We start from the raw sequence: 57,671 nt of genomic DNA, 5'->3' as shown, positions 1-57,671 counted from the left end.
TTCATTTTGCTTATGACGGTGATTTGGATACGCCTTATGTCTGTACTGAGCATAGCAACAGTGAGGTGGTGCAGGAATTTAATATCAATACAATCTATCTGTCGCGTCAGCATGCCTACAATTATCAAGCCAGTTGCTATGTGCATAATGGGTTGTATTGGGCGGATTATGGTGAACCTAATCTGGAGCAGCCAAAGAATTATGTACATTTTTTGGCAAAGGCGACTTGGCGTATCAAGAACCTGCAAGGTGCAGTAAAAATTGCCAAAAACGCCAATATGCCATTACATATCTTGGGCGGCAAACGCTTTAATCTAAAACGCAATCCTTATTTTTATTTGTCATCACAGCTGACATTTCATGGCATGGTTGGTGGCGTTAAAAAAAATGAACTGGTACGCAATTCTGCTGGGTTGATATTCCCTGTGCTGTGGCATGAGCCATTTGGTTTGGCGATTATTGAGAGTTTGTATCTGGGCTGTCCTGTTTTTGCTACGCCATTTGGGGCGATGCCTGACATCATTAGCCAAGAGAATATTGGCTTGTTGTCTGACAGTTATGCGACATTGACAGAGGCGGTTGGCAGAATTGATAAATTTGACAGACGGGCTTGTCATGAGCATGCGAAGCGGTATTTTGATCATTTGGCTATGTCAAAAGGCTATATCGAGTGCTATGAAAAAGTGCTTGCTGGCGAGAGCTTAAATAAGCAGCGTCCAAAATCCAAAGCCAATATCAAAGCACGCTTGGCAATGGTTGATGATTAGTCTGATTGGCTGCTTGGATTATCGAAAAGGAATTCGCTGATAAAAAGTGCGTTTGCCAATACTGCGATAAATTCTGCGAAAGAACTTTTTTAGTTTTTTGGCATTGCTATCATTGGCTATGTAGATAAAGCTGTTGTTTTTTCGTCCTTGATTAATCTGGCTTGGGAGTTTGGTTGCTTGATTTGTGTCAAGCAGTCTGTCTGCTTGGATTGCCAAGGCAGGGTGCATTTGCCAAGTATTTAGGGTATTTAATAAGGCATCAAAAATCACATGGTCAATGGCAAAGCGTTCGTGGTCGGGGAGATTGCGAATAAAATGTAAGATGGGTGCAATGGCACTTTTGTGTATGATATAGGCAGCCATACCGACATGGCAGCTTTTTAGGCGGCTAAAATCACGCTTATGCATTGACAGCAGGGGCTTTCCGATATGTACCAGCTCTTGCCAAGTTTCCAGCTTTATTAGATGAAAGTCAAGCAAGTCAAGCCAGTCGTCATTATTCAAAAATAAGTGTGCTTTTTCACCCAGATGAACATCATCTTCAAAAATGGCCATATACTCAATATTTTCATCAAGCATTTTTTGCCACAGGCTAAGATGGCTAAAAAAACAGGCTTTTTCTTCTGGCGACAGTCGTTGATTGTTGCTCAGGTTGATATCAAAACGCTCTGACAGTTCGGCGATTTGAGCAGGTATAATTGCTGTAAAAAACTCAAATGCAATTCCTTGTGCAGCAAATTCTTGGCTGATGTGCTGACGGCGTTCGCTGGCGTGGTCGGTGCTAATGACATAATTTTTCATGAGCGACTTTCCCTATTTTTCTGCCATAGCATGATATATTTATCCATCGTATAGCCTAGCGAAGCAAATGCCAAAATATAGCCATAGGCACCGCCTGTAAAATCAGCACGAATCAGATATTCACGAATGAACGAAAACCACGATCGCAATAAAATACCCATAATGCCAACCATCTTGCCCTGATGGTGTTTTTCGCTTGCCCAGTCATGGCTGTAGCGGATATTTTTTTGCAAAAAATGGTGTAGGTTGTCGTTGGTGATATGTGGTAAATAACCTGCCAATCGCTCACTTGGCACACCTTTTTGATCAAGCGATTCATGCACTTCTAGGTTGGAATATTTAAAATGAGCATTGGCATACAGTCGTGCCAGTTTGTCAGTGTACCACTGGCGTGGCTGAATTTCCACACCACAAAAAGTATTAATACGAGAAATATCAAAGACTTTATCGGTTTGCACAGGCTGATTTAGCACAGCGACGATGGACTCTCGCAAAGTCTGATCCAGACGCTCATCAGCATCAAGCACCAGCACATAGTCACTGCTGGCATAACTCTGGGCAAGCTGACGCTGACGGCCAAAACCCTGCCAGTCGGTATTAACAAACCATTTTGCCCCAAAACGCTCGGCAATCTCACGGGTGTTATCGGTACTGCCACTGTCCAAAATCACAATTTCATCAACAATATCATGCACTGTGTCTAAGCACGCCGCCAAATGCTTGCTTTCGTTTTTGACAATCATCACCAGTGATAAGGTGGCTTGTTTTTTGGAGAGGTCAGGCGTAATCAGCTGCTTTGCTTGTTGTGTATAATCAATAAACGCTTGCTCGGCTTGATTGTGAGTTAAGTCGTATAATATTGCATATTTATTAAAAGTATATTGAGTAAAAAGCAAGGAATAAATCAACCCATAACGCCCCTGCAAAAAACGACCATCAAGCAGATATTGTTTAAAAAATGCCCAAATAGGGTTTAGCACAACTTTACTAAATTTGCCTTTTTTGCCTTGTGCATGGCGGTCATCAGCCCATGCTTTGGCATATTCTAGGCGTTTTGTGAGCCAAAACAGTGGCGTATCAGCGGTATGATGACGCACAAAACCTGACAAGGTGGCGGTTTTGGCATTGTTTAGCACCACCGATTCATGCACCAAGTTATCATTGTAGCCAAAGTGCTTGGGATAGAGTCGCCAATGTGCCTTAATTGCCCAAAATCGATTGTCAATCTCATGCCCAAAAATACAATCTATTCGCTTGATGCCATAGACTGTATTTTCAGGTTTTTGTTTGATGGCTGCTAAAATACTATATCTAAGCTCATCGGTGATTTCTTCATCGGCGTCCAATGCCAAAATCCAGTCGCCTGTTGCATAACTTTGGGCGATTTGTCGTTGTCGCCCAAAACCTTGCCAATCGGTATTGACAAACCATTTGCCACCAAACTTTTCAACAATCTGGCGGCTGTTATCGGTGCTGCCACTGTCAAGCACGACAATCTCATCAGCAAGCCCAGTCAAGGCTGGCAATGAGATGGCAAGGTTTTTTGCCTCGTTTTTGACAATCATCACAACAGACAGGCGATAAGGGGTGGTATTCATGCTAAGTGATTAAATTTGGTTGGGTTATTTGACAACATTTTACTTAACTTTGTGAAACTTTGCCAGTGATTTTTCGGCATAATTGTGCTAAAAATCTAGCCAAAATCATCAATTATCAGTACAATAGAGTTTTTTGGCAGGGTGAAGAGATGACAAAACAGGTGATTGCATTGGGCAGTGTGGTTATGGCACTGCTGTTGGGTGGTTTAACAGGGTGTGAAAAATCCCAAAAAACAGCCGAAAACGCACAAAAGAACAAGCAGTTTGGCGTGGCGGCAGAAGAGACAGTATTTGATGGGTGCTATACCATCGACAAAGACACACCTGCAACCATCAAGATTAGCCAGCAAAATGGCGGTTATGTCATGCAAATGAAAGAACCAAAAGGCAGTCAGGCGATTTGGGACAATCCTGAAAAGCTGGAAGTGTTGCCTCTGGCACAGGGCTGGCAATATTTTTCAACCAACAGCATTGATTTGTCATCAGCTGATGTAGCGGGTGATGTGATTGCACGGGCTGACAAGATGCTAATTTTGCTACAAACTCACCAAGCCAGTGCCAATACCAATCCAATGCTTGACAGTCGCTATGTCGTATCGCTGATGGGTGCGGTCAATACCATCTACCAAGTGCCATGCGATGATACGCCTGTTGATTTGATAAACAATTTCCATAAAAATTCACAAAAGGGCTAGAACAATGGGATTTTTGGGCTATTTATTGATGGGTTCGGTGGTGTATGTTGTTGCATTTATGATAAATATCAAACTGCTCCGCCAAAAACGCCAAACAGGCGAAATAGACAGCATGACACACCCTGTGATGATTGCATATCTGCTTGGCTGCTTTGTGGTGATGCTTGGGGTGTCGATGTTATTGGGCAGATTTGTGCTGAATCATCAAGGCTTTGACTGGGCATTTATCGGTGTCAATAGTTTGGTGGCGACGGTGATTTTTTATTTTGGGCTAAATCCTGATACCAGTCAGATGGATTTGCCTGATTGAGTTGATTGGTGGGCTGACAGATTGGCAAAGGCCACCATCAAAGCAAAAGCAAAATCACACCACAAGCACCCAAAACTTTGCAAATTGTCATGCAAATGCAAAAAGGTGATGATTATCTGATTTATTCATTGGTTAAACTGATATAACCATTTTATTTACCAATAAATTAATATATTTAAAATAAACAATCATAATAAACTAAATAATAAAATTCACCTTATTTTATCATAGATATAAAAATATAATAAAATCAGTATTTTATGATAAAAATTTTCTATGCTAATGATATTATATTGATATATTGATGAATTTATTATTATTTATTATTTTTATTAATAATTGGTAAATGTGCGATTATCCAAGTTTACCTTTATCAAAAAAAAGCGTATCATGATAGGCATAAATTTGACAGTAGTGCGATTGAGCAAGTTTGCTTAATTTGCCGCTTAGGTTGATTGGTTTGTTAATATTTGGAGCGATGATGAGTAATAAATTGTTTGACTTAATTGAGTCGTCAGGTGCAAAATGGGTGGATTTTCGTTTTACTGATACGCATGGCAAGGAGCTGCATTTGACTTTTCCTGCCTCAAGCATTGATGAGGATACGCTCGAGGACGGTAAGATGTTTGATGGCTCATCAGTTGCAGGCTGGAAGGGCATCGAGGCTTCGGACATGATTTTGTTGCCTGATCCAGATTCAGCTTATTTGGATCCGTTTTTTGAATCCAGACCGACAGTGGTGGTATCTTGTGATGTTATCGAACCTGCCACTTTGCAAGGCTACGAAAAAGATCCGCGTTCCATCGCTCGCCGTGCCGAAACTTATCTTAAATCAACAGGAATTGGCGATACGGCATTTTTTGGCCCTGAGCCTGAATTTTTTGTATTTGACGAGGTAAAATGGGATATTGACCAGTCAGGTGCAAGAAATGTCATCGTTGCCGAAGCGGCTGCATGGTCAACCAACAAAGACTATCCATGGGGCAATAATGGTCAGCGTCCCCATGTCAAAGGTGCGTATGCAGTAACACCGCCTGTGGATCATTATCATGAAATGCGTGCAGTGATGTGCGATCGCCTTGAAGATATCATGGGCGAGGGGCGTGTTGAGGTGCATCATCACGAAGTTGCTTCAGGACAGCTGGAGATTGGTGTGTCATTTAACACCTTAGTAAAAAAAGCCGACGAAGTGCAGCAGTTTAAGTATGTGGTACAAAATGTTGCCAATCAATTTGGCAAAACTGCCACTTTTATGCCCAAGCCAATCGTTGGTGATAATGGCTCTGGTATGCATGTGCATATCTCTATCGCCAAAGACGGTGTCAATACTTTCTCTGGCGATGAATATGCAGGTCTATCAACCACTGCACTACATTTTATCGGTGGTGTCATCAAGCATGCTCGTGCATTAAACGCCATCACCAACCCAACTGTCAATAGCTACAAGCGACTTGTGCCACACTTTGAGGCACCGATCAAACTTGCGTATTCGGCATCAAACCGCTCGGCATCGATTCGTATTCCTCATGTCTCAAGCCCAAAAGCTGTGCGTATTGAGGTGCGTTTCCCTGACCCTGCAGCAAACCCATATTTGTGCTTTGCGGCATTGTTGATGGCGGGAATTGACGGTATCGAAAATAAAATCAATCCGGGCGAGGCAGCGGATAAAAACCTATATGATTTGCCACCTGAAGAAGAGGCACAAATTCCAACTGTCGCCGAAAATCTTGAGACAGCTCTAAATGCTCTAAAAGATGACCATGCGTTTTTGTTAAAAGGCGATGTGTTCAGCAAAGAGATGATTGATGCTTATATTGAGCTAAAAATGCAAGAAGTGCAAAAATTAAACGAAGCGGTGCATCCGTTGGAGTTTGATTTGTATTATCGCTGCTAATGCAGACAGTCTGTACCCCAAGCCTTGTGTTTGGGGTATTTTTTTAAGATTTTTCTGCAAAATTTACCAATTTCGGCTACAATGCAGCTTGTGGCAATGTTGATTAATCATTGCCAAATCATCATGAAAATTAAACCGATAAGTAGACAGACAGTATGCACACCAAACCTAACATTGCAAAAGCAGCAATTTTACAAGCATCAGAACAGCTGTATGATGTCATCATCATCGGTGCAGGCGTGGTTGGCATGGTGGCTGCCATTGCATTGGTGCAGCGTGGCTATCAGGTGCTGCTGCTGGACAATAAACCATTGCCAAATGAGGCGACTTTACAGCAGCGACTTGGAGTGCGAGATGCTCGTGTTTATGCAATGAATCGTGCCAGTATTGCATTATTAGAAACGCTGGGTGCTTGGCAGCTTGTCAAACGCAAAGCTGACTTTGACAAAATGCAGGTCTGGGGTCGTGATGATTTTGGGGAGTTGATATTTTGTGATGATAATAAGCAAGGGCGTTGTCAGCCGCTTGGTTCAATGGTGGAACCATCTGTGCTTGATGAGGCATTGTGGCAGTGTGCCAAATTGGCAGATGGGCTTGATTTGGCATTTGCCGCAACGCTACTTGGTGATGGCATGGCGATTGATGAACGAAGCAATGGGGTGATTGTTCGCTATCGGCAACATGGCACGCATAAGGTGGCACAGGCAAAGCTGCTTTTGGGTGCTGATGGTCGGCATTCGCTGGTGCGTCAAGCGATGGCGGTGGGGCTGGCGACACTTGATTATCATCAAAAGGCGATTTGTTGTGCTATTTATACCGACAAACCGCATGATAATACTGCACGGCAGGTAATGCTGCCGACTGGTACGCTTGCGATGCTGCCGATGGCACATTTGCCAACTGATGACAAAACAAACCGCTGGCATTCGGTTGTGTGGAGCTTGCCGACAGCGTTGGCGGATACTTATCTTGCTGAGTATCAGCGTGATGAATCATTGCTAAAAAATCGGCTGGCTCTTGCAAGCGGCTATGAACTGGGCATGGTGGCAAAACTTGAATCGCTGGCAAGTTTTCCACTGTCTGCACAAGCTGCCAAACGCTATTATAAAGGTCGGCTGGCACTGCTTGGCGATGCGGCACATGGCGTGCATCCATTGGCGGGGCAAGGGCTGAACTTGGGTTTGTCTGATGTGGCACAGTTTTTGGCATTGGTGGACAAATATCATCACAAATCACCTCTGCACCCACAGCTGCTGCACGATTATCAGCGAGCGACAAAGAGCCATAATGAGCTGATGATGCACAGCTTTTCTTTGATTCATTTTGCCTACGCATCAGGCTTGGCTGATGTTGCCATGCTGCGTTATTTGCGTAGTGAATGCAGCCATCAGATTGCCAAAATGCCCTTTGTGATAAGGCAGTTTATCAAGCGAGCCAATCGCTAGCTGCAAAGCCAAGTTTCGGCAAAAGACAACACCACCTATGGATTTTGGCAGTTTTATCACAAGACGATTGGCAAAATTTTACGAGCTGGGTTTATGGCAGCAAGATGGAATATTAAAAGCTGGACAATGTCAATCGTCATAGGTTTAATTAACTAAATAAATTATTAAGTTAATTATCAATATGTCAAGCCTTGAGCTTGTTACTGTGTGGCTTGTGTTTAACCATGCCTTTGTTGCCTGTGAGCTTGCAATCAGGCATTTTGGCAGATGGTGTCAGCCACATTGTGATGAACAACTTAGCCAAATGAGCTAAAAAACACCATCAAAACAGGGGCAGCGACATTGGTAATAAAGCCAAAGCTGATGACTGTTGGCATAATGCGTGTGCCACCTGCTTGCAAGATGGTTGGTAGGGCAAAATCAAGGCTGGTAACACCGCCCAGTCCAATCGCTGCCGAAGCTGAATGACGCATCACCAGTGGAATAAAAATCAGGGCGATAATCTCGCGTGCCAAGTCATTTAGCAGGGCAACACTGCCCCAAATCGCCCCATAAGCGTCCGTGATGATTGTCCCTGACATTGAATACCAGCCATAGCCTGATGCCACTGCCAAGCCTTGCATCACGCCAACTTCATCAAACATCAAGGAAAAAATCACACCGCTGATACTGGTAAAAATCATAAATATTGCACTGATTTGTAAGCCTAATTTATTAATCAATGCTTGCCGTAGGCTGATACCAGAGCTTTTTAGCCCAATACCGACCAAAAATAACAGCAGCATAAGCAGTACCGTGGTGGTCTTTTCAGGGGGTAGAAAATTTGCTGGCAAAACTCTGCCCATGACAAAGCCCAGCACCAGACAGACAAGCTGAACCAGACTGCCGTGTAGGCTGATTTTTGGTTTGTTTGTAGGGTTTGTTGGGTTTTGGGCATTGTGATGAGTGTGTAATTTGTCAAATATCACCAAGCTAATCAGTCCAGCACTGATGGTCAGCCCAATGAGTGCAAACAGATATTTGGCAATATCATCAACTTTTTTTGCCAAGTCATCAACCAGCCCAAGCTCGATGCCGATGACGATGAGAATAAGATACACCAAGCCGTTCAATGCCTGCTCGCTTGTTTTTGCCCATGATTTGGATATCGGCAGCATAAATCCAATAAACATTGGGCTTAAAATCAGCAGCAGTGTTACTATCCCTTGCATAATGACTCCACAGTGGCTTGGTTGCTAAAAACGATATATTATAACACTTTTAAGCAAAAATACCACAATTTGCGGCATTAATTTTGTCAAAATCGTGGCGAAGTTTGCCCATTTTGACACATTCTGGCGATTGTCTTACCAAAATCATCACTTGGGGAAAAATACATTTGGATTTTTGTCCATTTTGGCGTAAAATTGACAGTTTGTGCTGCCAAATTTGACAGCAAAATAAACCAAATCAACGAGCATAAGCTGGAATTGTCAGCGATGGCAGTTTGTGCTTTTAAGTCCAAAAAGGTGTGTTATGACAGATCCAAAACTTGCCCAAAAACAAGCCGCCGCCAAAGCTGCCCTCTCTTATATTGATGATGGGATTATTTTGGGCGTGGGGACGGGCAGCACGGTTAATTGTTTGATTGACTTGTTGCCACAGGTGCGTATCAAAGGAGCTATCGCAAGCTCTGAAGTTACCGAGAGCCGCCTAAAGTCATTGGGCATTGAGATTTTTGACCTTAACCAAGTTGGCGAGCTGGATTTGTACATTGATGGGGCGGACGAAATTGACGCTGATGGCAATATGATCAAAGGTGGCGGCGGTGCGTTGACGCGTGAGAAAATTGTTGCCGCAGCTTGTAGGCGTTTTATTTGCATGGTTGATGACTCAAAAGTTGTCAGCAGTCTGGGCAAATTCCCTGTTGCGATTGAGGTTTTGCCGCAGGCTCGCTCTTATGTGGCACGCCAGCTGGTGAAATTGGGTGGCGAGCCTGTGTATCGTGAGGGGTTTGTTACTGATTATGGCAATGTTATTTTGGATACTTATGATTTGATTATTGATAATCCTGCCGAATTTGAGCAACGGTTAAATAACATTGTTGGTGTTGTTTGTAATGGTATTTTTGCCGCCCAGTCAGCAACACTGATGCTAAAAGCACACGAAGGTGGTGTGCAGACGGTGCAATTTTAGCAAGATTTTGTTTGGGTTGGCAAAGTGGATGCCGAGCGGTGTTGGTGATTGAATTGATGCCTTGCTGGCATCATCACCAACCGCCAAGTGGCAATAAATTTGGGTAATTTAACGCCACATATCCTCATCACTGCGTGGCAAATAATAAATATAAAAGCTAACAAACATCACAAGCAGCGATAGGGTGCTGATAAATATCACAGGGGCAAAGGAGAGATAAACCGTTGCCAAGCCAAGAACAAAGGGCAAAAATCCTGCAATGATGGCGATGGCAAAGTTTAGAATAACTGCAACGCTACTTAAGCGAATTTTGCGAGAAAATAATCGCACAATGACCGAAGGCATCGCCCCGATAATGCCTGATGCCACCCCAAAACTGGCAAAATACCAAAGTGGGTTATCGCCATCGGTACGCAGGTGATTAAATAATAGCACCGCTTGCAATGCCAAGAATAAACTGCCCAGTATCAAGACAACCCCTGCATTAAATCTATCAACCAACAGTCCAAAGACAACAGCACCCATCGCCATGCTGATGGCAATCACCAGATTGGCACGCCACAGCAGTGCTTCGGAGATGCCAAAACTTAGGTCGATTAATGAACTAAGCAAAGTTGGGGTGAATATCAGCAGGCTAATAATCGCAGCAGTAAGCGTACTGGCAATGATTAGACCGATAAACATTGTTTTGGTAATGAGCTGGTGAAATAGCCAACTGGCAATTTGGCAGATGGTATCAAATGCCCAGCCGATACGCTTGGTTGTGGGTAATTTGGCGATGGTGAGAGCATCAGGGTGATGATTGGTTGCCAAATCAGACAACCGCACCGTGCTGATTGTGCTTGGCTGCTGATTTTTATCACCAACAAAGATGGGGCTTTCTTGTAGTTGGTTGATAAGAGGTAACACAAGCAGGCTTGCCATGGCACCGCACAGCAATGCCACTCGCCAGCCATAGCTGAACATCTGCTCATAGCTTAGCGTGCTATCAAGCCAGCTGATTAGCATAATGACACACGGCATGGCAAGCACGCAACCTGCCAGCACACTGCCACAGCCCAGCCCCAGATTGCGTGTGGGCAATCGCTCGGTGATATACACCCAGACGGTGGGCATGATAGCAGCAGTGGCGATGCTTTGGGCAAGTCGCACCACAACAAACAGTATCGCTGCAAGCCAGCCAATATTGGCATAAGTGGGCAAAATAGCCATCAGTACCGTAGTTGCTATCAAGGCAAGCAGGCTTGGCTTAAGTATCGCTTGCCGTCCATGATGATCGCCATAACACCCAATCAGCAATCCTGCCAGTGGTCTTAGCACATATCCTGCCGCAAGTAATACGAATAATTGTACATACGCCAGCCACGACTCTTGGCTGTTGCCAAAAAATACAGGCAGCAGCAACTCTGACAAATACAATACAATGGCAAAATTAAAAAACTCGGTAGCCAAAATCAGGCTGGTGATACAGATGGCTTGCAGATGCTGACGGGTCAGTTGTGTTGGCATGGCATTCTTCCATTATCAAACCGCTTACAAAACAAGAAAGCATCGTGCAATGTTTGGAGGTTGACAAAATTGATAAATTGTTATTATTGTACCTGAAAGTTTACAAAAAAACAGCATTTTTTATACAATATTTCTTATTAATTGGTAAATTTTGTAACAATCAAACCTAAGCTGACATAATGCCACATTATAACAGCCAATCAATCGGCAATAGGCTTGCGATATTGATAATCACACGGTCTTTGCGATCCATATTTGGTTCGCTGTCATAGATAACTGCTTTGCCGTTTTCGATGGTGTGCCATTGAATATCACCTGTATCAGACAGCTTTAATTCATAGGCTTGATTGGCAAGCGTGCCGTTGTTGGATAGGGCGTTGTGCAGCTGCTTGGCAAGTTTTGGGTCTTGGATTAATACGCCAAGCTCGGTGTTGATATTTGCTGAGCGAGGATCGACATTGTATGAGCCGATAAATACTTTGTCATCATCGACCGCAAATGCTTTGGCGTGCAGACTGGTGGTGCTTTGTTCTCGTGTACGCCAAAATCGATTTTCGTTTTCTTCGACACTTTGGGCGGTGGATTTGATTTCGAACAATCGCACGCCAGCAGCCAGCAGCTGTTTTCGCCAATGAGCATAGCCTGCATGGACAATACCAACATCGGTGGCGTCAAACGAATTGGTCAAAATCGTAACTTGCACGCCCATTTTGGCAAGTTTGGTCAAAGTGTCAACGCCTTGTTTGGTTGGCACAAAATACGAGGAAATGATACTAAGCTGGCTGTTTGGTTGCCCCAGTCTGCGTTGTAATTTGCTCACCAAAAAATCATCGAGGCTTGCCTGATTGCTTAGTTTTTTGACATCGTCAGCCAACAAATCAATCGTTGTCCAAAAAAACGGCACTTGCTTATCCAGTAGTTTTTGTCCAATGGTAGAGTTTTGCATGGCATGGCGATACGTGCGTAAGATGCGTTCGCTTTCGGCGACGGTTTTTGATTGCTGAATGTCATCAATCACGCTTGGCTTGACAATATCCGTAAAGCTTTGTTGGTCATCACGAACCAAAGTCTCAATATCAAATGACAGTGGCGATGACCAATAGCTCTCAAAACTGTCGGTAATGCGACCGACCACTTCGCCAACCAACATGACATCAAGGTCGGCAAAGTTATTCTCGGGGGCATTATTGAGATATTCATTACCAATGTTGCGACCGCCAATGACACTGATTTTGTTGTCAAAAGTCATGCTTTTGTTGTGCATTCGCTTATTGCTGCGGGCAGGGTGTGCTAGGTAGTTGATGCTTCTTAGTTTGCGATAGGGCAATGGATTCATCAGACGCACGGCAATGTTTGGGTGCTTGGCAAAACGCACAAGCAGCTGATCTAGATCGCTTGAGCTATTAAAATCATCAAGCAGCAATCGGACAATCACCCCTCGCTGTGCCGCCTCCCAGAGGTCTTTTAGCATGAGCTGGCCTGCCTCATCGTTATGCCAAATGTAGTATTGTACATCGATGGTTTGGCTGGATAAATTTGTCAAAGCGCTGCGAGAGGCAAAGGCATTGGCACCTGTGGCAATCGGATAATAGCCTGACAAATTGGGATAGTATTGGCTTTGTTCATTGATGGCGGTAATTAAATTGCCCACGCCACCGCCTTGCTTGATTAGCTGATGCCGTTTTTGGGCTTGGCTGGTAAGCAGCTGGCTTTTTGGCAAATGCGGTGATTTTGGCAGACTGGCACACCCTGCCAATAGGGCGACAATCAGCACGGTGGCAATATTTGCCAGCAATCGGCGATAATGAACCATATTTAATCCACCCAAAATACAATGCGTGCAGCGTAGGCAATTTGGCACAATTATAATACAATGAGCCAGTTTTAGCCAAAGGCAGGTTTGCGGCGTGGCAGAGCCTCCAAAAACTCTTGGCGTGCTTGGGTGTTTTGTGCAAATTCACCAAGCATACTGGTGGTGCGTGTGGTTGATTGTTGTTTGCCAACGCCACGCATCATCATGCACATATGGCTTGCGTCCATGATGACAGCAACGCCGCGACAACCTGTCAAAGATTCGATGGCGGTGGCGATTTGCTTGGTAAGATTTTCTTGGATTTGTAGGCGGCGAGCATACATATCAACAATGCGTGCAACTTTGGACAACCCCAAAACCTTGCCATTGGGCAAATAGCCAACATGAGCCACGCCATAAAACGGTAACAGATGATGTTCGCACAATGAATAAAATTCGATATTTTGCACCAAAACCAGCTCTGGATTGTCCGAATCAAAGATGGCATCATTGGCAACCGTTGCCAAATCTTGATGATAGCCGCGTGTCAGATAGCCAAATGCTTTGGCAGCACGCATGGGTGTATCAAGCAGTCCATCGCGTGTCAGATCTTCGCCTGCCTTGGCGATAATCTGGGCATAATGCTCTGCCACAGCGTTATAATCAGGGATAAAATTTGCAGTATCAGAATTTGACATGGCTTTCACAAAATAAAATAAAATTACAAAAAAGCTATAGCTTAGCATAAATTTGGATTTTATAAAGCAAAATCGGCAAATTTATTTGATTTTTCGATGATTTTGGACAAATTAGCAGTGTTTGTGGCAATCAGGCAGGCTTTGCTGTTGTTTGCCATGCCAAATATTTGACTGGGTTTACATTTGTACCAGATTTTGTCGCACAATTTTATTTTCCGTGTTATAATGCCCAAAACTTTCTTACAAAAGGACAGATTATGCTACTTAAAGGTCAGCGTTTTTTGGTAACTGGCATTGCCAGTAAATTATCCATCGCTTGGGCAATTGCTGAGAGCTTGCACCGCGAGGGTGCTGAGCTGATTTTGACTTATCCGAATGACAAAATCAAAAAACGAGTTGAAATGGCAGCCGAGGCATTTAACGCAACTGCTGTCATTGAGTGTGATGTGGCATCTGATGCCTCAATCGATGCGTGTTTTACCGAAGTTGCCAAGCATTGGGGCGATGGCGAAAATCGCGGACTAAACGGCATCGTACACGCCATCGGCTTTGCTCCTGCTGATCAGTTGGACGGCGATTTTACCAATGCTACCACGCGTGAGGGCAGTCAAATCGCCCACGATATTTCAAGCTATAGCTTTGTGGCACTTGCCAAGGCAGGTCGTGAACTGCTGGCAGCCAGACAAGGTTCGTTATTGACCTTGACTTATGAGGGCAGTATTTCGGTGTTGCCAAATTATAATGTCATGGGCATGGCAAAGGCAAGTCTTGAGGCATCGGTGCGTTATTTGGCATCATCATTGGGCGGTGAGGGTATCCGTGTCAATGCCATCAGTGCAGGGCCGATTCGTACGCTGGCAGCCAGCGGTATCAAGTCATTCCGCCGTATGCTTGATGTCAGCGAAAAAATCGCTCCACTGCAACGCAATGTCAGCCAAGAAGAAGTTGGCAATGCGGCATTGTTTTTGTTATCGCCATGGGCAAGTGGTGTAACAGGTGAGATTTTGTTTGTTGATGCAGGGTTTAACACCGTTGCCATCAGCGAGCAAATCATGGCAATGGCAGCAGACGAAGAATAAGCTGTAATTTTATAAACCACAAAAACCAAACTTGCTAAGCTGGGTTTGGTTTTTTTTGTGGAAGCTACTAAGCGTGTTTTTGCTTTTCGTTTGTTGGCTTTTTTGATATGATAATGGCAATTATGTGTTAATATTGGAAATGATGATGACAAAGCCTTTTTTGATTGCTCCTTCTATTTTGTCGGCGGATTTTGCACGCTTGGGCGAAGAGGTACAAGCGGTACTTGATGCTGGTGCTGATGTGGTGCATTTTGATGTGATGGATAATCACTATGTGCCAAACTTAAGTTTTGGCCCGATGGTTTGCCAAGCACTAAAAAACTACGGCATCACAGCACCGATTGATGTGCATTTGATGGTTTCGCCTGTTGATGGCATGATTGAGAGTTTTATTCAGGCGGGGGCGGATATCATTACTTTTCACCCTGAGGCAACACAGCACATTGATCGCAGCTTGCAATTGATAAAAGATGGCGGTGCCAAATGTGGCTTGGTGTTTAACCCTGCAACACCGCTGCATTATTTGGATCATACCATTGATAAAATTGATCAGATTTTGATCATGAGCGTAAACCCAGGGTTTGGCGGTCAAAAATTCATCGAAAGCACATTGCCAAAGCTGCGTGCGGTGCGTCAGCGTATCAATGACAGTGGCAGAGATATCCGCTTGGAAATTGATGGTGGGGTTAATGTGGATAATATTGCCGCCATTGCCGAAGCGGGGGCGGATATGTTTGTGGCAGGTTCAGCGATTTTTAATCAGCCCGATTATCGTGCTGTGATTGACGCGATGCGTAACAGACTTGCTGCATTTGCCAGCAAATAAGGGGATTGCTATGAATCATGATACTCAGCGAACAAATCCACCAGCCAAGCAAGGGGGAGCTATTGGTGTTGTGCCGATGGTGTTTAGTGTTGGTTTGTGCCTTGCGACGATTGTCTTGAGTGCGGCAGGATTTGGCTTTCGGTTGATGTTTGGCGATCCGCCAGAGCAGGTATTTAGACAGGCTGCTGTGATTGTGCCTGCATTTGTCGTGGTATTGCCGATGATGGTTTGGCTTGGTAGCATTGGGCTAAATAAGCTGGGCAAGGCACACATTCACCCACGCAACGCATGGACTTTGGGCTGGTTATTATCCACGGTTGCGTTATTGTCCATCATGGGGGTATATAGCTGATGCTGGATAAACTAATTCCTGATGCCATCACCCCTGATGGCATTCCCAAGGGCTTGATTTTGTTGCTTGTGGTCGCTTGCTTGCTGATTGGCTTGGCAGGACTGCGTTATGGTGGCTGGGAGGGCTGGCTGCATACTTTTGAGAATTGGCTCATCTGTCTGATTATTATCCCTGCTTGCACCGCCTTGGTTGCCGCACCGTTAAAATGGCGTGATGACAGCTTTGATATAAAGATGGCTTATTATCTGGGTATGTTTGTGGCGTTATTATTTATGATTGCCAAGCTGCGATACTGGCGGTGATATTCTTTGGACAAACAAACCTTGAAAAATTATAAAACAATGCCATAAAGACCGTATATGGGCTTGCCCCAATCTTAAAATCACAAGCACCATGTGGCAGACAACCATCATTGAACAAGTGGTTGTTTTGTATTGGTTAAAAATGCCACAGGTGCCAGCTGATTGCTCAAATATAAAAGTAGGTTTATGATGACGGATTTGACTTCTTCGACCATTAGCGATGCTGTTGAAAATTGGCAAGAGATGAGCAGTGATGAGTGTTTGGCATTTTTAGAGCAGCTTGAGCTGCTTGAGCTGGATCTTGACAGGGCTTTTGAGCTTGTGCTGGAGCTGATGTCCAAAGAAATTGACAACAGTCGCAATGATGTCATGAAGGCACTGTGGGATAAGGCTGCCAATCTAAGACATGCTCAAATACAGGCCAATCCAAAGGCAAATCGCCTGATGAAATCGTATCGAGAGCTAAAGGAGAGATTGCAGCAGATGACAAACAAGCAAGACAAGCCCAAGAGCGATACACAAGAGGACATGGAGGCGACCAAAGATACTGCCAAATCCAAACCAGTTTTTGGTGAGTTTCAGCAAGAGGCATTGCTTGAGTTTATGGAAGAAGAGTCAGGTGCGATGATTTTGCGAGAGGTGGGCAAAAGCGACCCATTGGTAAGCATTGAATTTTCTGAACAGGTTAAAGATATGCTGGGGGGTGATGTACATTTGGTCGCTCAGGCGATGATTCATGCTGCCATTAGTAGTGTGGTGCAGCGTCAGGCGAATTTTTGGCACGCACATATTTATGATGAAGAGCCAGTGCATTATAGCTAAGAGTATTTGCTATAGAAGATTTGGATTTGCCCTTGATGTGATTGATTGCATCAAGGGTTTTTGATTGTAATCGATATGGGAAGATTTGACCAAAATAACCGTTATGGAGAGATTGATACATATGCTATGGTAAGGTTATCGGCACTGGAGTGTCAAGGTAGGTTTGGTGTATTATTTTAATAAATATTGTATTTTTATTAAATATACATGGTAATTTTATTAATTAATACGAATAAACCTTCGCTCGGTAATGATAATATCCATGCTTTTGTCCCATGCTTGTCTGGGTAGGCTATCCACCAGCTGAAAGTCATAGCACCAAGCGATTTTTAGGCAATTGGGTGCATGGGCAAAAGTGCGGTCATAATATCCACCACCCATGCCCAGCCGCAGACCTGTCTTGTCAATGGCGACAGCAGGGCAAATGATGGCGTGCATTCGTCTGGCATCAATCTTGTGGGTGGTAGGTTCTGCCATGCCCAGATGGTGTCGTCTTAGCGGTGTTTTTGCCAGTGGTTGATAAATGGGGGCAAAGCGAAGTGGCTCGCCGTGCCGTGTGATGGGCAAAAAGCCCTGATAGCCATAGCGTTGGCAAAACTTTGCCAATGGCTCGGTGGGCATCTCACCAAAACTGTCCAAATAAAAAGCAATGTTGGCATTATTTGGCAGTACAGAAAATAGCTTGGGCAAAAAACGACTCGCCAAAGAGGCGCAGTGTTGCCTTGTGGCAGCGTCCAACAATCGCCGTTTTTGTCGCATGAATTTGCGGTAATCGGCGGCCAGAAGCAAGGGGGCTGATTGCGTCATATTTATGATAATGATTATTATTAACTATTGAAATTGATTGTGCATTGTGTTATGCTGACTGTGATTAGCGTATCATAAATTTGCTATTTTACCAACCATAATGTCATGATTGTGATAAAAATTAACTTAATAAAGGGGTCGTTATGACAACACGCATAGAACGAGACACCATGGGTGAGATTGCCGTACCTGCCGAAGCGTACTGGGGAGCACAAACAGAACGCAGTCGCCAGAACTTTAAGATTGGTGGCGAGACTCTGCCTGCTCCATTGATTACTGCAATGGCATTGGTCAAAAAAGCTGCCGCACTTAGCAATGCTCAATTGGGTCGCTTGCCCAAAGACAAAGCGGAGCTGATTGTGCAAGCCTGTGATGAGATACTTGCAGGCAAGTTACAGGGGCAGTTTCCGCTGGTGGTATGGCAGACAGGTTCAGGCACGCAATCAAACATGAATATCAACGAAGTTATCGCCAATCGTGCCAATGAGCTGGCAGGTTCGCCCAAAGGTAGCTATCAGCCGATTCACCCCAATGATCATGTCAATCATGCACAATCAACCAATGACAGCTTCCCAACCGCCATTCGTGTTGCTGCTGTTTGTGAGATTAAGCAAAAACTGCTACCAGCTGTCAGTCGGCTTAAAGATACTTTGCAACAAAAAAGCGATGAGTTTGCTGATATTATCAAAATCGGACGCACGCACCTGCAAGATGCAACACCTTTGACGCTGGGGCAGGAATTTAGCGGCTATGTGTCTCAGCTGGATTATGCACGGAAGCGTATTGAGCAAGCACTGGAGGGCTTGTATCAATTGCCTTTGGGTGGTACGGCTGTCGGCACAGGGCTAAATAGCCACCCAGATTATGCCAAGACTGCCGCCTCTACATTGGCGGATTTGACAGGTTTTGACTTTGTTACCGCACCCAATAAATTTGAGGCATTGGCAACACGAGATGCCGAAGTTTTTGCCTCTGGGGCATTAAAGACGCTGGCAGTCAGCCTAAATAAAATCGCCAATGACATTCGCTGGCTGGCGTCTGGCCCTCGTTGTGGCTTGGGTGAGCTGTATATTCCCGAAAATGAGCCAGGTTCGTCTATCATGCCTGGCAAGGTTAATCCAACTCAGTGCGAGGCGATGACGATGGTGGTTGCACAGGTAATTGGCAATGATACCACGATAACACTGTCAGGTGCGTCAGGCAACTTTGAGCTAAATGTCTATATGCCTGTGATTGGCTATAATTTGTTACAATCAATCCGTCTGCTTGCCGATGCGGTGGCGAGCTTTGATGAGCATTGTGCAGTAGGCATCTTGCCAAATCATGAAAAGATTAACTACTATCTTCAGCATTCTTTGATGTTGGTTACTGCATTAAATCGCCATATTGGTTATGAAAATGCAGCAAAAGTTGCCAAAACTGCCTATCAGAACAACCAATCGCTAAAACAAACTGCTGCTCAGCTTGGCTTATTGACCGAGCAGCAATTTGATGAGATTGTCAAACCTGAACAAATGATTGCTCCAAACTAGCTCTCTTGTTAGCACCGCCAAATTTGGCGGTGTTTTCGGTTGAAAAAAAGCCACAATTTGGCGATAATAGCATATTATCCTCAAAAATTATCAACCTATGTCCCCATCAGATACCACCGCACAAGTTGCCAACAAAGCTGCAACCTCAAAAACAAAGCGACGAGGCCGCTCTCAGGCTGATATTGCTGCTAATAATTTTTTAAAATCTGCCTTTGGGCCTGTCAAACGCTCGTTGCACCTTGCGTGGCTGTGTGATGTCGCCTCTGTTGTTTTATTGATGGTGCAGGCGTGGGTTTTGTCGTTGATTTTTGACAGGTGGCTGGCTGCGTTTATCCCATCGGCATCTTTGCAGTGGCAAGAGGCTGCTGTTTGGATGCCGACTTGGCTGTGCGTGGCAGTGCTGGCATTGGCAATGCTGCTTAAAGTGGCAGTGGGCTATCTGCGTGATGTGATATTGACTCAGGCAGGTATGCAGGTGGTAACTCAGGTGCGTGCCGATTTGCTCAATCGGCTTGGTGATATGGGGGTGGCGAGACGATTTTTTGGTTCTGATGGCGTCATTGCCAATAAAATCATCGATGAGCCTGAGCATTTGTTTGGCTATGCACGCTTTGCGGTGCAAAAAAACACTGCGGTCAGCACCCCGATTTTGTTGGCGATTTTTATTGCATTTTTTAGCCCAATGGCTGCGATGATTTTGCTGGCAACCGCACCGCTTGTGCCGATTTTTATGGTGATTATTGGCACGGCAACCTCGCGTAAGAGCCGTGAGCAAATGGACGCAATGGCACAGCTTGGCGGTAGGTTCTTAGATTGGATTCGTGGGGTGAATACGCTGTCTCGCTTGTCTGCGGTGGATATTGCCGTGGCAGATATTGATAACAGTGCCGAAACTTATCGCAAAAAAACCATGTCGGTGCTAAAAATTGCTTTTTTAAACAGTGCCGTGCTTGAGTTTTTGTCCGCCTTGTCGATAGCATTGGTGGCGGTGTATTTGGGTTTTGGCTTGATTGGTATTTTGCCTTGGCAACCAAATGTGCTGATAACCAGCTACAGCACAGCATTGCTGATTTTGCTGTTGGTACCAGAATTTTATGCACCGCTTCGCCGATTGGGTGCGGAGTATCATGTCAAGGGGCAGGCGATGGCGGCGGCCAAAGCGATGATGGACATGATGAATTTTCAAAGTGTACAAGCAGGTAAGCAGCAGGTGGACTTGGTGGGTGCGGCAGGCTTTCGCTTGACAAAAGTGGCAGCATTTGGTGATGATGGTCGCATTCGCCTATCGCCAACAACACTGGAATTTATAGCAGGCAAGACGACTTTATTGCAAGGTGAAAGTGGTGCTGGCAAGTCCAGTTTGTTGCAGATTTTGCTTGGCTTTGGGCAGTATACGGGCGATATTGAGATTTATGATGAACACCAAAGTTATGCTTATCATCAGCTGGATTTGGCATATTTGCGTCATCAATTTGGCTATCTTGCCCAAACGCCTGCCTTGCTGCCCATTAGCATTGCTGACAATCTACGCCTAGCCAAGCAAAACGCAACCGATGCTGAGCTTATCACGGTGCTAAAAGCCGTTGGACTGTGGTCGCTGATTGATAAGCTGCCTGATGGCTTGGCAACGCAATTATCAGAGCGTGGCGGTGGTCTGTCTGGCGGTCAGGCACATCGGCTTGCCATTGCCCAGTTGTTGCTCCAAGATGCCAAAATCTGGCTGCTTGATGAGCCAACAGAGCATTTGGACTTAGCAACTTCACAAGAGATTTGTGCATTATTGCACCGCTTAGCTACAAATAAAACGGTAATTTGGATCAGCCATGAGCAAACAACAGCCGCTTTTGATGCGGTTTGTCGGCTGTAGGGGTGTTATATGAAAAAACGACCACCATTTTTATTACGCACACTCATCGCTGATCAATGCTGGATGTGGGCTGTATCGTGGCTACTTGGACTACTTACCGTATGGTCTGTGTTGGGGCTGTCGATGGCCTCTGGCTGGTTTGTTACCATGTCGGCAGTATCGGGGCTGTTGTTGGTCGGCAATCATGCGTTTAATTATATGATGCCAGCTGCCATCATTCGTATGTTTGCCATCATTCGTACACTGTCTCGCTATGGTGATTTGATGGTTGCTCACCATGCAGTTTTTGGTCTGTTAAAGTCGCTGCGTATGAAGTTCTTTCGCACTTGGGCAAACCTTCCTTTATCTTTGCGTAGCCTACAGGGGCATTCCAGTAGCCAAAAAATGCACCGATTGGTTAAAGATATTGATATTTTAAATGAATTTATTCTAAAGCTTATCAGCCCATGGGTGATGACCATCGGTGCGGTGGCAATGGTGGCGGTGGCAGTGTGGTGGTTTTTGCCCACGCTGTGGTGGGTGCTTTTGGTGATTGTGATATCAATGCTGGTGGCTGTGGTTGCAATTAAACTTAGCATGGCTTTGGCACGCCAAGAAAACCATCTATCAGAACAACGCAAAACCAAACTGCTTGATACCTTGCCAGCACTGACCTCGTTATTGATTTGGCAAAAATGGGACGATCAAATTGCACACATACAGCAGCTGGACGATGATTATACTGCCTTAATGTTAAAGACGCATAAGTTACGCCGCCTCAGTATGCTATTAATTGGGCTATACATGATGGTGGCTGTGCTATTGCTTTTGTGGGGGCTTGGTCCATTATTCAATATGCCTGCGGCAGTGTTTGCACTGGATACGCTCAATGATTATGGCAAATTCAGCCCAGCAATTGCATTGGCGATATTGCTTGGTTTTTTTGGTTTGGCGGAATTTATCCAAAACTTGGTCGCAGAGCCACTGGCTTTGGGTCGCAGTCAAATGGCAAGGGATAATCTAAATCAGTTGCTTGCCGAGCAACCACAAGCAACACGCACCCCTGTGCAAATGCTTGGCACAACCAGACCTGCCATGATACTAAAAAACGCCACTGTTAAAACCCCCAAAGCCATCATGGCTACAAGCAACCTAAATGCCGTCATCGGCTGTGATAAACCATGCCTAGTCATCGGTGCCTCAGGTGCTGGCAAATCAACCTTGTTGCAGACATTGGCGGGTGAATATCCACTGATTGCAGGCGAGATGATATTTCAGGGCGAGCTGGGCAAGAGTGATTGGCAGTCGGTTGAGTTTGGGGGGCAGTTGGGATTTTTGGGTCAGACGGTGGATATATTTGATCAGACGCTGGCGGATAATTTGCGACTGGGCAAGCCTTGTGCCAGTGATGATGAACTGTATGCAGTGCTTGATAAGGTCGGACTGTTGCCATGGTTGCACGCCCAGCCACAGGGATTGGCGACGCGACTGGGTGAATATGGCATGGCAATCTCTGGCGGTCAAGCACGGCGTATTGCATTGGCACGCTTGCTTTTGGCACCAAAGGCGGTGCTGCTGCTAGATGAGCCGTTTGCAGGTCTGGATAGTGCCACGCGTCAGGTGGTTTGGGAGAGTTTGCTTTTGGCACAAAAATCAGGCGATATTGGGCTTTTGCTGATTGCCACACACCAAAGATGGCAACAAATGGGCGATGTGTCAATTTTGATGGTTGGTGATTAATTTGTGGGATACTGTTCTCATCACCATTGGCTTGCGATTTCTAATTGTTTGATTTACAAAGAAATTTTGTGATAAAATGCTGATTTTGGTTAAATTTAATTTATTATATTATAAGTTTTAATTAACAGACTTGATACGCACCCTGTGTAAAAACATCACAATAGCCAAGTGCTGCATTTAACCTTGGCAAGTTGTCATGCTGGCACAGTAAAATCAAATTTTGGCATTAATTCCCGATATTATTCAATTAAACTAAAAAATCTGACATGGTGTGGCGGCATCACTTGTTGATTGGTGCAGTCTGCGATAGACAGCGATGGTCTGCCCAACCATCTGATCGACAACATAATCATGCGTCATGGCAGGGCGAATTGGGTTGGCCAGCAGAAATTTGACCGTCTTGCACAGAGCTTGAGCAGTCTGCTCTTTTACCAAGCCTTGTGGATACAAATCGCCCAAAATATCAGCAAATGCCCCCTTTGCCCAACCGATAATTGGCGTTCCAAGATGGATTGCCTGCAGGGCGGTCATGCCGATGCTCTCTGGGCGGTTTGCCAGTGCCAAAACCAGATTTGCCGATGATAGCCATTCACGCATATCAGGTGGATTTTTGCCAACAAAAGTAACCCGCTGACTAAGCCCCAATGCGTGAAGTCGCTGTATAAATTCTTCATATGCCACACAGTGATGGCTGCGATTATTGGGATCGTCGTCCATAACGATGGCATGAATGTTGGGGAATTTTTCTTGTAGGTTTCCTAAAATATCAATCAGCCATTCTTGACCATATTCTGCACCAATGGGCGTAGGAAAAACCAGCCATTTTTTATGCTCAAGCTCAGCGAATTGAGCAAAGGTTTGTTGCAGCCAATGCACCGATGAATGGTGGCGGTAGGGATATTTGCGAATATCAACGCCACGAGATACACATTCTAATTGGGGAAGTTTGTGCGGTTTTTCTGATTTTATTTTTGCAAAAATCTTATCAAAATGCTTTTTGATACTGCTTGAAGCGGCGATAAGAACATCAGCATCAAACAGGGCTTTTGAATAAGAATTGAGCGGATAAAAACCGTATAAACTGGCGACAATCTTTGGTCTATTGGCGGCAGGATAAGGACGCAATGCCCAGTGCAGCACCCAAGCAGGGGTGCGTGAATGAACATGGATTACATCGGGTTTGTGCTGTTTGATGATTTGTCTGAGTGAGAAAATATGCACCAAAGCCCACCAGCTTTTTTTTGGCATGGGCAGGCGATGATAAATAGCACCGTCTCGTGTCAGCCGCACCACCAGATCGCTATCTTCGTCAGCACAGCCAATGATAATCGACTCATCTGAGGACTTGATAAGAGCGTGCGAGATTGCATAAATGCCTCGCTCGGCTTCATCATGCTTGAGCGATGAGGATAATTGCAGGACTTTCATTATCGATTAGATGGCTTGATTTTTTAGAAAATCTAACAAAAATTCGGCATGATCTTTTGCCTTAACATTACGAAAACTGCCAATCATTTTGCCAGCATTGTCATAAACAAAAGTTGAACGCACCACGCCCAAATGCATCTTGCCATACATCATTTTTTCTTTGATGACATCGTAGTGATGGCATAATTTTTCGTCTGTGTCGCTGATAAGGTCGATGCTTAGCTGTTTTTTGTTGATGAAATTTTGGTGTGATTTGATACCATCTCGTGATACGCCGATAATGCGATAACCCAAAGCAGTAAAGTCATCAAGCGACTGGCTAAAATCCACCGCCTGCACGCTGCACCCTTGCGTATTGTCTTTTGGATAAAAGTACAAAATCAAGCCATGATTGGCAGTGTCGCTTAGGCGGATTTGGCTGGCTGTGCCATCGGCTTGTACCAAATCTACCGCAAAATCTGGCAATGCAATCGCTTCGTTGCTGTTTTTTGACATGGGGAAATTCCTATGTTGTGATCTGTGGCTATTTTACCAAAAAATACAGAAAAATCACCCCAAATGGCAATTTTTGCTGAATTCTTGCACAAAATTGGCAAAATTTTACCCATGTGCAAATTTTTGTTTGGCTTAATTGTCTGCTTTGCGTTAAAATTAGCCATTTTCTGGCCGTTTGACCATGTTGATTCGGCTGTTTTGCTAACATGATACGCTGACTGCGGTTGGTAATTTGGGTATTTTATGTCTTTGTATTCTTATTTTAAACTTCATGAAAGAGGGTCAAATCCTCGCCAAGAGCTAATTGCAGGCTTGACGACTTTTTTGGCGATGGTGTATTCGGTGATTGTTGTGCCAAATATGCTATCGCAGGCAGGGTTTGATGCAGAGTCGGTATTTGTGGCGACTTGCTTGGTGTCAGGTCTTGGCTCGATTTTGATTGGGCTGTGGGCAAATGTACCGATGGCGATTGGCTGTGCGATTTCGCTGACGGCGTTCACGGCGTTTAGCTTGGTGCTGGGGCAGGGCGTGAGCGTACCTGTGGCATTGGGGGCGATTTTTTTGATGGGGGTGGTCTTTAGTGTGATTTCCATCACAGGGGTGCGTGCGTGGATTTTGCGAAATTTGCCATCAAGCATCGCACACGGTGCTGGCATTGGCATTGGGCTGTTTTTGCTATTGATTGCTGCCAATGGCGTGGGGCTGGTGGTAAAAAATGACGCAGGTCTGCCTGTGATGATGGGTGAGTTTGTCTCTTTGCCTGTGCTGTTGTCGCTGCTTGGGCTGGCGGTGATTATCGGGCTTGAAAAATTGCGTATCAAGGGCAGTATTTTGTGGGTGATTATCGCCATTACGCTGATTGGTTTGGTGATAGACCCTGCGGTAAAATCAGATGGTATGCTATTAAAAATGCCAAGTTTTGGCGAGAATTCGCTGTTTTTGCAATTGGACATTGTCGGGGCGTTAAATGCAGCAATCCTGCCTGTGGTGTTTGCTTTGGTTATGACGGCAATTTTTGATGCTACTGGGACGATTCGAGCGGTGGCAGGACAGGCTGAGCTGCTTGATAAGGACGGTCAAATCATCGGCGGTGGTCGTGCTTTGACTTCAGACTCGCTTTCCAGCGTGTTTTCGGGAATTTTTGGCACAGCACCAGCGGCGGTGTATATCGAATCAGCCGCTGGTACGGCAGTTGGCGGCAAGACAGGCTTGACAGCAGTTGTGGTTGGTGTGTTGTTTTTGTTGATGGTGTTTTTTCAGCCGCTGGCTTTTTTGGTGCCAAGCTACGCCACCGCACCTGCCTTGATGTATGTGGGCTTATTGATGCTTAGCAATGTCGCTAGGCTTGATTTTGACGATTTTGTCGGTGCGATGAGTGGTTTGATTTGTGCAGTATTTATTGTGCTGACGGCAAATATCGTTACAGGCATTATGCTGGGCTTTGCCTCGCTGGCCGTTGGTCGTGTGGTGGCAGGTGAGTTTAGCAAACTTAATATCGGCACGGTATTGATTGCGCTGGTGCTGGTGGCATTTTATGCACTTGGCTATGCGATATAAGTGATGCCTTGCAAGTTAAGACCCTATTGTTGCATAACAGTAGGGTTTTTGTTATTATCAGCAATGCTTGGTGTGTTAATTTATTAAGATTTTATAGATGGTACTTGTGATGTTGGTTTGGTGGTTGATTTATTGGTACAAATCCAAATTGACAGATGGTAAATATATGAAAAAATCAAACAAATGCTTGACGATGCTTATATTGGCTTTTGGCATTGATAGCACCGCACAAGCTGCTGATTGGACGCCTGTATTTAGCCAGTGGCAGCGTGATTGCTTGACGCCGCATAAGGTGCAGACAGCCATCGAAAAATCCGCCACAGCAGGTCGTTTTGTTACCACATCGGTGGCAAAATCTGCCAAAAATGGCGTGTATCGCCACCTGCCACGAGCCTACCGCCGAGATTTATTGCCCGCCTATCGTGAATCTGTGGTGTATGATGGCACGATTAAAGATAGGCATGGTTTTGTGGTCATTCCGCTAAAAAATGCCACTTTTGCCAATGTCAAAATCAAGAGTTTTGCGTTTTATAACAATAACTTAATCAGACACTATCGGCTAAATTTTGGCAAGATAGATGAGCCAGCCAAACAGCGAATTTACCACGCTTTTGCCCAAGATACCATGACGAATCAGTCGATTGATGCCGATGTTGCCAGCGTGCAGATAAATCAGTCAGGCGAGCTGGTTGTGCTGTGTACCGTGCCGCTGTCTGGCTAGGCTTCGCTGGGCGTGGCGACTGGTGTGGACTTGGTTAGAGTAGCCCAAGTAGCTCATGATAGATGGTAATAAGGTGCTGTTTGTCGTGGGCTTTGTTGTTGTCAAGCCAAGCACCGTCAATGGCGTAGCCAATGGCGATATGCCTTGGTTCACCATCTGTTGCGGCAAACTGTCGCTGTTTTTGCGATAACCATGCCTGCCACTTTGTCTGTAGTAGAGCGTCAGCACTGATGGCACGAATCAGACCTGACCAGTCGCTGCCAATGCCGATTGTCTCATCGGTGAATGCAACTTGCAGATAGGCTTTGGTGAATTTGCCACTGCTGGCATCATTGTCATCGATTTTTGCCATGATGGCGGTGTTTAGCTGGGCGATAAAAAGCTCAATTACTGCAATTAGTAAGTCATCTTTGTTCTTAAAATGATGAAATAATCCGCCTTTACTCACCCCTGCCAAGTCGGCGACTTTTTGCATTGACAGATTGCCAATGCCTTCTTGCACCATCAAATTTTTGGCAGCCATAATCAATGCGTGTCGCAGCTGTTCTGGATTATTTTTGCGTTTGTTTGTTTGGGGCTGGGGGTTGTTTGGCGTTGTGTCTGTGTCAAATGTCAATAAGTCGGTCATCATCTTACCCTTAAACTGTTTGGCGGCGTGTTGCTGATTGTGATAAATTATAGGTTTGTTTTATCAATCATGATGGTGGTTTATTATTTATATAAAACTAACTATTTATTAATATATAAAAATAAATAAGCATAAAAATTACCATCATCATTGACAGAATTGCAAATAAAACCAACTGGTCGGTATTTTATAAAATTTGTCAGCACTTGGCAAGCGTATTTGATAATTTGGGCAAAATATCACAACAAAGCATCTGGCAGTTAGCTGTCAGTTTTGAAAAATTGTGGTACAATGACGGTGAGAGATTTTATTTTCCTTAGCAAAAAAGGTGTGGCATGACTGACAAAAAAATTCCCCATGTACTGATGATTTTGGACGGCATTGGTCATCGTGAAGACCCTAGAGATAATGCTGTGTTGGCGGCTGCTACGCCGAATTTGGACGCTTTGACAGCCAGCTGTCCGCATGGGTTGATTTCAGGTTCGGGGCTTGATGTTGGCTTACCTGATGGACAGTTTGGCAATTCAGAAGTTGGGCATATGAACCTTGGGGCTGGCCGTATCTTGTTTCAGGATTCAACCCGCATTATGAATGATATCGCCAGTGGTGGATTTTTTGCTAATACTGTACTGACCGATGCCATCAATACCACAATTGATAACGAAGGGGCGGTGCATATTTTGGGGTTGTTGTCTGATGGCGGTGTTCATGCACACATTGACCATATTCAGGCAGCAGCAAGGTTGGCGTTGACACAGGGAGCGTTGCAGGTATTTGTGCATGCTTTTTTGGATGGGCGTGATACACCACCACAGTCAGCCAAGCAATACATCACACAGATTGAGGCAGCGTTTGATGAACTTAATGCAGAGTTTGACGGTACTGCCAAAATCGCCAGTGTGATAGGTCGTTTTTATGCGATGGATCGTGATAAACGCTGGGATCGTGTGCAGGCGTGCTATGAGTTATTGACCGAAGCCAAAGCGGTGCGTACCGCCACAAGTGCATTACAGGCAGTTGATTTGGCTTATGCCGCCGAGCAGACAGATGAGTTTGTGCAGGCGACCATCATTGATGATAATGGCGTGATTTGTGATAATGACGGCGTGATTTTTATGAATTTCCGTGCCGATAGGGCAAGAGAGCTGAGTTTGGCGTTTGTTGATCCGTCATTTGCAGGATTTGTGCGTCATATCAACCCTGAACTGTCGGCTTTTGTGATGCTGACCAAATATTCCGATGAGCTGGCAGATAACCCAAAAACCAGCATTGCCTACGAGCCAACCAGTCTAAGCAACACGCTGGGCGAATATCTACAAAACCTTGGCAAAACCCAGCTACGCATTGCCGAAACTGAGAAATATGCCCATGTTACCTTTTTCTTTAGTGGCGGCCGCGAAGAGCTGTATGAGGGCGAAGAGCGGATTTTGGTCAATAGCCCCAATGTTGCCACTTATGATCTAAAGCCTGAGATGAGTGCTTTTGAGGTTACTGATAAATTAACAGCAGCCATCGATTCTGGCAAATACGATGTATTGATTATTAATTATGCCAATGGCGATATGGTTGGCCATTCGGGTGTTTTTGAGGCAGCAGTAAAAGCCGTGGAGGCGGTTGACAGCTGTATTGGCAGAGTGGTTGAGCATGTAAGGGCTGCGGGCGGTCATTTGCTCATCACTGCCGATCATGGCAACTGCGAACAGATGCAGGACTATGAAAGTGGGCAGGTGCATACACAGCACACTACTGAGCCTGTGCCGTTTATTTATGTTGGTGATAAGCCATTGGCGGTGCGTGATGGTGGTAGATTGTGCGATGTTGCCCCAACCATCTTGCACTTGATGGGGCTGGATAAGCCAGAGCAGATGACTGGCGAGAGCTTGCTTGTTGAACGCACTTCATAAGTCAGATTGTCTTTGTCATCAGTGCCTATAATTGGCGTTGTTATAAAAATTAATAAAATCAAAGGGTTGTTTGATATGAAGCCAACCATACTGATAACAGCGGTAGCGATGGGATTTGCCATGACAGCAAGTGCAAATACAGCTTCATCGCCAGTGATTTTGCCGACTGCTTCTGGTGAGTCAGAATCATCATTGCAGGTATTGGATGCCGAGCCAAATCAGCTGTACGGCATCAGTGGCTTGCACGCTGGTCGTGTGCCGCTAAATACCATCAGCCCTTTGACGCTCAAAACCTTTGTGCAGGCGGTGGATTTGATGCGGCGAGAATATGTTGAGCCTGTTGATGATGAATTATTATTCCAGCAAGCAATGCGAGGTATGCTAACAGGCATCGATCGCAATGCTGAATTTCTTGATGAGACGGCATTTGCCAACCTTAACTCATTCACCACGGGCAATGTGGCAGGCGTTGGTCTAAAAGCCACATACAAACCCAGCGAGGCTCATTGGGTGGTTGATGAGGTTGCTGCCGATTCACCTGCCAAGGCAGCAGGCATTGCTGTGGGTGATTATTTGCATCAGATTGGCGACATTAAACTCAATCAATCCCAGAGTGATAATGATATTATCCAGTTGCTAAATGGCATTGCAGGCACCAGTGTTGATGTTACTTATTCGCGTGCAGGACGGTCAAAGCAGACCAGTAATTTGTTACGCAACCAAATGCAAAAAAGCACCATTGAGATTTTGACCCAAAACAACATTGCCATCATCAAATTGCCAGTTTTTCAGAATAACACGCGTCAAGAGATTGTTGATCGCTTGCAATTGATTAGCACACCGATACAAGGCGTGGTAATTGATTTGCGTAATAACCCTGGCGGGGTGCTTGATGCTGCGGTGGAGGTGGCATCATTATTCATGCGAAAAAAGGTCGTAACCCAAGTGCAAAATCGCACAGGCATTGAGCGTGTGCTGGAGACGCAAGGGTCGCCAATTTTGGAATCCATGCCTGTGATTATTCTACAAAACCGCTATTCGGCATCAGCAGCCGAAGTGCTATCGAGCAGTTTGCAGACACATGGCAGGGCGTTAATTGTCGGTGAGACCAGTTATGGCAAAGGCTCGGTGCAATCAATCGTGCCAATTGGACGCAATCAAGGCATTAAGCTGACCACGGCACGCTATTTAACACCAAAAGGTGGCAAGATTGACAAAATCGGCGTTGTGCCAGATGTGTCATTTGAGCCTGTTATAAGTGATGAAGCTGGCGATGAGTGGTTGCAGCTTAGCCTAAATCTCATGGAGCAAGCCAAAGCGAGTAATCAGTAATCGATAGCCTTGTTTGCCAATGACAGATTGCAAAATGCACAAGTGGCATTGGCGTGGTGATTTGACTTAAGCTCATTGAGCCTGCACCAAGCCATGCCGTATGGCAAGATGCGTAAGCTTAACATCGCTATCAACACCGAGCTTTTCAAAAATACGATAGCGGTAAGTATTGACAGTTTTGGCACTGACAAATAACTGATCGGCAATCTGCTGAGTGCTTTGACAATTTACCACCATCATCGCTACCTGCTTTTCTCGTTCGGAGAGTGTATCAAAAGGGGAGTGGCTTTGTTCGCCCAATACCACTTCAGCCAGTTGTTCGGCAACATCGTGGCTAAAATAACGCGAGCCTGCATGAACCTTTTTGATGGCACGAATCATTTCGTCAAGTGGCGTGCCTTTGGTAATGTAGCCATTGACACCTGCCTTTAATAGCATGGACGGATAGGGCTGGGAGGAGATGCCAGAGATTGCCAAAATTTTAATATTGGCATCAAATTGCTTGATGCGGCGAGTTGCTTCAATGCCATCAATATTGGGCATATTGACATCAAGCAGCACCACATCAATGGGTATTTTGCGAACTTGTAGCACAGCACTGTCGCCATCGGCCGCCTCGCCGACCACCTCAATATCAGGGTCGTCATCTAGCATGCGAGCAATGCCCATACGCACCAAATCATGATCGTCAGCAATCAAAACTTTAATACTCATTGCAATCCTTGTTATCAAGCCAAAATTGTGGCGTAATTTGCTACTATAAACGCACTGCCTTGCAGACAATATTGTCTGCTCTTTTGAATAATTAGCACGCCATGATTTATTCATTATACACAGCGATTATTAATATTTTCTAAAAATAATCTGTTGTATATCGGCGTATCACAAAAAAGAACCCAAGCGATAAACTTGGGTTCTTGTATGGGTCAAATTAGCCCTTTAGTGCTTTGATGGCAGCATTTAGGCGGCTCTTATGGCGAGCAGCTTTGTTTTTGTGAATGATGCCTTTGTCAGCCATGCGATCGATAACTGGCACAGCTTTGTTGTAGGCTTCGGTTGCCAATTCGTATGATTTTGCCTCGATGGCAGCATTAACGCGTTTGATAAAAGTACGCACCATCGAACGCTGAGAAGCGTTGTGTTGGCGACGCTTGGTGTTTTGACGAGCACGCTTACGAGCTTGTGCAGAGTTTGCCATGATAAATCCTTAAAAGTTTAAGTATTAAAATAAAAAAGTGGGTGCAATACGCTTGAGGATAGCGTACGGCTTGGACAATTAACAACATATCTTACCAAAATCTTGCACAACTCTCAATATATAAATTGAGCCATCGTGCAAATTTTCTTGATAAATGCGTAAAATTTTTACAAATTGGCAGTGTTGTGCTTATTTTCACAAAAATCTGTGCTAAAATATTAGTTTTTATTGGTCTTATTGACAAATATTGGGTCAAGTGCCAAACAAAAAGGAAAGCGGCATTGATGAAAACAAAGGCAATTTTGATTGGTAGCTCTGGGCGTGTCGGACAGGCATTGGCACAGCAGTTGGCGGTGTTATACGAAACGGTGATTTTGATTACCCGCACGCAGCCTCGTGCCATCAGTGCTAATATGCAAGTGTATCATGTGGCGGATTTTCGTTCATTGGCAACCACCATTGAGGCGATGGCAATTGGTGCTGATACGGATGCTTTTAGTTGTCTTGGGGTGTCGCATACACAGGTGGCAAGCTCTGATGAATTTTATCAGGTGAATGTTCTTTATAATCTAGAATTTGCCAAAGCGTGCAAAAAAAAGGGCGTAACGCAGTTTTATTTTTTGTCAAAAGATGGCACCGATGCACCCAACCAAAATGACGAGCTGATTGCCAAGGCCGATGTGGAATATTATTTACGCACCTTAAGTTTTGACACTTTGGCAATTTTTCGCTTAAGTGGACTAACCCAAGCCAAGCAGGCTTTTGCACTAAAAAATGCTGCCAAAATGGGCGTAAATGCCCTAAAAAATAGCTTATCGCTACTTAATTTTAAGAAAAAACGCCCATTAAGTCCCGAGCAGGTGGCACAGTGCATGGCACTTTCTGCCTATGAGCATAATCATCAGCCGTCATTACGCACCCCAAATCAGGCAACCATCATCACCCATGAGCAGATGCTCAAAAGTGCAACAAAATCCGCCAAAGCACCAAAATAATCTTCGCGATATTATTTATCATAAACAAATCAACCATGCCTGATGTCTATTCGGCATAGGTTTGCTTATTTTGTCAATGAATTGTACAAACTTTGTGCAAATTTCTATAATGTTGTTGGCAAACGGCACAAACTGCATCGATTTTGATACAAAATTTGCCCATTTTGTGCTAAAATAATGCGTTATTTTGTTAATGAACAATCTTGATAAGTGATGATTTGCAAAACTGAACTTGGTGGCAGATTTGCTGATTATTGCATTTTTGACAAGGATTTTTTATGAGTGATTCGGTCAGCCCCATTGGCATTGTCGATGAATTAAAGCGGTCATATCTGGACTATGCAATGAGCGTCATCGTCTCGCGTGCTTTGCCCGATGTGCGTGATGGTCTAAAGCCTGTGCATCGCCGCATTTTGTACGCCATGCATGAGCTGGGCAATGACTACAATAAAAAATACCTAAAATCTGCCCGTGTGGTGGGCGATGTTATCGGTAAATATCACCCACATGGTGATACCGCTGTGTATGATGCCATCGTGCGTATGGCACAGGATTTTAGTTTGCGGTATATGCTGGTCAATGGTCAGGGTAACTTTGGCTCAATGGACGGCGACCCACCAGCAGCAATGCGTTATACCGAAATGAAAATGCAGAAACTCACGCACAAGATGCTTGCTGACCTTGATAAGGATACGGTGGATTGGGAGGATAACTACGATGGCTCGATGAAAATGCCAAGTGTGTTGCCTGCACGGATTCCCAATTTGCTGGTCAATGGTGCAGCAGGGATTGCCGTTGGTATGGCAACCAACATGGCACCGCACAACCTAACAGAGGTGCTAAACGCCTGCCTTGCTTATGCAGACAACCCAAATATCTCAACCGATGAGCTGATTACGCATATCTCGGGCCCAGATTTTCCGACGGGCGGTATTATCTATGGCAGAAGTGGCATTGTTGATGCGTATCGCACAGGTAAGGGTCGTTTGCATATTCGTGGTCGTTATCATATTGAACCGATGGGTGAAAGCGGTGCCAATAAAGACCGTGAACGCATTGTTTTTACCGAAATTCCCTACCAAGTCAATAAAGCAAATCTTATCAAGCATATCGCTGATTTGGTGAATGCCAAAAAGATTGAGGGTATTACCGAGATTCGTGATGAGTCTGACAAAGAGGGCGTGCGTGTTGCGATTGATTTACGCCGTGGCGAAAATGCTGAAGTGATGGTAAACAATCTATTTAGCCAGACACCACTTGAAACCAGCTTTAGTATCAACATGGTGGCACTGGATAATGGTCAGCCTAAGTTGATGACGCTAAAAGATTTGGTGGCGGCATTTATCCGTCATCGTCAAGAGGTGGTAACACGCCGCACGATTTTTGAGCTAAACAAAGCCTTGGTGCGTGGTCATTTGCTAGAAGGGCTGGCGATTGCTTTGGCGAACATTGATGAAGTTTTGGAGCTTATCAAAAACTCTGCCAACCGCAGTCAGGCACGGGATAATTTGTTGGCTCGCACTTGGCAGTCTGCTGGGGTGGTGGCGATGCTTGAGGCGGCTGGTGCGGACTCAATCCGACCCGAGATTATTGACGGTGAGGATTTGAATGCACCGTACGGCTTGATTGATGGTAAGACACGCTATCGTTTGTCGCCAGATCAGGTAAATGCCATCTTGGATATGCAGCTGCATCGCCTAACTGGCTTGGAGCAAGACAAATTAACTGGTGAATACCAAGAGATTTTGGGCGAAATTGCTCGTCTTAATCGCATTTTGAATGATTTTGAAGTGCTGATGGGTGTGGTGCGTGGCGAGCTTGTTGAGATTCGCGATGAGTTTGGCGATGAACGCAGAACAGACATTGTTGATGCTCGCCATGATTTTAACCGAGAGGATTTAATCCCTGAACAAACCGTCGTGCTGACAGTCTCTCGCACAGGCTATGCCAAAACGCAACCGATCAGCGATTACCAAGCCCAAAAACGAGGTGGCAAAGGTCGTTCGGCAACCGCCATGAAAGAAGACGATGTGATTGAGCATTTGTTAGTTACCAGCACCCATGCACATATCATGTGCTTTACCAATACAGGGCGTGTGTTTGGCTTGCGTGGGTTTGAGATTCCGTTGGCAAGTCGTGGCTCAAAAGGCCGTCCTTTGGTTAATCTTATCAACCTAGAGCCAGAAGAGTCGGTAACGGCGATTTTGCCTGTGGCGGATTTAAAAGACGAACAAAGTTTTGTATTTTTTGCAACAGCATCAGGCACAGTAAAACGAGTGGCATTATCGCAATTTGCCAATTTGCGTGCCAATGGTTTGCGTGCCATTGATTTGGCAGAAGGTGATACGCTTATCGGTGTGGCAATTACTGATGGCGAACAAGAAATTATGCTGTTTAGCAATGAAGGTAAAGCAATCCGCTTTAAAGAAAACAGCATTCGCACCATGAGCCGTATCGCCAAAGGTGTGCGTGGTATGCGTGTGAACCTGCTGGCAGGTGTTGATGATGAAGAGCCTATCGATGACGATACCGATGACGCCGATGATGGTTTTGCCGTTAGCCGTGTGGTATCGTTGGTGGTGGTGCCAGCATCAGGTGAGATTTTGTGTGCTTGTGAAAACGGTTTTGGCAAACGCACAGCGATTGAAGATTATCCAACCAAAGGCCGTGGCGGCAAGGGTGTGATTGCTATCAAAACTTCTGAACGCAACGGTCAGCTGGTCAAGGCGGTGGCGGTAACAGGTGAGGAAGATGTTATCTTAATCTCTGATAAAGGTACATTGGTGCGTACGCCTGTGGCTCAAATCGCAATCGCTGGACGCAACGCACAAGGCGTGAAGCTGATTCGCATCATGGACGAAGAGGTGCTTGTCGGCATGGCTTGTGTTGAGCATGAAGATGAAGAATCTGCCGATGAGAGCATTGAACCATCTGATAATGAGACTGCGGTGGAATAACTGGACAAACCCAAGCTGATGATGTTTGGGCTTGTTTATTGGGCAAACTGCCAGTGTTGCTACTCAGCTTAACTGGCGTTAGGGCGGTGTGTATGTTGCATTTATACCATTTGAAAAATTCTCGATCGTTTCGCGTTGTGTGGCTGCTTGAGGAATTAAAACTGCATTATCCGATAGATTATCAGCTGCACACCATAGATAGAGACAGCAAAACTTTGCTGGCACCTGAGTCATTGACCGAGATTCACCCAATGGGCAAAGCTCCGATTTTGCTTGATGACACCTTAGCAGTCGGTGAGCAGAGCATGGCAGAGTCGGCAGCAATTATTGAATATTTACTAACAAATTATGATACAAAAATGCAATTTCGCCCCAGTGAGGCTAAGCTGTGGCGTGATTATGTGTATTGGTTGCATTTTGCCGAAGGAACGCTGATGCCACCGTTGGTGATGGGGCTGATTTTACGAAAATCTGTCAAAAAATCCCCATGGTTTGTCAAGCCTGTGGCAAAAAAATTCACCACCGCCATCAATCATGCAGTTTTGGCAAAAAATATCACCAAAGCACTTGCAATGATAGAGACAACGCTTGATAAACAACCGTGGCTGGCGGAGCGGTTTAGTGCAGCGGATATTCAGATGTATTTGGCGGTATACGGTGCCAAACTTGCCAATAAAATAACCAGCAACCATCCAAATATCCAAGCATGGCTTGTCCGCTGTGAGCAAAGAGCAGCCTTTGTGCGTGCCAAAGAGCTGGCGGGTGAGCCATTATAATCATATTGTGCAATGAATCAATTAAACCATGTCTACCAATAATCAACCAGTTATACAATCAAGCAGCAATACCTTAATACGCCGTGTGGCTACCAAGATATTGGTGCTTTCGTTGTGCATAATGAGCTTTGTTGCAGGGTTTTTGGCACATCAGTCTCGGCAGATGAATTATTGCAAATCACTCAATCAAGAGCCTGTTGGTCAAGATGGTGTGATTGTATGCCAGCCAAGCCAATCCGCCAAAGTATCGCCATAGACTTACTGACTTGCTTGTGGGCGTTTGTAACTTTTGCTTTTTTGCCATGAATGTGCCAGTAAAATGCCCATCAAGCCAGTCTTAATCCTGCCTATTGCATTCATGCCAAAACCGCATCATGCCAGAGTAGCTCCGTAGGGTTTGGCGACTGGTTATTTTGTCAAAATCTCTGCCAAAGGTGCTTTGTTGTGCAGGGCGTCCCAGTGGTTTAGTGCTTGCAGGCGGCGTTTATAGATTTCACTCAAAAGCAGGCTGCGGCTATTTTTTTGCTGTTCATTTTTTAGCCAATCTTGAATCGCATTACATAAAATCTCAAAAAATAGCGGCCTGTTATCTTGCACTTTTTGGGTGATTTTGGTTTGGGTGAAATGCTGCCAATGCGTGGTCAGTTGTTGCTTGGTTTCATCACTCATGGCAGCGATAATGAAGTAAGCTCGCTGATTGGCATCAACTGTATCATCATAAACCAGCTCGTCAGGTAGGGCTTGTATGGTGGCGATGATTTCGCTCAGCATTGGGCTGGCAAGATTTTGCCAAGAGGGCAGTTCTGGTGGTGTGATTGCTTGATTTGTCAGCCGCTCCGACAGTGCCAGATGGGCTGTATCCATACCAGAGTTTGTGATGATATATGCCAAAGGGTCGGGCGTGAGCAGGGCTGGGTTGTGCAGCAGGTACAACCCTATCTCGCTGATGGTATCTGTGGCATCGTGCGTATAATCAATCACATCAACCGTGGAGCTTGGATAGCGGTTATTGCCCAGTGCTTTGATTTTTTGGTAGATATCACTGCTAAGCCACCATTTTAGGCTTGAGCCTTTGGGGAGTTGCTCGGTCAATTCACGTAGTGCCGCCATGGCATGAGCCTTTGATTCAGGGCGTGTCAGATCGTACTGGCTCGCCAAGACGCTGTATAGGTATGCCGATAAGCTAAGTGCCTTGTCAATGGCTTGACGCATGGCTTCTGCACCATGTGCCTGAATATAAGTGTCAGGGTCGTGATTGTCTGGCAGGATTAAAAAACGCAGTTCTTTGTCATCATACAAGATGGGAGCTGCCACCTCAAGCGTTCGCCATGCAGCACGCTGACCTGCATTATCACCATCAAAGCACAGGGTCAATTTGGGATTGTAGCGTAGCAGTCGTTCGATTTGTTTTTGATTGACTGCCGTTCCCATTGGAGCAACCGCCCCATAGATACCAGCTTGGTACAAGCTGATGACATCCATGTATCCCTCAACGACCAAATAATCACTGGCTTTTTGCTTGCGAGCTTCATAAAGCCCATATAAAATGTGCTGTTTTTGAAACACAGGCGACTCGCTGGAGTTGATGTACTTTGGCATTTCATCGCCCAAACTACGACCTGCAAAACCAATCACCCGACCCTGATTGTCTCTGATGGGAAAAATAACGCGATGCCTTAATAGGTCAAATGTGCGTCCATCGGTCTTGGATTGACGCACCAGACCCAGTATCTGCAAGCCCTCAAGGTCTTGGGGAAAAACCTGCTCAAGATGTTGCCAGCCTTCTGGTGCATAGCCCAAGCCAAAGGCAGTAATGGTCTGCTCGCTTAACCCTCGGTCAAGAAAATACTGCTTGGCAGCTGGAGTGCTGTGTAGCATAAATTGATAATACTGACAAATACTGTCAAGTAGGCTGTATAAATCACCCTGTGCTTGTTCTTGGGCAGGGGGCTGATTAGGCTGCCAATCTGTCGCTATAACAGTCGGTTTGTGATTGCTATCCTGTAGACTGGTATCGTCAAAATGGTGATGAGCTGCAGGATAAGGCTTTGCACCTTCGCTTTTTATTATTTTTTTATATTTTAGTTTTTTTTGATAATTATCGTCTTTTGGCAGCTCAATGCCTGTTTGTTCGGACAGATATGTTACCGCTTCAATAAAGCTAAATCGTTCAAAATCCTTTAAAAAACCAATGGCATTGCCTTTGGCATGACAACCAAAGCAGTAGTATAAATTGGTCTCGGGATTGACATAAAAAGAAGGGGTTTTTTCGCCATGAAAAGGGCAACACCCCTTAAATTCACGACCTGCTGGCTTTAAGGTGGTATGTTTGCCAATCATGCCGACCAAATCTGCTTGGCTGTTTAGCTGCTCAAGAAGTGTCTCTGGTATTTGCATGGTTGTCTTTGTTGTGGTACGCCTTGTCGCTTTGATGATACCAAAATTGGCACTTAACAATCGGTTGGGTGATTGTTAAGTGCTGGTTAATTATTGATTGTTGCGATTTGGTAGGGTCAAGCTATTTGCTTGCTCAATCACTTGCGTACGAGTTTGCCCATTGTATTGACCTTGATAGCCGTCTGTTTTATTGTTTGCTCGACCCAGCTTGCCAAAGCTGACAGCAGAGAGTAGTTTTTGACCGCGAGTTTTTGCTTGCGTATCGCTCAAACGCACCGAGCCATCTTGGTTTAGGTATTCTGGATAATTGATTTTTAACAAGGTTTTGTATTGGTTGGCGGTTTCTGTCAAGCCAAGATTGTCATTGGCATATGCCAAGATTGCAATTGCTTCTGGCACACCAGTTGAAGTTGGGTAGTATTGAAACACCCATTTGGCACGGTTGGCGGCAGCAACCAGTGCATCTCGCTTGACATACCAGCGTGCAGCAACCAGTTCATTTTCGGCAAATTCATTATAAATAGCAATCATGCGTTGGGCAGCATCACCAGCATAGGCACTGTTTGGATAATTGTTAAGTAAATTTTGAAAATCCTGAAATGCCAAACGCAAATAAGTGGTATCACGCTGTGCTTGGTCTAGATTGAATAAGCGTGAGGCTTTTGGGGCACCACCCATGTTGGTTACGCCTTGTACATACAGGGCATAATCTACCGACTGGCTGGTCGGATATAGGCGGATAAATTCAGCAGTGCTGGCAGTTACCGCCTCAAAATCATTGGCTTGATATTGTGCATAAATCAAGTCAAGCAAGGCTTGTTCGGCATATCGTCCTGTGGGGTAAAAGGTGCGAATATTGTTGAGGGCATCGATGGCTTCTCGGTTATAGCCCTTATCAAGTGCAGTGGTGGCTTCTTGATAATAGGCGGCATCGCTTTTTTCGGCAGTTGCAATGGTTTCTGGTTTTTTATCCAGCATTTTGCCGATACTGGTACAGCCACTGATGGCCAAGGTGCTGACAGTCATGGCGACCAGTAGGTTTTTGTGCGTTGTTTTCATGATAAATACTCGATGTTATTTTTAAATAAACTTTTGGCTAGTTTAGCATGTTTTTTGGACTAAGACAACGCAACACGCAATGATTTACTGATGGCTTGGCTGGTAGCGGTGCCAAACGGGTAAGTGTTTGTTTATTGTCCAAATATCAGGCATTGCTTTGATAGATTTGTCATATTGTGGTTTAAAATTCTTATCAAGACCCTATATAGATAAGATAATAGCCACAGGAGCGACCATGAGACAGCCAGCCACACGCAGCCAAATCCAGACCAATCAGCTTGCCAAACAGCTACAAGACGAAGCTCAATTAACAGGGGTAAATGTATCAGGCACACAAATCGGCAGTCAGGCATTTCAGATGGTAACGGAGTTTGAGCCATCGGGTGATCAGCCGACTGCCATCGCAAGCCTTGTTCGGGGGGTGGAGCAGGGTATGCATGGTCAGTTATTGCTTGGGGTTACTGGCTCTGGCAAGACCTACACAATGGCAAAGGTCATCGCCGAGTGCGGACGACCTGCGATTATCATGGCTCATAACAAAACTTTGGCAGCTCAGCTGTATGGCGAGTTTAAGGCGTTTTTTCCGCATAATGCCGTGGAGTATTTTGTCAGCTATTATGACTATTATCAGCCAGAAGCCTATGTGCCAGCCAGTGATACTTTTATCGAAAAAGACAGTGCGATTAACGATCATATTGACCAGATGCGATTGTCTGCTACTCGTGCGTTGCTTGAGCGGCGTGATGCGATTATTATTGCATCGGTATCGGCAATTTATGGCTTGGGCGACCCCGAAAGCTACCTAAAAATGCTGCTGCATCTGGTGGTGGGTGATAAAGTGGATCGTACCGCCATTATTAAGCGGTTGGTGGAGCTGCAATATGAACGCAATGAGCTGGATTTTGGGCGAGGTACTTACCGCATTCGTGGCGAGACTTTGGATATTTATCCTGCCGAGAGCGAAAGCCTTGCGGTGCGTGTGGCGATGTTTGATGACGAAGTGGAGAAAATCACTTGGTTTGACCCTTTGACAGGAAAAACCATCAAATCTGTGCCACGCATTACCATTTATCCAAAATCGCACTATGTTACCCCAAAAGACAAACTCATGGCAGCCTCCGAGACCATCAAGGCAGAGCTTGCCGAGCGATTGGAATATTTTCGCAGTCATGACAAATTGATAGAGGCACAGCGTATCAAAGAACGCACTCAGCATGATTTGGAAATGATTCAGCAGTTGGGCTATTGTAACGGTATTGAGAATTATTCTCGTCATCTGTCGGGCAGACCTGCAGGCGAGGCACCGCCAACTTTGTTTGACTACATTCCGCCTGACGCTTTGTTGTTTATTGACGAAAGCCATGTTACTGTGCCACAGATTGGAGCGATGTACAAGGGTGACAGAAGTCGCAAAGAGACGCTGGTAAATTATGGCTTTCGTTTGCCATCTGCATTGGACAATCGTCCGATGAAATTTGCCGAATGGGAGCGTATCGCTCCTTCTACCATCTATGTATCGGCAACGCCTGCCCAGTATGAACTCGAAAACAGCGAACAAGTGGTAGAGCAGGTGGTGCGGCCAACAGGGCTTGTCGATCCTGTGCTGGAGATACGCCCTGTATTGACGCAGGTAGATGATGTGCTGGGCGAAATTAATGCCCGAAAAGCAGTAGATGAGCGGGTGCTGATTACGGTTTTGACCAAACGCATGGCGGAGGATTTGACCAGTTATTTAAAGGAATACGGCATCAAAGTCGCTTATTTGCACAGTGATATTGACACTGTTGAACGGATGAAAATTATCCATGAATTACGCACAGGTGTGCATGATGTGCTGGTAGGGATTAACTTGTTGCGTGAGGGCTTGGATATGCCAGAGGTTTCTTTGGTGGCGATTTTTGATGCAGACAAGGAGGGTTTTTTACGCTCGGAGCGGTCGCTGATTCAGACCATTGGGCGTGCCGCTCGCCATGTCAATGGCAAAGCCATTCTATATGCCGATAGCATTACGCCAAGTATGCACAAGGCGATGGAAGAAACCGAACGCCGCCGAGCCAAGCAAATCGCCTACAATACCGAGCATGGCATCACGCCAAAATCCGCCACGCGTCAAATCACCGACAAGATTGACACGGGCGATGATGACAATACCGAAGTGGTGCAGATTGTTCTATCTAAGGCATTGCAAGGTGTGGACGAGAGCATTTTGCACTCACCGAAGCTGCTTGCCAAAGAAATTGCTCGTCTTGAAAAACAAATGCAGGCACTATCACGAGAGCTAAAATTTGAAGAAGCGATGAAAGTGCGTGATACGATGCTTGCATTGAAAGAATTGTTGGTGAAATAGCAGGTGTGGTTTTTAAATTTTACACCAAAAGGTGTGATGATTTTTATCATGGTAACTTTGCTTTTTTAGCAAATGGGGATTTTTGTATAAATAAAGAATTGGTTGATGGCAAAATGCAACTCTGCTCAGATCAATTGCCATATTTGTAAACATTGCTTTTGTCAAAAGAACTGGTTTTGTAATATGAGTACTATTGAAACCCACCCATTACCCCCATTTATTCCGCCCAATGCCAAGGTGCTGATTTTGGGCAGTTTTCCGCCACCAAAGCTGCGTTGGAAAATGAACTTTTATTATCCGAATTTTAACAATGATTTTTGGCGAATTATGGGTTTGGTATTTTTTGCCAATCAAGACAAATTCATTGATAAGCATAACAAAACATTTATCCAAGATAATATTGAAGATTTTCTAATAAATTATGGTATTGCCATCAGTGATACCGCTTATCAAATCAAACGCTTGCACAACAATGCTTCGGATAAATTTCTTGAAATTATCACACCGATGGATATCGCAGCGATTTTGGAAAAATTACCCAATTGCACCAGTATCATCACCACAGGCGAAAAGGCTACACAGATTCTATGTGAAACCTATGCTACAGCACCGCCAAAAGTTGGGCAATCGGTGGATTTAATAATCCATCAAAAGCCCATCGCTTTATACCGTCTGCCATCATCATCACGGGCTTATCCTTTACGCCTTGAGCATAAAGCGGAGAGTTATCGGCAGGCGTTTGCTGCAATTGGGCTGTTGTCGGATATGAGATGTTAGTTTGCTTTGGTGATGAATTTTGTTGAGGAATTTGCTACAATAATTCATCAATTTTGGCAGGTTTAATGATATCATGTATCATCATCGCCACTTGCCCCATATCAAGAAATCATCATGTCAAACGCCAGCTTATCCTCGTCCCAAAATACCAAAAATCACACAGGCATTGCCGCCATTGACTGTAGTCTTGAAGAGGCGTATTTGATTGAGGCTTCGGCTGGTACGGGCAAGACTTGGACGCTGACGGGAATTATTTTGCGATTATTAATCGAGAAACGATACCCGCCCGAGCGGATTATTGCAACAACCTTTACCCGTGCGGCAGCGGCCGAAATGCAGGAGCGTATCAGCGAGCGGTTGCATGATTTTTATGCTCTGCTGCGTTGGCTGCAGTCAATGCAAGCACAAAAGCCAGCATGGTTCGGGCTACAAAACAAAACCGAAATTTTTGATGATATTATCAATCAGGCAAGGCTGGCAGGGTATGACTCTGACGATCCTATCAATGTGCATTTGTTGCAATTTATTCTTAATCAGCCTATTAATTATTTAGCAGAAGTTATCAATAGAACTTCATTATTATTAACCACACTTGATAAATTATTTGTCGGAACGCTAGACAGTCTTGCCCAAAAATGGCTGAAGGAATTTGCAGCACAAATTGGTCATCAGAGCGATCTTGAGATGCTTACCGATGCAAGTGATAGGGTCTTTGCCTTGGTGCATGATGGACTGCGTGCCGAAGAAATTAGGCTAAAAAATAACAATCCTGAAATTTATCAATTACTTAAGAAAAATTCACCCAAATTTTTTGGCAATATTGATGGCATTGCCAATATGGCAAATCAGGCGATGAATTTCTTTGGTTCGCCGATTGATACACCGCCACACGCACCGAGCATGGCGGAGATACAAGACCATCTAAACGAGATTTTGGCGACTGATTTTTCGGGTTTTGAGCCGTATTTTCAGCAGGAATATCGCAGGGAAAATGGCATCAAGTTGGCATTGACATTTTCCAAATCGTTAAACTTGTTGCCAGAGTTGGTCGATTTGGCACGGGTGCATGGCGTTGATTTTATTCATCATCTCAATGAAAATCAGCAAAAATTTCAACAAAAAACCCTAGAAGTTGGCAGGGGTAAATGGGATATTTTTACAAAAAAAGCAAGCGATCAGCAGGTGCAGGCATTTTTGCAGTTGCCGCTGGAGCGTTTGCAGCAGCTGTGTGGTTTTGCTGAGTTTCTTGACAATTGTGTTAAGCAGCATCAGGCTGTTATTGCGATAAATATCATTAATAAGGTTCGTGATAATATTGCAGGCTTGATGGAAAGTGTCGGGCAGACGACATTTACCTTGCAGATGGTGCGACTTAATGCGGCATTAAAAAACAACCCTGCGTTGGCACGCCATATCCGTCATCATTATCCTGTGGCACTGATTGATGAATCGCAAGATATTAATGGTTTGCAGGCGGAATTGATTCGTCTGATTTATCTGGACGAACTGCTCAATTATCAAAAAAATCTTCATCGTTATCAGCAGGTAGGTGGTGATAAACCGAAGTTGCCTCGTGGTTTTTTGTTGTTGGTTGGCGACCCCAAGCAGGCGATTTATCGGTTCCGTGGCGGTGATGTTGCCAATTATAATTTTATCAAGAATTTTGGCAAATCAACCAGTGGTGAACCGCTGATTAATCAGTCTTTGGTGCTTGATGTTAATCGCCGCTCAAATGCCAAATTAATCTCGGCACTTAACACATGGTTTGTTGATAATGGCGGCGTAGGCGTGGAAAATCATGCCAATCTGGGTGAGGGTATTTTTTATCGTACGATCAACGCTCACCAGCAAACGCAAGCATTAAGCTGGCAAAATACCAAAAGCGATGCCGTGCTTGGCAGTACGCCCGTCAGCATTTTGCATTTTAATCATGTCAGTGAAGATAAGCGGTCTTATCAAGATTATGCCATCGCCGCTCACATTAACTATATATTACAAAGCCAGCATACCATCTCGGGTCGTGCCATTAACCCTAGTGATATTGCTGTGTTGTCTTATACCACAGCGGCTCTGATGCCCATCGCTCAGGCTTTGACGCAATTGGGTATTAATTGCGTCAGCCCAAGAGATGAAAATGTCTTTACAACCCAAGCGGCTGCCGATGTTTTGGCATTGTTGCAAGCGGTTGTGTATCAAAATCGTCAAGAATATCTTGCCAATTGGCTGGTGTCTGACATTGTTGGCTTGACGCTGGATGAGGCGATGGCGATACTGTCAGATGACAAATCTACCACACATACAACTGCCAAAATCAAGCTGGCAAGTTATCTTAGACGCATTTGGGATAAGTGGCAAAAATCAGGATTGGCAAGTGCGTTGGGCTATGCTTTGCAACATACACCAATTGATATTGCATCACAATCATCACAAGCCAATCCATCGCTGTGGCTATCGGCAGCTGGTCTGGGTGAGCGATATTTGGCAGATTTGGAACGGGTGGTTGAGCTGTGTGGCAATGAGAGTGTTGCAATCAATCCGCTTGTGTTTATCAAATGGTATCATCAACAGATGCACAAAGAGGCAAATGAGGACAATAAACGCAGTAATTTGCTGGGCGAGTCTGGTGTGCATTTGATGACTGTGCATAAATCCAAGGGGCTTGAGTTTGCCATCGTGTATGTGCTGGGTCTGGATAGGGGATTGAACAGTAGAGTGCCGTTACAACTTTATGCATATAGTGATGAGCAGTATCAGCGTCGTCTGTCAGCGACGGCAAATAAGCATGGCGATGATAATTATTATGCCAAACTTGACGACAAAGAACAAATTGACGAAAAAAGACGGCTTGGTTATGTGGCTCTCACCCGAGCGTCCGAGCAGCTGTATGTGGTGGCGACAGATGCACACGCAGCGACAAAATTGGCACAAAGACCGATTTTTCAGTGGCTTGAAAATACCAATGATAAGGCACTTAGCTTGGCTTGTCGCCTTGATGGGCAGGTTGGCTGGATTAAGATGGAGGATGTGCCACTGCTTGACACACGGTATGAGCAGCACATTGACAAGCTAGAACCCAAGGCTTATGTGCCATGGTCGCAGATAATGCACAAAAATACCTTTATCGCCGAGCATAAAACCAGCTTTACGGCATTAATCACTAGGCTGGATAGTCAGCAGTTGGCACCTGATGATAGGCACAGTGATAGGCTTGGTGAGTTGATGACCGATGAGGCACTGACGGACGGTACCGAGATTCGTGCTGATTTTATCAAAGGGGCGGTGGCAGGTGAATTTTTGCACAAAGTATTGCAATATCTGCCAACGGACGAGATGGGCGTGATAGATATGGCGGTGGCGTATGAGCGAATCGCAGCGGTGGTGGCAGAGCAGGGCAGGCGGCTTGGTTTGCCAGAAAAATATCTACAGCCCAATGAGGATGCCACAGCTTACTGTGAACATCGGCAGTTGGTTGCGTGGCTTTATGATATTGCTTGGGCGAAGTTTGCCGCTTCGCATACGGCATTGGCAGAGCTTGCCAGAGTTCAGCAGCTGCGAGAGCTGGGCTTTGTGATGGGACTTGGCGAGCAATTTTCTGTTGCTTTGATAAATGAAGTTTTTGCCAAATATAGCGACAAAAGTTTGATATTGCTTGATGATGATTATACCGATGTATGCTACCGTTATTTGCGTGGCGAGATTGACTTGGTATATGAGTCGGCAGGCAAGTTTTATGTGGTGGATTATAAATCAAACTATCTGGGCGATGGCATTGATGATTACACCAGTGCCAATCTTGAGCAGGCAATGAATCGGGCGGGTTATTGGCTACAGGCGGCGATTTATCAGGTTGCTCTGCATCGTTTATTAAAAGTTCGCATCGCTGATTATGATGGCAACGAGGCACGCTATTTGGGGGGTGTGGAATATGTGTTTTTGCGTGGCATTTATCCGCACGATACAGTGGCAGGACGCTTGTTGTGGCAACCACCGCTTGAGCTGATTATTGAGCTTGACCGTATTTTATAATGGAATAAATCATGACCATATACACCACCGCCATTGGGAATTATGTTAGCCAGCGAGTTGCTGATAATCGCCAATGGTATGAATCAAAAAATATGCTAGATGGGGCGACCGATTTGCCAAAATCGGCAGAAGTTCTGTATCATCTGCTGCAATATGCGTTGTTTTTGCTGATTAATGATGGGCATACGGTGATGGTGCTTGGCGTTTCATCTGATGATAAATTTGCGTTGGCAAATCATCTGCCAAAGTGGCAAATTACCTGCCTAAGCCCTGTGCTTGACACGCTACAGCAGGCAGCAGGCGAGGTGGTGGATTTTGCCGATATATTCTGCACCATACAAAATGCCAGTCATTCAGAATCAAAGACCGACTGGTCGGTATTGATTGCTAGACTTAAGCATCGCTATATGGCAAGTTTGAACAAAAACACCCACAATCATGCACAGATTAGCCATCTGTTGGCAGTGTTTGAGCTGCTCTTGCGTGCGTTTTTTGTGATGAATAAAATCCGAAGCTTGCCAGATTTGGTCAAAACTTTGCAATCTAATCTTTTTTTTGCTGATATTATCAAAGCACAACAAACGACATCGGTGGCGTTATTGTACTTACAGCCACCGATTGACTATGTGTATCAGCACGAGATTTTGTGGCTATGGACGCATCGTGCTTATCAGGCAGAGATGCTGCTGATGAGACATATTATCCGACTGGCTGGGGCGAATGTGCCACAGTTTTCGCTGGACATACCTGACGGTATTAATGATAAGCAGCGTGCAGCGATGGCGATGATTGGCAATCAGGCATTTGGCATCATCACAGGGGGGCCGGGTACGGGCAAGACATTCACGGTGGCACAGATTGTCATCGCACTGGCTAGGCAGCAAGTGCCTGTCAGGCTGTCTTTGGTAGCACCAACAGGCAAGGCGGCACAGCGAATGGGTGAGTCATTACAAGCAGCCATGCCTGATGATGTGGAATTGCAATTGCCAGAGCCAAAAACCATTCACCGTCTGCTCGGTATCGGCACCAATGGTCAGGCTAGGCATCATGCTGATAATCCACTGCCACAGGACATGATTATCATCGATGAGGCATCAATGCTGGGCGTGGAGCTGGCCAGTCAGCTTTTTGCTGCCATTGCTACAGGGTGTCGTGTGATTTTGCTGGGCGATGCCAATCAGTTGGCGGCGGTTGATGCTGGTGCGGTACTGGCGGATTTATGCCGTATTGACAGCTTGGGCGATTTGCGCGTGCATTTGGACGAGTCAAGGCGATTTGATGGCAAGTCTGGCGTTGGTAGATTGGCAACGCTTATCAATCAGCAATCGTATGACAACAAGGCATTTTTGGCATTTACCCAGTTGCACCAAGCCTGTCATGATGTGGCATATACCGACATTGAGGCTTTTGTTGAGCCGTCATCGTGCTATGAGCAGCTGGCACAGCCTTATCAGGATTTTTTTGCGGCAACTTATGCTTCTCGCTTTGAGTTTGCAAAATTATCCGATGATACAATACCAGAATTTATTAATAATTTATTTAATATTTTGAATAAATATCGTATCTTGTGTGCCGCTCACAAAGGGGATTTTGGTGATGAAAAAATTAATGAATATTTAACCAAAATTCACAAAAAATACCAAAAAATGCCCGCCTCTTTGTCTGATTGGTATCATGGGTGTGTGGTGATGATTAATAAGAATTTGTATGAGTTTGGCTTGTTTAATGGTGATGTTGGTATTTGTTTGTACGCACGCACGGGCTTGACGGTGTATTTTGAGGGAGAGTCGCTGCGTGCAGTGCCAGCACAGCTCATCAGCGATGCGGTGGTAACGACTGCCTATGCCATCACGGTGCATAAATCACAAGGTTCAGAATGGCAGCAGGTGGCGGTGGTGTTTGATGAGAATAATGCACGGCTTTTGTCCAAAGAGTTATTCTACACGGCGGTTACGCGTGCCAAATCACAGGTGCAAATTTTTAGCACTGCTGATGCCATCACGCAGGCGATGACAACGCCAACCATTCGCCAAACAGGCTTGGCAAAAACAGCAGAAATCATCACGCAGGTGGGTTAGTTGGCTGCTTATACACGAAAGATGACAGGTTTGGTTGAGAATTTTTTGCAAATTTGCTAGAATTCGTTGTCTGTTTTGGCACGCGGTCAAATAGACTGTGCAAAATTGGGGATTTTAACTAGACAAACCTGTTTATTTATTGATATTAAGGATATAGTTATGGTAAATCAATCAATCAATCAATCAATCAATCAATCAATCAATCAATCAATCAATCAATCAATCAATCAATCAATCAATCAATCAATCAGATTATACTCCCAATTTAAATAATTTACAAGAAAAACAAGGGGGTAAGCAATGAATAATCTTACCCAAGAAATCTTGTTTTCATCAAACGCACAGCCTGAAAATCCACAAATTGCCCTTTTAAAACAGTATTTCCCGAACTGTTTTGACAAACACGGTGCATTTTTGCCTGACAAAATGGCAGAAATTGTGCATTCAGATGGCATTGCCACCCAAAAGGAAAGTTACAGCTTAAATTGGCTCGGCAAATCTTATGCCAAAGTATTAAAAGACGCACCGCCTGCAACTTTGCTTGCTGAAGATACCGCACACAACAGTCTGCCTCAAAACGCCAATAGCGAAAATTTGCTCATCAAAGGCGATAATTTGGAAGTGCTGAAACACCTAAAAAACGCCTACAAAAACCAAATCAAGATGATTTACATTGATCCGCCGTATAACACGGGTTCGGACGGTTTTGTCTATCAAGATGACCGTAAATTTACCCCTGAACAGCTCGCTGAATTAGGCGGTATGGATTTGGACGAGGCTAAGCGTGTGCTGGAATTTACCGCTAAAAAATCCAATTCCCACAGTGCGTGGCTGACCTTTATGTATCCGCGTTTGTATATCGCCCGTGAATTATTGCGTGAAGATGGCGTGATTTTTATTAGTATTGATGATAATGAACAGGCACAGTTGAAAATTTTGTGTGATGAAGTATTTGGGGAAGAGAATTTTGTTGCGGAATTGCCCACTATTATGAACTTAAAAGGCAATAATGATGAATTTGGTTTTGCAGGTACACATGAATATACTTTGGTATATTCAAAAAATAAAGAAATATTAATTTTGAATGAATTTTCTATTGATGAAGAAAGTTTAAATGAGTGGAAGAAGGATAAAAAAGGATTTTATAAACAAGGTGCAAATTTAAAAGCAACAGGAACAAATGCACCAAGAGAAAAAAGACCAAATTTATTTTTCCCAGTGTTTATTGATGATAATAACAATATATTTGTAACAGAAGATGATGAGGAACCTATAAATAATTACGGAAAATTAATTAATATTTTACCTATTACAAATAATCAAGAAATGTCGTGGCGTTGGAGTAAAAATAAATTCATGAGTAAAAATGATGATATTATTGTTTCAAGAAATAATGGAAATATTTCATTATACAAAAAACAAAGACCATCATTAGGTGATTTACCATCTAAAAAACCAAAAACATTATTCTATAAGCCACAATATAGTAGTGGTAATGGAACAGCTATTATCAAAGATTTATTTGATGATGAAAAAGTATTTCAAAACCCAAAACCATTAGAGTTGTTGAAAGATTTTATTAAAATAGCAACTTCTAGTAATGATTTGGTTTTGGACTTCTTTGCAGGCAGCGGTACAACCGCCCACGCGGTAATGCAACTCAATGCCGAAGATGGAGGCAATCGAAAATTTATTTGCGTGCAGTTGCCAGAAAAAACTGATAAAAAATCAGAGGCATTTAAAGCAGGTTATGAAACGATTTTTGATATTACCAAAGCCCGTATTGAAAAATCAGCCCACAAGATCTGTCAAGATTTCCCCAATGCAAGCGGTGATTTTGGTTTTAAAATTTACCAAACAGAACCAAACTTTCAAATCGCCCATAATGAGGATTTTGACCCCATTCAACCCGATTTACCCGATAGCGTTAATGCAATGCTCAGTGATGAACAATTACACACGCTTTTAACCACTTGGCGTGTATATGACGGCTCAATGCTATCTGAAAAAGTGCAACCCCTTGATTTAGCGGGCTATACCGCTTATTTCTGCCGAGGGCATTTGTATTTGTTGGCAAGCGGTTTCTCATCAGAACATATTATAGCCTTGATTGATCGCTTGGATAATGACACAGATTTTGTGCCTGAACGCATTGTTTTATTTGGAAAAAATATGGACAGTGCAATGCAAAAAGAATTAGCCCAAGCAGTGAAAACCTATGCCAATAAAAAAGGGTTGAATAATTTAAGTGTTTTAGCGAGATATTAAAATGGCAGGCTTTACTTACGAAAAAAATTTACCACACCAAGAGCGTGCAATTGAATCGGTTTTGTCTGTTTTTGATCGTGCAAATTCCAATCAAGGCAACCTTGATGAAAATCCGATTATTAAACTTTCAGATAATCTAAAAGCAGATAATTTACGCAAAATCCAACAGGCTAATGGCATAGGTGATGCCCCTCTTTCAGGCAGTAATATCATTGACATTTCAATGGAAACAGGGACGGGTAAAACTTACACCTACACCAAAACAATGTTTGAATTAAACCGCTTGCTTGGCGTGTTTAAGTTTATTGTGGTGGTGCCAACCCTTTCCATTAAAGCTGGCACGAAAAATTTTTTGGCAAGTTCCTCTCTGACTGAACATTTCCGCAAAGATTTTTCGGGACGGTATGGTAATAAAGAAATCAGCCTGTATGTGGTAGAAAGCCAGAAAAGCAAAGCGAAAAAATCATTTATGCCATCTGAAATTGTGCGTTTTGTAGAAGCAGAAGATACGCAGAAAATCCATATTCTGCTAATTAACGCAGGTATGATTAACTCGGACACAATGGCAGGTAAAGATAAAAACAATGATGGTAGTTGCTTAATTAAAGATAAATATAATGTGCCGTTTGAGGCATTAGCCTCGGTAAATCCTTTTGTGATTGTGGACGAACCACATAAATTCCCTACAGAAAAAACCACTTGGGAAAATTTATTAAAATTTAATGCTCAATTTATTTTGCGTTATGGGGCAACTTTTAATAATCAATTTGAAAATTTGGTTTATCGCTTAACCGCCATTGATGCATTTAATGATGATTTGGTCAAAGGCATTCGCGCCTTTACCGAAGAGATTGACGGTGATAACGGTGAACGGATTAAACTGATTGAATTGGACGGCAAAGAAGCTACTTTTGTTTTAAACAAGCAAGAATTTAGGTTAAGCAAAAATGATTATTTAAATCGCATTCATCACGCCATTTCAGACTTATTTGTTGCAGAAATGAATAAAACCAAGTTGTTATTAAGCAATGGCATTGAAATGAAAAAAGGCGATACGCTCAACCCTTATTCTTACAGTGATACAGTACGCGATAAAATGATGCGTCAAGCCATTAAACAACATTTTCAATTGGAAAAACAATTACTTACACGACAAGGCGGGCGAATTAAACCGCTTACGCTATTTTTTATTGATGATATTCAAGGTTATCGTGATGAGCAGAATCAGCTTTCAGACAGCTTAAAAAAAGTATTTGAACAAATGGTAAAAGCTGAATTGGAAAATTGCTTGAAAAATGAAAATGATGGATTTTTATGCCAATATTGGCAAACGGCATTAAATAATATCGCCAATACGCACGGCGGTTATTTTTCGCAAGACAATAGTGATAAAGACGAAAAAATTGAGCAAGAAATCACTGAAATTTTGCACGATAAAGAAGCGTTATTATCACTAAACAATCCACGCCGATTTATTTTTTCCAAATGGACGCTGCGTGAAGGTTGGGATAATCCCAATGTATTTCAAATTTGTAAATTGCGTTCCAGTGGTAGCGAAACCAGTAAATTACAGGAAGTGGGACGAGGGTTGCGTTTGCCTGTGAATGAATATATGGCACGGGTTAAAGATCACGCATTTTTCTTGAATTATTTTGTCGATAGCAGTGAAAAAGATTTTGTCGAAACTCTGACCAAGGAAGTGAATAGTGTGGTAAGTAAGCCAATGATTTTCACAACATTAAACGATGAATTGATTGAGAAAATTCAGGCAGCTTATCCTGATGAAACTAAGAAAAGCATACGCAGTAAATTGGCAGATTTGACCGATGATAATGATGATTTTTTGGCAAATGGATTTAGCAAAACTCAAAAATTATTTCCCAAGGCATTCAAGGTTGATTGCTTGAAAAATGGCAAAATTAAACCTGCCAGCGACAAAACCCAAAAAGTAAAAATGCGTGTCGGCAAATATGATGAACTCAAAGCTTTGTGGGAGACCATCAATCAAAAAGCTATTTTGCAATATAAAATTGATGGCGAAGATGAGTTTTTAAACTTATTTAAACAATATTTGCGTGATAATGCAGATAAATTTACACTCACAGGTATCCGCACGGTAAAAAATGAAATTTACGTCAATAATGATTTATTAACAACAGTAAAAAGCGAAAGTATTTACGATGAACTTTTTGAACCAATGAACACACTGAATTATCGTAAATTCTTGTTAAAATTGTCGCAAGAAACTTTTATTCAGATGAATACATTGCACCAAGCCTTTTTTGCGATGCGTGAAGAAGAAAAGTTGGATATTACCAAATTTTTGAATGAGCGAACGATTAAAATGATTCACGCAGGTTTTGATCGTTGGTTATTATTAAATTCGTTTAATGAGTTTGAAGTGGGCTATCATCGTGTGGGCGGTAGTATTCACCCAACCAAATTCACCGATCAAAAAGGCAATGCCTTAACGGAAGTGAATGCAGCTGATTTGGGGGCGCAATTTGATGATGCTACACCCTTAGCTGAATTTTTATTTGAAAGTGTCTTTTTTGATAGCGAATTAGAACATAGCAATATGATAGATAATCAAGTGCAAGAAGTCGTGGTGTTTACCAAAATTCCCAAAAATTCCATCAAAATTCCTGTAGCAGGACGTGAAACTTACTCACCTGATTTTGCTTATATTGTAAAAACATCAGCAGGTGAAACGCTAAATTTGATTTTGGAAAGCAAAAATGTAGAAGATTCAAATGCTTTACGTAAGGAAGAAAATCAAAAAATCAAACACGCTCAAAAATTGTTTAGCGAAATATCACAGCAAACCAAAGTTGTCTTTGAAACGCAGTTTGAAGGACAAGAAATTACTACCTTGCTCAGAAATCATTTAGATAATTAAATTATTTCGTTATTGGGGAAATATAACAAACGGCACGATTTACAAAATTTTAAAAAATCAGACCGCTTGTGTTTCCTCACAAATCGCCAAAAACGCCTTGACCAAGCTAGACGGGTGGCGTTGCGATAAATACAGCAAATGCACAGGGTAGGCGGGTTTGGCGAAATCTGTCAGCACTTCTGCCAAGCCGTGTTCGGCGATGAGCTGATCGGCAAAGTGGTCAGACAGCAAACAAAACGCCAAGCCTTTTTTGGCAAAATGGGCGAGAGTGTAACTGTCGTTGGAGGTAAAAATGGGCTGAATTTTGACCGCTTGTTCGGCAAATTGCCAATGAAATTCACGCTGTCCGTTTTTTGCCCACGCCACGCAAGGCAGATTTGCCAAGTCTTCGGGGCGTTTGGGCGTGCCGACTTTTGCCAACAAATCAGGGTGGGCGACAATTTTCGTGCCGACTTCGCCGAATTTTTTGGCAATCACATTTTCGGTTTGCAACTGTCCAAACCGCACCGCAATATCAATGCCGTCCTCAATCAAATCCACCACACGGTCGGTGATTTGGCAATGCACCTGCACATCAGGATAGCGTGCCTGAAACAGGGCGATTTTATCCCACAAAGGGCTGAACCCCGAAAAGGTTGAAATCCGCAATACGCCACTCAACCGTGCAGACTGAAACAGATTTTCCGCTTGGGCGAGCTGGTCAATGCTCAAATAAACCTGCTCATAAAGCTGCTGCCCAGCCATTGTCGGCTTTGCCCCTTTTTTGGAACGGTCAAGCAGTTGCGTGTTTAACGCTTGTTCCAGCTCGCCCAAACGGCGGCTGATGGTGGCAATCGGCACGCCCAATTTCTCACTGGCGGCAGAAAGGCTGCCTGTCTGCACAATCGCCACAAATAGGCGGAGGTTATTTAAATCCATCGGTTTTCCTTTTTATATATGGAAGTTATTTTATTATTTTTTGTGGGATTATTCTATTATTTTTTTTGAGATTTGGTTGATGCTAGGACTGTCTTATAATAAGATTGAAAAGATAACCCATTGATTTTCATTAACTTTTAATGGTTTTCTTTGTGGCGGTGATTTGATTATCGGCTAACGCATTATATCTTTATCACCAACTTTGTACAGCAGAAATAAGCGTTTGTATAAAGCGATAATCGGACTGTTGGTTATTTGTGGGAAGTTTTATTTTAAACTTTGCAAACTTCTCAGTTTCTTACCTATAAGAAAATTTGCCAGCCAGTGCTTTTTGCAGATTTGGTTAGAAATAGCATCATTTATTTAGACAGTTTCTTTTTATCATTTTAATAAACACCTATATCATCACCTGCACCTTATAGCTTCTATAAAATACATTAGCAAAAATATTAATCGTTATAGAATTTTAGGAAAACTTGCTATAGAATTTAAAATTAATTTCTATATATAAGTTAATTATGCGAAAAGTAGGCAAGGGTAGAATCTTGGACAATCCTGATGAATGGTTTAACGGCGACCTTATTTATCAGCCAATTGCCAACCATCTCAGCGATGGCGACACTTACCACCCCTGATTTTATGTGAGTGGCTGGCGTAGGGTGGGAAGTCCAATGGCTGTATTTGGTTAGAAAACAAATCCTGATGGCAACTTTGATATCTCAACTGGAAATCTCGGATTGCCCCATGGCATTTGATATTCTGCAAAAATAGGCTCCTCATTGGAATAAACACAAAAGTGAATTTCTTGAATTAAGATCTCAGAATGACTATGATAGATTTGCAAGAGATTTTGTGGAAAATCCACCTACTGGAACCTTAACAAAAACTAGATCTGATGGGGATGTTCTTTTTTATCAACCATCTACGAATACTTTTGTTATCAAAGATAAAAATGACAGTATTAAGACAATGTTTAAGCCAAAAGATAAGGAGAAATATTGGAATGCTCAATAAGATAACATTTATTAACGATGGTGAATTTTTATGTCCGTGTTGTAATCAAACAAAATTTCATCAAGATGAAGAATTTGATATATGCCCAATATGTTTATGGCAATATGATAAAATTCAAATAATAGACCCAGATTACTCTGGTGGTGCTAATGGATTATCTATTAAAGAGTATAGAAAAAATTATTTATTACAAAAAGATAAAAGGTGATTGAACATGCCTACGCTAAGAAAAATGTCCAGCAGTGTTTGAATGGTAAGTTTTTGATATTCTTTAGCTTTTTGAGTATTGTATTTATTGATGAAAGCATGGCTGGCATCAATATGGCTGGAGGCAAAATTCTTAGCAAGGCTTTTAAAAGCAAAGATGAAGCTGAAAAAGTGTTGGATAAGGCTAGAAAAGCTGGCAGAAAATCTCAAGAAAGTAAAGGTGTCACCAATCCAGAGGTGCAAAAATTAAGCAATCCTCCCGTGCCACAAGGTATGACAAAGGACATGGTTATTCAATAGCATAGGTTTTATAAGAATGAATATGCTAGAAATTTAAATAATCTTACTGCTGAAAATAGAGTGGTATTCATTATACTAAAATGTTACAATCATATCACCATTGTTTTTATCTGTCAGAGATTTGAACCGTGAACCATATTTATAAAACCGTCTTTAATAAATCCACACAGACTTGGATGGCGGTTTGTGAATATGCTCGTGGTGTGTCTTGTAACAGTGTCAGTGCTGGTAACAAGCCGTCAATAAAAGGCATGATGGGCAAAGTAACCGCTTTATCCTTTGCAGTATTTGTGGCTTTACAGTCAGCCCACGCCAACACCCCAACAACCATCTTAGCCGACAAATCCGCCGATAAATCACTACAACCCATTGTTCTACCCACAGCCAGTGGCATCACTTC

47 protein-coding genes (1 of these 47 running past the window's edge) are annotated in these 57,671 nt (G+C 43.9%); 32 read left to right on the top strand and 15 right to left on the bottom strand.

Annotated elements, in window-relative coordinates:
- Positions 1-767 carry the 3' portion of a glycosyltransferase family 4 protein gene (locus BW928_RS08355; RefSeq protein ID WP_076555772.1) on the top strand. Its footprint begins 220 nt before the window's first position, so the window shows 767 of its 987 coding nt (coding positions 221-987); its start codon lies off the left edge, out of view; the stop codon is at positions 765-767.
- 18 nt (positions 768-785) lie between these two features.
- On the opposite strand, the gene BW928_RS08350 is transcribed toward BW928_RS08355, so the two are convergent.
- Together BW928_RS08350 and BW928_RS08345 are read right to left on the bottom strand one after the other, a co-directional pair.
- Positions 786-1,568: a glycosyltransferase family 25 protein gene (locus BW928_RS08350; RefSeq protein WP_076555771.1), complete on the bottom strand. Its 783-nt coding sequence runs from the start codon at positions 1,566-1,568 to the stop codon at positions 786-788.
- The gene (locus BW928_RS08345) at positions 1,565-3,166 is read right to left on the bottom strand and encodes a glycosyltransferase family 2 protein (RefSeq protein ID WP_076555770.1); all 1,602 of its coding nucleotides are present in this window, start codon (positions 3,164-3,166) and stop codon (positions 1,565-1,567) included. The genes BW928_RS08350 and BW928_RS08345 overlap by 4 nt, the downstream gene beginning before the upstream one ends.
- A gap of 149 nt (positions 3,167-3,315) precedes the next feature.
- Between BW928_RS08345 and BW928_RS08340 the strand changes: the two genes are divergently transcribed.
- From BW928_RS08340 to BW928_RS08325, 4 genes are all read left to right on the top strand, one after another.
- Positions 3,316-3,861 carry a hypothetical protein gene (locus tag BW928_RS08340; protein WP_078310212.1) on the top strand — a complete coding sequence of 182 codons (546 nt, stop codon included), beginning with the start codon at positions 3,316-3,318 and terminating at the stop codon, positions 3,859-3,861.
- Positions 3,862-3,865: 4 nt separating this feature from the next.
- Positions 3,866-4,171, top strand: a complete 306-nt coding sequence (locus tag BW928_RS08335) for a hypothetical protein (protein ID WP_076555769.1) — start codon at positions 3,866-3,868, stop codon at positions 4,169-4,171.
- A 481-nt stretch (positions 4,172-4,652) separates the two neighbouring features.
- Positions 4,653-6,065: a type I glutamate--ammonia ligase gene (gene glnA / locus BW928_RS08330; protein ID WP_076555768.1), complete on the top strand. Its 1,413-nt coding sequence runs from the start codon at positions 4,653-4,655 to the stop codon at positions 6,063-6,065.
- Between the two features lie 155 nt (positions 6,066-6,220).
- The gene (locus BW928_RS08325; RefSeq protein ID WP_076555767.1) at positions 6,221-7,510 is read left to right on the top strand and encodes an FAD-dependent oxidoreductase; all 1,290 of its coding nucleotides are present in this window, start codon (positions 6,221-6,223) and stop codon (positions 7,508-7,510) included.
- A gap of 296 nt (positions 7,511-7,806) precedes the next feature.
- On the opposite strand, the gene BW928_RS08320 is transcribed toward BW928_RS08325, so the two are convergent.
- Positions 7,807-8,721: a LysO family transporter gene (locus tag BW928_RS08320; protein WP_076555766.1), complete on the bottom strand. Its 915-nt coding sequence runs from the start codon at positions 8,719-8,721 to the stop codon at positions 7,807-7,809.
- Between the two features lie 304 nt (positions 8,722-9,025).
- Here BW928_RS08320 and rpiA point away from each other — a divergent pair, with 304 nt between their 5' ends.
- Positions 9,026-9,685 carry a ribose-5-phosphate isomerase RpiA gene (rpiA, locus tag BW928_RS08310; RefSeq protein WP_076555764.1) on the top strand — a complete coding sequence of 220 codons (660 nt, stop codon included), beginning with the start codon at positions 9,026-9,028 and terminating at the stop codon, positions 9,683-9,685.
- Positions 9,686-9,793: 108 nt separating this feature from the next.
- Here the strand turns inward: rpiA and BW928_RS08305 are convergent, their stop codons facing one another.
- The 3 genes from BW928_RS08305 to folE form a co-directional block, all read right to left on the bottom strand.
- Positions 9,794-11,194 (bottom strand): MFS transporter, encoded by a 1,401-nt coding sequence (locus BW928_RS08305; protein ID WP_076555763.1) that lies wholly within the window; start codon positions 11,192-11,194, stop codon positions 9,794-9,796.
- A 187-nt stretch (positions 11,195-11,381) separates the two neighbouring features.
- The gene (locus BW928_RS08300) at positions 11,382-13,007 is read right to left on the bottom strand and encodes a phospholipase D family protein (protein WP_076555762.1); all 1,626 of its coding nucleotides are present in this window, start codon (positions 13,005-13,007) and stop codon (positions 11,382-11,384) included.
- A 71-nt stretch (positions 13,008-13,078) separates the two neighbouring features.
- Positions 13,079-13,684: a GTP cyclohydrolase I FolE gene (gene folE / locus BW928_RS08295; protein ID WP_076555779.1), complete on the bottom strand. Its 606-nt coding sequence runs from the start codon at positions 13,682-13,684 to the stop codon at positions 13,079-13,081.
- 257 nt (positions 13,685-13,941) lie between these two features.
- Here folE and BW928_RS08290 point away from each other — a divergent pair, with 257 nt between their 5' ends.
- The 5 genes from BW928_RS08290 (at position 13,942) to BW928_RS08270 (ending at position 17,065) form a co-directional block, all read left to right on the top strand.
- Complete coding sequence (locus BW928_RS08290) at positions 13,942-14,763, top strand: enoyl-ACP reductase FabI (RefSeq protein ID WP_076555778.1); 822 nt, start codon at positions 13,942-13,944, stop codon at positions 14,761-14,763.
- Positions 14,764-14,908: 145 nt separating this feature from the next.
- A complete protein-coding gene (gene rpe, locus BW928_RS08285) occupies positions 14,909-15,589 on the top strand; it encodes a ribulose-phosphate 3-epimerase (protein WP_076555761.1) in 681 nt (226 codons plus the stop codon).
- 10 nt (positions 15,590-15,599) lie between these two features.
- Positions 15,600-15,941, top strand: coding sequence for a hypothetical protein (locus BW928_RS08280; protein WP_126330840.1), 342 nt, complete (start codon positions 15,600-15,602; stop codon positions 15,939-15,941).
- On the top strand, positions 15,941-16,243 hold the full coding sequence (locus BW928_RS08275; RefSeq protein ID WP_076555760.1) for a hypothetical protein: 303 nt from the start codon (positions 15,941-15,943) through the stop codon (positions 16,241-16,243). The genes BW928_RS08280 and BW928_RS08275 overlap by 1 nt, the downstream gene beginning before the upstream one ends.
- Before the next feature lie 186 nt (positions 16,244-16,429).
- The gene (locus BW928_RS08270; RefSeq protein ID WP_227516578.1) at positions 16,430-17,065 is read left to right on the top strand and encodes a hypothetical protein; all 636 of its coding nucleotides are present in this window, start codon (positions 16,430-16,432) and stop codon (positions 17,063-17,065) included.
- 219 nt (positions 17,066-17,284) lie between these two features.
- Here the strand turns inward: BW928_RS08270 and BW928_RS08265 are convergent, their stop codons facing one another.
- Positions 17,285-17,872 carry a 5-formyltetrahydrofolate cyclo-ligase gene (locus BW928_RS08265; RefSeq protein ID WP_076555758.1) on the bottom strand — a complete coding sequence of 196 codons (588 nt, stop codon included), beginning with the start codon at positions 17,870-17,872 and terminating at the stop codon, positions 17,285-17,287.
- Positions 17,873-18,015: 143 nt separating this feature from the next.
- On the opposite strand from BW928_RS08265, the gene fumC reads away from it, so the two are divergent.
- From fumC to BW928_RS08250, 3 genes are all read left to right on the top strand, one after another.
- A complete protein-coding gene (gene fumC, locus BW928_RS08260) occupies positions 18,016-19,404 on the top strand; it encodes a class II fumarate hydratase (RefSeq protein WP_076555757.1) in 1,389 nt (462 codons plus the stop codon).
- A 97-nt stretch (positions 19,405-19,501) separates the two neighbouring features.
- Positions 19,502-21,271, top strand: a complete 1,770-nt coding sequence (gene cydD / locus BW928_RS08255) for a thiol reductant ABC exporter subunit CydD (protein WP_076555756.1) — start codon at positions 19,502-19,504, stop codon at positions 21,269-21,271.
- A 9-nt stretch (positions 21,272-21,280) separates the two neighbouring features.
- A complete protein-coding gene (locus BW928_RS08250) occupies positions 21,281-22,990 on the top strand; it encodes an amino acid ABC transporter ATP-binding/permease protein (RefSeq protein ID WP_076555755.1) in 1,710 nt (569 codons plus the stop codon).
- A 252-nt stretch (positions 22,991-23,242) separates the two neighbouring features.
- Here BW928_RS08250 and BW928_RS08245 read toward each other — a convergent pair whose 3' ends face one another.
- Complete coding sequence (locus BW928_RS08245) at positions 23,243-24,418, bottom strand: glycosyltransferase (protein WP_076555754.1); 1,176 nt, start codon at positions 24,416-24,418, stop codon at positions 23,243-23,245.
- 6 nt (positions 24,419-24,424) lie between these two features.
- Positions 24,425-24,913 (bottom strand): peroxiredoxin, encoded by a 489-nt coding sequence (locus BW928_RS08240; protein WP_076555753.1) that lies wholly within the window; start codon positions 24,911-24,913, stop codon positions 24,425-24,427.
- A 243-nt stretch (positions 24,914-25,156) separates the two neighbouring features.
- On the opposite strand from BW928_RS08240, the gene BW928_RS08230 reads away from it, so the two are divergent.
- Positions 25,157-26,470, top strand: coding sequence for an NCS2 family permease (locus BW928_RS08230; RefSeq protein ID WP_076555751.1), 1,314 nt, complete (start codon positions 25,157-25,159; stop codon positions 26,468-26,470).
- A 166-nt stretch (positions 26,471-26,636) separates the two neighbouring features.
- On the top strand, positions 26,637-27,191 hold the full coding sequence (locus BW928_RS08225) for a hypothetical protein (RefSeq protein WP_143821490.1): 555 nt from the start codon (positions 26,637-26,639) through the stop codon (positions 27,189-27,191).
- A gap of 34 nt (positions 27,192-27,225) precedes the next feature.
- Here the strand turns inward: BW928_RS08225 and BW928_RS08220 are convergent, their stop codons facing one another.
- Entirely contained in the window at positions 27,226-27,819 is a 594-nt protein-coding gene (locus BW928_RS08220) for a TetR/AcrR family transcriptional regulator (protein WP_076555749.1), read from the bottom strand.
- A gap of 335 nt (positions 27,820-28,154) precedes the next feature.
- Between BW928_RS08220 and gpmI the strand changes: the two genes are divergently transcribed.
- Complete coding sequence (gene gpmI / locus BW928_RS08215; protein WP_076555748.1) at positions 28,155-29,723, top strand: 2,3-bisphosphoglycerate-independent phosphoglycerate mutase; 1,569 nt, start codon at positions 28,155-28,157, stop codon at positions 29,721-29,723.
- A 75-nt stretch (positions 29,724-29,798) separates the two neighbouring features.
- Positions 29,799-31,055 (top strand): S41 family peptidase, encoded by a 1,257-nt coding sequence (locus tag BW928_RS08210; RefSeq protein WP_078310226.1) that lies wholly within the window; start codon positions 29,799-29,801, stop codon positions 31,053-31,055.
- Between the two features lie 72 nt (positions 31,056-31,127).
- Here the strand turns inward: BW928_RS08210 and BW928_RS08205 are convergent, their stop codons facing one another.
- Positions 31,128-31,769 carry a response regulator gene (locus tag BW928_RS08205; protein ID WP_076555747.1) on the bottom strand — a complete coding sequence of 214 codons (642 nt, stop codon included), beginning with the start codon at positions 31,767-31,769 and terminating at the stop codon, positions 31,128-31,130.
- Between the two features lie 217 nt (positions 31,770-31,986).
- Positions 31,987-32,253 (bottom strand): 30S ribosomal protein S20, encoded by a 267-nt coding sequence (rpsT, locus tag BW928_RS08200; RefSeq protein WP_076555746.1) that lies wholly within the window; start codon positions 32,251-32,253, stop codon positions 31,987-31,989.
- 284 nt (positions 32,254-32,537) lie between these two features.
- Between rpsT and BW928_RS08195 the strand changes: the two genes are divergently transcribed.
- The 4 genes from BW928_RS08195 to BW928_RS08180 all read left to right on the top strand — a co-directional run bounded on the left by BW928_RS08195 (position 32,538) and on the right by BW928_RS08180 (position 37,237).
- The gene (locus BW928_RS08195) at positions 32,538-33,248 is read left to right on the top strand and encodes an NAD-dependent epimerase/dehydratase family protein (RefSeq protein ID WP_076555745.1); all 711 of its coding nucleotides are present in this window, start codon (positions 32,538-32,540) and stop codon (positions 33,246-33,248) included.
- Positions 33,249-33,526: 278 nt separating this feature from the next.
- Positions 33,527-36,205 (top strand): DNA gyrase subunit A, encoded by a 2,679-nt coding sequence (gene gyrA / locus BW928_RS08190; RefSeq protein ID WP_076555744.1) that lies wholly within the window; start codon positions 33,527-33,529, stop codon positions 36,203-36,205.
- Between the two features lie 92 nt (positions 36,206-36,297).
- Positions 36,298-36,981 (top strand): glutathione S-transferase family protein, encoded by a 684-nt coding sequence (locus BW928_RS08185; RefSeq protein WP_076555743.1) that lies wholly within the window; start codon positions 36,298-36,300, stop codon positions 36,979-36,981.
- 28 nt (positions 36,982-37,009) lie between these two features.
- Positions 37,010-37,237: a hypothetical protein gene (locus BW928_RS08180; protein ID WP_227516577.1), complete on the top strand. Its 228-nt coding sequence runs from the start codon at positions 37,010-37,012 to the stop codon at positions 37,235-37,237.
- Between the two features lie 152 nt (positions 37,238-37,389).
- On the opposite strand, the gene dnaG is transcribed toward BW928_RS08180, so the two are convergent.
- Entirely contained in the window at positions 37,390-39,378 is a 1,989-nt protein-coding gene (dnaG, locus tag BW928_RS08175) for a DNA primase (RefSeq protein ID WP_076555742.1), read from the bottom strand.
- Positions 39,379-39,468: 90 nt separating this feature from the next.
- Positions 39,469-40,437, bottom strand: a complete 969-nt coding sequence (locus BW928_RS08170; RefSeq protein ID WP_078310214.1) for an outer membrane protein assembly factor BamD — start codon at positions 40,435-40,437, stop codon at positions 39,469-39,471.
- Between the two features lie 235 nt (positions 40,438-40,672).
- Here BW928_RS08170 and uvrB point away from each other — a divergent pair, with 235 nt between their 5' ends.
- From uvrB to BW928_RS08140, 6 genes are all read left to right on the top strand, one after another.
- Positions 40,673-42,784 (top strand): excinuclease ABC subunit UvrB, encoded by a 2,112-nt coding sequence (gene uvrB / locus BW928_RS08165; protein WP_076555741.1) that lies wholly within the window; start codon positions 40,673-40,675, stop codon positions 42,782-42,784.
- A gap of 183 nt (positions 42,785-42,967) precedes the next feature.
- A complete protein-coding gene (locus BW928_RS08160; RefSeq protein ID WP_076555740.1) occupies positions 42,968-43,561 on the top strand; it encodes a uracil-DNA glycosylase family protein in 594 nt (197 codons plus the stop codon).
- A 114-nt stretch (positions 43,562-43,675) separates the two neighbouring features.
- Entirely contained in the window at positions 43,676-47,587 is a 3,912-nt protein-coding gene (locus tag BW928_RS08155) for a UvrD-helicase domain-containing protein (RefSeq protein ID WP_076555739.1), read from the top strand.
- Positions 47,588-47,598: 11 nt separating this feature from the next.
- Positions 47,599-49,665: an exodeoxyribonuclease V subunit alpha gene (gene recD / locus BW928_RS08150; protein WP_076555738.1), complete on the top strand. Its 2,067-nt coding sequence runs from the start codon at positions 47,599-47,601 to the stop codon at positions 49,663-49,665.
- A gap of 300 nt (positions 49,666-49,965) precedes the next feature.
- A complete protein-coding gene (locus tag BW928_RS08145; protein WP_076555737.1) occupies positions 49,966-51,933 on the top strand; it encodes a site-specific DNA-methyltransferase in 1,968 nt (655 codons plus the stop codon).
- Between the two features lies 1 nt (position 51,934).
- A complete protein-coding gene (locus BW928_RS08140) occupies positions 51,935-54,832 on the top strand; it encodes a type III restriction-modification system endonuclease (protein WP_076555736.1) in 2,898 nt (965 codons plus the stop codon).
- Positions 54,833-54,889: 57 nt separating this feature from the next.
- On the opposite strand, the gene BW928_RS08135 is transcribed toward BW928_RS08140, so the two are convergent.
- Positions 54,890-55,750 (bottom strand): LysR family transcriptional regulator, encoded by an 861-nt coding sequence (locus BW928_RS08135; RefSeq protein WP_076555735.1) that lies wholly within the window; start codon positions 55,748-55,750, stop codon positions 54,890-54,892.
- 852 nt (positions 55,751-56,602) lie between these two features.
- Here BW928_RS08135 and BW928_RS11950 point away from each other — a divergent pair.
- The 4 genes from BW928_RS11950 to BW928_RS11450 all read left to right on the top strand — a co-directional run.
- Positions 56,603-56,764, top strand: a complete 162-nt coding sequence (locus BW928_RS11950; protein WP_211277311.1) for a hypothetical protein — start codon at positions 56,603-56,605, stop codon at positions 56,762-56,764.
- On the top strand, positions 56,754-56,972 hold the full coding sequence (locus BW928_RS08130; protein ID WP_076555734.1) for a CPCC family cysteine-rich protein: 219 nt from the start codon (positions 56,754-56,756) through the stop codon (positions 56,970-56,972). The genes BW928_RS11950 and BW928_RS08130 overlap by 11 nt, the downstream gene beginning before the upstream one ends.
- Positions 56,969-57,271, top strand: a complete 303-nt coding sequence (locus BW928_RS08125; RefSeq protein WP_076555733.1) for a hypothetical protein — start codon at positions 56,969-56,971, stop codon at positions 57,269-57,271. Before BW928_RS08130 ends, BW928_RS08125 begins: the two co-directional genes overlap by 4 nt.
- A gap of 128 nt (positions 57,272-57,399) precedes the next feature.
- Positions 57,400-57,671 (top strand): ESPR domain-containing protein (locus BW928_RS11450; protein WP_144295807.1); only part of this gene is annotated, 272 nt, incomplete at its 3' end.

The sequence above is a fragment of the Moraxella cuniculi DSM 21768 genome (assembly GCF_900156515.1).
In the GTDB taxonomy this organism is placed as follows: Bacteria; Pseudomonadota; Gammaproteobacteria; order Pseudomonadales; family Moraxellaceae; genus Moraxella; species Moraxella cuniculi.
The sequence above is the reverse complement of the archived record's forward strand: the minus strand, read 5'-3'. Positions and strand labels throughout refer to the sequence as shown.

What these genes read in the sequence shown, in the direction of transcription:
- BW928_RS08350 (WP_076555771.1), bottom strand. Translation starts at nt 1,568, where the DNA reads ATGAAAAATTATGTCATTAGCACCGACCACGCCAGCGAACGCCGTCAG.
- BW928_RS08345 (WP_076555770.1), bottom strand. Translation starts at nt 3,166, where the DNA reads ATGAATACCACCCCTTATCGCCTGTCTGTTGTGATGATTGTCAAAAAC.
- BW928_RS08340 (WP_078310212.1), top strand. Translation starts at nt 3,316, where the DNA reads ATGACAAAACAGGTGATTGCATTGGGCAGTGTGGTTATGGCACTGCTG.
- BW928_RS08335 (WP_076555769.1), top strand. Translation starts at nt 3,866, where the DNA reads ATGGGATTTTTGGGCTATTTATTGATGGGTTCGGTGGTGTATGTTGTT.
- glnA (WP_076555768.1), top strand. Translation starts at nt 4,653, where the DNA reads ATGAGTAATAAATTGTTTGACTTAATTGAGTCGTCAGGTGCAAAATGG.
- BW928_RS08325 (WP_076555767.1), top strand. Translation starts at nt 6,221, where the DNA reads ATGCACACCAAACCTAACATTGCAAAAGCAGCAATTTTACAAGCATCA.
- BW928_RS08320 (WP_076555766.1), bottom strand. Translation starts at nt 8,721, where the DNA reads ATGCAAGGGATAGTAACACTGCTGCTGATTTTAAGCCCAATGTTTATT.
- rpiA (WP_076555764.1), top strand. Translation starts at nt 9,026, where the DNA reads ATGACAGATCCAAAACTTGCCCAAAAACAAGCCGCCGCCAAAGCTGCC.
- BW928_RS08305 (WP_076555763.1), bottom strand. Translation starts at nt 11,194, where the DNA reads ATGCCAACACAACTGACCCGTCAGCATCTGCAAGCCATCTGTATCACC.
- BW928_RS08300 (WP_076555762.1), bottom strand. Translation starts at nt 13,007, where the DNA reads ATGGTTCATTATCGCCGATTGCTGGCAAATATTGCCACCGTGCTGATT.
- folE (WP_076555779.1), bottom strand. Translation starts at nt 13,684, where the DNA reads ATGTCAAATTCTGATACTGCAAATTTTATCCCTGATTATAACGCTGTG.
- BW928_RS08290 (WP_076555778.1), top strand. Translation starts at nt 13,942, where the DNA reads ATGCTACTTAAAGGTCAGCGTTTTTTGGTAACTGGCATTGCCAGTAAA.
- rpe (WP_076555761.1), top strand. Translation starts at nt 14,909, where the DNA reads ATGACAAAGCCTTTTTTGATTGCTCCTTCTATTTTGTCGGCGGATTTT.
- BW928_RS08280 (WP_126330840.1), top strand. Translation starts at nt 15,600, where the DNA reads ATGAATCATGATACTCAGCGAACAAATCCACCAGCCAAGCAAGGGGGA.
- BW928_RS08275 (WP_076555760.1), top strand. Translation starts at nt 15,941, where the DNA reads ATGCTGGATAAACTAATTCCTGATGCCATCACCCCTGATGGCATTCCC.
- BW928_RS08270 (WP_227516578.1), top strand. Translation starts at nt 16,430, where the DNA reads ATGATGACGGATTTGACTTCTTCGACCATTAGCGATGCTGTTGAAAAT.
- BW928_RS08265 (WP_076555758.1), bottom strand. Translation starts at nt 17,872, where the DNA reads ATGACGCAATCAGCCCCCTTGCTTCTGGCCGCCGATTACCGCAAATTC.
- fumC (WP_076555757.1), top strand. Translation starts at nt 18,016, where the DNA reads ATGACAACACGCATAGAACGAGACACCATGGGTGAGATTGCCGTACCT.
- cydD (WP_076555756.1), top strand. Translation starts at nt 19,502, where the DNA reads ATGTCCCCATCAGATACCACCGCACAAGTTGCCAACAAAGCTGCAACC.
- BW928_RS08250 (WP_076555755.1), top strand. Translation starts at nt 21,281, where the DNA reads ATGAAAAAACGACCACCATTTTTATTACGCACACTCATCGCTGATCAA.
- BW928_RS08245 (WP_076555754.1), bottom strand. Translation starts at nt 24,418, where the DNA reads ATGAAAGTCCTGCAATTATCCTCATCGCTCAAGCATGATGAAGCCGAG.
- BW928_RS08240 (WP_076555753.1), bottom strand. Translation starts at nt 24,913, where the DNA reads ATGTCAAAAAACAGCAACGAAGCGATTGCATTGCCAGATTTTGCGGTA.
- BW928_RS08230 (WP_076555751.1), top strand. Translation starts at nt 25,157, where the DNA reads ATGTCTTTGTATTCTTATTTTAAACTTCATGAAAGAGGGTCAAATCCT.
- BW928_RS08225 (WP_143821490.1), top strand. Translation starts at nt 26,637, where the DNA reads ATGAAAAAATCAAACAAATGCTTGACGATGCTTATATTGGCTTTTGGC.
- BW928_RS08220 (WP_076555749.1), bottom strand. Translation starts at nt 27,819, where the DNA reads ATGACCGACTTATTGACATTTGACACAGACACAACGCCAAACAACCCC.
- gpmI (WP_076555748.1), top strand. Translation starts at nt 28,155, where the DNA reads ATGACTGACAAAAAAATTCCCCATGTACTGATGATTTTGGACGGCATT.
- BW928_RS08210 (WP_078310226.1), top strand. Translation starts at nt 29,799, where the DNA reads ATGAAGCCAACCATACTGATAACAGCGGTAGCGATGGGATTTGCCATG.
- BW928_RS08205 (WP_076555747.1), bottom strand. Translation starts at nt 31,769, where the DNA reads ATGAGTATTAAAGTTTTGATTGCTGACGATCATGATTTGGTGCGTATG.
- rpsT (WP_076555746.1), bottom strand. Translation starts at nt 32,253, where the DNA reads ATGGCAAACTCTGCACAAGCTCGTAAGCGTGCTCGTCAAAACACCAAG.
- BW928_RS08195 (WP_076555745.1), top strand. Translation starts at nt 32,538, where the DNA reads ATGAAAACAAAGGCAATTTTGATTGGTAGCTCTGGGCGTGTCGGACAG.
- gyrA (WP_076555744.1), top strand. Translation starts at nt 33,527, where the DNA reads ATGAGTGATTCGGTCAGCCCCATTGGCATTGTCGATGAATTAAAGCGG.
- BW928_RS08185 (WP_076555743.1), top strand. Translation starts at nt 36,298, where the DNA reads ATGTTGCATTTATACCATTTGAAAAATTCTCGATCGTTTCGCGTTGTG.
- BW928_RS08180 (WP_227516577.1), top strand. Translation starts at nt 37,010, where the DNA reads ATGTCTACCAATAATCAACCAGTTATACAATCAAGCAGCAATACCTTA.
- dnaG (WP_076555742.1), bottom strand. Translation starts at nt 39,378, where the DNA reads ATGCAAATACCAGAGACACTTCTTGAGCAGCTAAACAGCCAAGCAGAT.
- BW928_RS08170 (WP_078310214.1), bottom strand. Translation starts at nt 40,437, where the DNA reads ATGAAAACAACGCACAAAAACCTACTGGTCGCCATGACTGTCAGCACC.
- uvrB (WP_076555741.1), top strand. Translation starts at nt 40,673, where the DNA reads ATGAGACAGCCAGCCACACGCAGCCAAATCCAGACCAATCAGCTTGCC.
- BW928_RS08160 (WP_076555740.1), top strand. Translation starts at nt 42,968, where the DNA reads ATGAGTACTATTGAAACCCACCCATTACCCCCATTTATTCCGCCCAAT.
- BW928_RS08155 (WP_076555739.1), top strand. Translation starts at nt 43,676, where the DNA reads ATGTCAAACGCCAGCTTATCCTCGTCCCAAAATACCAAAAATCACACA.
- recD (WP_076555738.1), top strand. Translation starts at nt 47,599, where the DNA reads ATGACCATATACACCACCGCCATTGGGAATTATGTTAGCCAGCGAGTT.
- BW928_RS08145 (WP_076555737.1), top strand. Translation starts at nt 49,966, where the DNA reads ATGAATAATCTTACCCAAGAAATCTTGTTTTCATCAAACGCACAGCCT.
- BW928_RS08140 (WP_076555736.1), top strand. Translation starts at nt 51,935, where the DNA reads ATGGCAGGCTTTACTTACGAAAAAAATTTACCACACCAAGAGCGTGCA.
- BW928_RS08135 (WP_076555735.1), bottom strand. Translation starts at nt 55,750, where the DNA reads ATGGATTTAAATAACCTCCGCCTATTTGTGGCGATTGTGCAGACAGGC.
- BW928_RS08130 (WP_076555734.1), top strand. Translation starts at nt 56,754, where the DNA reads ATGCTCAATAAGATAACATTTATTAACGATGGTGAATTTTTATGTCCG.